Annotated in this window: 56 protein-coding genes and 1 tRNA gene (2 of these 57 running past the window's edge); 33 read left to right on the top strand and 24 right to left on the bottom strand. The window is 65.0% G+C overall.

Features of this window, described 5'->3' with window-relative positions:
- Positions 1-64: the start of a M20 family metallopeptidase gene (locus C7G42_RS13045; RefSeq protein ID WP_106949358.1), read on the bottom strand. Its footprint begins 1,355 nt before the window's first position; only the first 64 of its 1,419 coding nucleotides appear in the window; it begins with the start codon at positions 62-64; its stop codon lies beyond the left edge, outside the window.
- 273 nt (positions 65-337) lie between these two features.
- Here C7G42_RS13045 and C7G42_RS13050 point away from each other — a divergent pair, with 273 nt between their 5' ends.
- The 3 genes from C7G42_RS13050 (at position 338) to C7G42_RS13060 (ending at position 2,690) form a co-directional block, all read left to right on the top strand.
- Positions 338-1,309: a S1C family serine protease gene (locus tag C7G42_RS13050; protein ID WP_106949359.1), complete on the top strand. Its 972-nt coding sequence runs from the start codon at positions 338-340 to the stop codon at positions 1,307-1,309.
- 22 nt (positions 1,310-1,331) lie between these two features.
- Positions 1,332-2,402, top strand: coding sequence for an alpha/beta hydrolase (locus tag C7G42_RS13055; protein WP_106949360.1), 1,071 nt, complete (start codon positions 1,332-1,334; stop codon positions 2,400-2,402).
- An 81-nt stretch (positions 2,403-2,483) separates the two neighbouring features.
- Positions 2,484-2,690: a hypothetical protein gene (locus C7G42_RS13060; protein ID WP_106949361.1), complete on the top strand. Its 207-nt coding sequence runs from the start codon at positions 2,484-2,486 to the stop codon at positions 2,688-2,690.
- A gap of 96 nt (positions 2,691-2,786) precedes the next feature.
- Here the strand turns inward: C7G42_RS13060 and C7G42_RS13065 are convergent, their stop codons facing one another.
- The 3 genes from C7G42_RS13065 to C7G42_RS13075 form a co-directional block, all read right to left on the bottom strand.
- Complete coding sequence (locus tag C7G42_RS13065; RefSeq protein WP_106949362.1) at positions 2,787-3,446, bottom strand: DsbA family protein; 660 nt, start codon at positions 3,444-3,446, stop codon at positions 2,787-2,789.
- Positions 3,447-3,533: 87 nt separating this feature from the next.
- Complete coding sequence (locus tag C7G42_RS13070; protein WP_106949363.1) at positions 3,534-4,256, bottom strand: LrgB family protein; 723 nt, start codon at positions 4,254-4,256, stop codon at positions 3,534-3,536.
- Entirely contained in the window at positions 4,253-4,636 is a 384-nt protein-coding gene (locus C7G42_RS13075; protein ID WP_106949364.1) for a CidA/LrgA family protein, read from the bottom strand. The genes C7G42_RS13070 and C7G42_RS13075 overlap by 4 nt, the downstream gene beginning before the upstream one ends.
- A gap of 195 nt (positions 4,637-4,831) precedes the next feature.
- On the opposite strand from C7G42_RS13075, the gene C7G42_RS13080 reads away from it, so the two are divergent.
- Positions 4,832-5,380, top strand: a complete 549-nt coding sequence (locus tag C7G42_RS13080) for a TetR/AcrR family transcriptional regulator (RefSeq protein WP_106949365.1) — start codon at positions 4,832-4,834, stop codon at positions 5,378-5,380.
- Between the two features lie 46 nt (positions 5,381-5,426).
- On the opposite strand, the gene C7G42_RS13085 is transcribed toward C7G42_RS13080, so the two are convergent.
- Positions 5,427-5,927: a hypothetical protein gene (locus C7G42_RS13085; protein WP_106949366.1), complete on the bottom strand. Its 501-nt coding sequence runs from the start codon at positions 5,925-5,927 to the stop codon at positions 5,427-5,429.
- Between the two features lie 203 nt (positions 5,928-6,130).
- Between C7G42_RS13085 and C7G42_RS13090 the strand changes: the two genes are divergently transcribed.
- The gene (locus C7G42_RS13090; RefSeq protein ID WP_106949367.1) at positions 6,131-6,412 is read left to right on the top strand and encodes a PsiF family protein; all 282 of its coding nucleotides are present in this window, start codon (positions 6,131-6,133) and stop codon (positions 6,410-6,412) included.
- A 99-nt stretch (positions 6,413-6,511) separates the two neighbouring features.
- A complete protein-coding gene (locus C7G42_RS13095; RefSeq protein ID WP_106949368.1) occupies positions 6,512-7,597 on the top strand; it encodes an AbrB family transcriptional regulator in 1,086 nt (361 codons plus the stop codon).
- Between the two features lie 139 nt (positions 7,598-7,736).
- Here the strand turns inward: C7G42_RS13095 and C7G42_RS13100 are convergent, their stop codons facing one another.
- On the bottom strand, positions 7,737-8,276 hold the full coding sequence (locus tag C7G42_RS13100; protein WP_106949369.1) for a disulfide bond formation protein B: 540 nt from the start codon (positions 8,274-8,276) through the stop codon (positions 7,737-7,739).
- Between the two features lie 158 nt (positions 8,277-8,434).
- Here C7G42_RS13100 and C7G42_RS13105 point away from each other — a divergent pair.
- The 6 genes from C7G42_RS13105 to C7G42_RS13140 all read left to right on the top strand — a co-directional run bounded on the left by C7G42_RS13105 (position 8,435) and on the right by C7G42_RS13140 (position 15,788).
- A tRNA-Leu gene (locus C7G42_RS13105) sits at positions 8,435-8,519 on the top strand.
- Positions 8,520-8,690: 171 nt separating this feature from the next.
- On the top strand, positions 8,691-8,993 hold the full coding sequence (locus C7G42_RS13110) for a hypothetical protein (protein WP_106949370.1): 303 nt from the start codon (positions 8,691-8,693) through the stop codon (positions 8,991-8,993).
- A gap of 845 nt (positions 8,994-9,838) precedes the next feature.
- Complete coding sequence (locus tag C7G42_RS13125; protein WP_106949716.1) at positions 9,839-10,066, top strand: hypothetical protein; 228 nt, start codon at positions 9,839-9,841, stop codon at positions 10,064-10,066.
- Between the two features lie 169 nt (positions 10,067-10,235).
- The gene (locus C7G42_RS13130; protein ID WP_106949372.1) at positions 10,236-12,998 is read left to right on the top strand and encodes a T6SS phospholipase effector Tle1-like catalytic domain-containing protein; all 2,763 of its coding nucleotides are present in this window, start codon (positions 10,236-10,238) and stop codon (positions 12,996-12,998) included.
- 151 nt (positions 12,999-13,149) lie between these two features.
- Positions 13,150-13,833: a response regulator transcription factor gene (locus C7G42_RS13135; RefSeq protein ID WP_199580874.1), complete on the top strand. Its 684-nt coding sequence runs from the start codon at positions 13,150-13,152 to the stop codon at positions 13,831-13,833.
- On the top strand, positions 13,830-15,788 hold the full coding sequence (locus C7G42_RS13140) for a sensor histidine kinase (RefSeq protein WP_502694202.1): 1,959 nt from the start codon (positions 13,830-13,832) through the stop codon (positions 15,786-15,788). Before C7G42_RS13135 ends, C7G42_RS13140 begins: the two co-directional genes overlap by 4 nt.
- Before the next feature lie 136 nt (positions 15,789-15,924).
- Here C7G42_RS13140 and C7G42_RS13145 read toward each other — a convergent pair whose 3' ends face one another.
- Positions 15,925-16,218 carry a hypothetical protein gene (locus C7G42_RS13145; protein ID WP_106949374.1) on the bottom strand — a complete coding sequence of 98 codons (294 nt, stop codon included), beginning with the start codon at positions 16,216-16,218 and terminating at the stop codon, positions 15,925-15,927.
- A gap of 236 nt (positions 16,219-16,454) precedes the next feature.
- Here C7G42_RS13145 and C7G42_RS13150 point away from each other — a divergent pair, with 236 nt between their 5' ends.
- Positions 16,455-16,679 carry a hypothetical protein gene (locus C7G42_RS13150; RefSeq protein WP_106949375.1) on the top strand — a complete coding sequence of 75 codons (225 nt, stop codon included), beginning with the start codon at positions 16,455-16,457 and terminating at the stop codon, positions 16,677-16,679.
- A gap of 186 nt (positions 16,680-16,865) precedes the next feature.
- Here the strand turns inward: C7G42_RS13150 and C7G42_RS13155 are convergent, their stop codons facing one another.
- Positions 16,866-17,288, bottom strand: a complete 423-nt coding sequence (locus C7G42_RS13155) for a GFA family protein (RefSeq protein WP_106949376.1) — start codon at positions 17,286-17,288, stop codon at positions 16,866-16,868.
- A gap of 215 nt (positions 17,289-17,503) precedes the next feature.
- A complete protein-coding gene (mddA, locus tag C7G42_RS13160; protein WP_199580875.1) occupies positions 17,504-18,292 on the bottom strand; it encodes a methanethiol S-methyltransferase in 789 nt (262 codons plus the stop codon).
- Between the two features lie 133 nt (positions 18,293-18,425).
- Between mddA and C7G42_RS13165 the strand changes: the two genes are divergently transcribed.
- On the top strand, positions 18,426-19,973 hold the full coding sequence (locus C7G42_RS13165; protein ID WP_106949377.1) for a winged helix-turn-helix domain-containing tetratricopeptide repeat protein: 1,548 nt from the start codon (positions 18,426-18,428) through the stop codon (positions 19,971-19,973).
- A gap of 18 nt (positions 19,974-19,991) precedes the next feature.
- Here the strand turns inward: C7G42_RS13165 and irr are convergent, their stop codons facing one another.
- Entirely contained in the window at positions 19,992-20,477 is a 486-nt protein-coding gene (gene irr, locus C7G42_RS13170; protein WP_106949378.1) for a Fur family transcriptional regulator Irr, read from the bottom strand.
- Between the two features lie 186 nt (positions 20,478-20,663).
- On the opposite strand from irr, the gene C7G42_RS13175 reads away from it, so the two are divergent.
- The 5 genes from C7G42_RS13175 (at position 20,664) to C7G42_RS13195 (ending at position 26,448) form a co-directional block, all read left to right on the top strand.
- A complete protein-coding gene (locus tag C7G42_RS13175) occupies positions 20,664-20,975 on the top strand; it encodes a hypothetical protein (protein WP_106949379.1) in 312 nt (103 codons plus the stop codon).
- Positions 20,976-21,270: 295 nt separating this feature from the next.
- A complete protein-coding gene (locus tag C7G42_RS13180; RefSeq protein ID WP_106949380.1) occupies positions 21,271-22,821 on the top strand; it encodes an ABC transporter substrate-binding protein in 1,551 nt (516 codons plus the stop codon).
- A 199-nt stretch (positions 22,822-23,020) separates the two neighbouring features.
- On the top strand, positions 23,021-23,992 hold the full coding sequence (locus C7G42_RS13185; RefSeq protein ID WP_039155920.1) for an ABC transporter permease: 972 nt from the start codon (positions 23,021-23,023) through the stop codon (positions 23,990-23,992).
- Positions 23,989-24,828, top strand: a complete 840-nt coding sequence (locus C7G42_RS13190) for an ABC transporter permease (protein WP_106949381.1) — start codon at positions 23,989-23,991, stop codon at positions 24,826-24,828. Before C7G42_RS13185 ends, C7G42_RS13190 begins: the two co-directional genes overlap by 4 nt.
- Entirely contained in the window at positions 24,829-26,448 is a 1,620-nt protein-coding gene (locus C7G42_RS13195; RefSeq protein ID WP_106949382.1) for an ABC transporter ATP-binding protein, read from the top strand.
- Between the two features lie 18 nt (positions 26,449-26,466).
- Here the strand turns inward: C7G42_RS13195 and C7G42_RS36310 are convergent, their stop codons facing one another.
- Both C7G42_RS36310 and C7G42_RS13205 read right to left on the bottom strand, forming a co-directional pair.
- Positions 26,467-26,739: a hypothetical protein gene (locus C7G42_RS36310; protein ID WP_106949719.1), complete on the bottom strand. Its 273-nt coding sequence runs from the start codon at positions 26,737-26,739 to the stop codon at positions 26,467-26,469.
- 105 nt (positions 26,740-26,844) lie between these two features.
- A complete protein-coding gene (locus tag C7G42_RS13205) occupies positions 26,845-27,129 on the bottom strand; it encodes a hypothetical protein (protein WP_106949383.1) in 285 nt (94 codons plus the stop codon).
- 206 nt (positions 27,130-27,335) lie between these two features.
- Here C7G42_RS13205 and C7G42_RS13210 point away from each other — a divergent pair, with 206 nt between their 5' ends.
- From C7G42_RS13210 to C7G42_RS13225, 4 genes are all read left to right on the top strand, one after another.
- The gene (locus tag C7G42_RS13210; protein WP_094973316.1) at positions 27,336-27,656 is read left to right on the top strand and encodes a hypothetical protein; all 321 of its coding nucleotides are present in this window, start codon (positions 27,336-27,338) and stop codon (positions 27,654-27,656) included.
- Between the two features lie 226 nt (positions 27,657-27,882).
- Complete coding sequence (locus C7G42_RS13215) at positions 27,883-28,608, top strand: outer membrane protein (RefSeq protein ID WP_106949720.1); 726 nt, start codon at positions 27,883-27,885, stop codon at positions 28,606-28,608.
- A gap of 165 nt (positions 28,609-28,773) precedes the next feature.
- On the top strand, positions 28,774-30,924 hold the full coding sequence (locus C7G42_RS13220; protein WP_106949384.1) for a methyl-accepting chemotaxis protein: 2,151 nt from the start codon (positions 28,774-28,776) through the stop codon (positions 30,922-30,924).
- A 291-nt stretch (positions 30,925-31,215) separates the two neighbouring features.
- Positions 31,216-32,289 carry an MBL fold metallo-hydrolase gene (locus tag C7G42_RS13225; RefSeq protein WP_106949385.1) on the top strand — a complete coding sequence of 358 codons (1,074 nt, stop codon included), beginning with the start codon at positions 31,216-31,218 and terminating at the stop codon, positions 32,287-32,289.
- Positions 32,290-32,401: 112 nt separating this feature from the next.
- Here the strand turns inward: C7G42_RS13225 and aroQ are convergent, their stop codons facing one another.
- From aroQ to C7G42_RS13245, 4 genes are read right to left on the bottom strand one after another with little or no spacing between them, the layout of a single operon-like run.
- A complete protein-coding gene (gene aroQ, locus C7G42_RS13230; RefSeq protein ID WP_106949386.1) occupies positions 32,402-32,833 on the bottom strand; it encodes a type II 3-dehydroquinate dehydratase in 432 nt (143 codons plus the stop codon).
- A gap of 17 nt (positions 32,834-32,850) precedes the next feature.
- Complete coding sequence (locus C7G42_RS13235; RefSeq protein WP_106949387.1) at positions 32,851-34,131, bottom strand: TRAP transporter large permease; 1,281 nt, start codon at positions 34,129-34,131, stop codon at positions 32,851-32,853.
- On the bottom strand, positions 34,128-34,676 hold the full coding sequence (locus tag C7G42_RS13240) for a TRAP transporter small permease (RefSeq protein ID WP_106949721.1): 549 nt from the start codon (positions 34,674-34,676) through the stop codon (positions 34,128-34,130). Before C7G42_RS13240 ends, C7G42_RS13235 begins: the two co-directional genes overlap by 4 nt.
- A 19-nt stretch (positions 34,677-34,695) precedes the next feature.
- Positions 34,696-35,724, bottom strand: coding sequence for a TRAP transporter substrate-binding protein (locus C7G42_RS13245; RefSeq protein WP_199580876.1), 1,029 nt, complete (start codon positions 35,722-35,724; stop codon positions 34,696-34,698).
- Between the two features lie 164 nt (positions 35,725-35,888).
- Here C7G42_RS13245 and C7G42_RS13250 point away from each other — a divergent pair, with 164 nt between their 5' ends.
- From C7G42_RS13250 to C7G42_RS13260, 3 genes are all read left to right on the top strand, one after another.
- Complete coding sequence (locus C7G42_RS13250) at positions 35,889-36,614, top strand: GntR family transcriptional regulator (RefSeq protein WP_502694207.1); 726 nt, start codon at positions 35,889-35,891, stop codon at positions 36,612-36,614.
- Between the two features lie 207 nt (positions 36,615-36,821).
- Positions 36,822-38,051: a 5-aminolevulinate synthase gene (gene hemA, locus C7G42_RS13255; RefSeq protein WP_106949389.1), complete on the top strand. Its 1,230-nt coding sequence runs from the start codon at positions 36,822-36,824 to the stop codon at positions 38,049-38,051.
- 197 nt (positions 38,052-38,248) lie between these two features.
- Complete coding sequence (locus tag C7G42_RS13260) at positions 38,249-41,758, top strand: PAS domain-containing hybrid sensor histidine kinase/response regulator (RefSeq protein ID WP_106949723.1); 3,510 nt, start codon at positions 38,249-38,251, stop codon at positions 41,756-41,758.
- A gap of 6 nt (positions 41,759-41,764) precedes the next feature.
- Here the strand turns inward: C7G42_RS13260 and C7G42_RS13265 are convergent, their stop codons facing one another.
- From C7G42_RS13265 to C7G42_RS13280, 4 genes are all read right to left on the bottom strand, one after another.
- Positions 41,765-42,589 carry an SDR family NAD(P)-dependent oxidoreductase gene (locus C7G42_RS13265; RefSeq protein ID WP_106949390.1) on the bottom strand — a complete coding sequence of 275 codons (825 nt, stop codon included), beginning with the start codon at positions 42,587-42,589 and terminating at the stop codon, positions 41,765-41,767.
- A gap of 17 nt (positions 42,590-42,606) precedes the next feature.
- Positions 42,607-43,170, bottom strand: coding sequence for a cytochrome P460 family protein (locus C7G42_RS13270; protein WP_106949391.1), 564 nt, complete (start codon positions 43,168-43,170; stop codon positions 42,607-42,609).
- Positions 43,171-43,241: 71 nt separating this feature from the next.
- Positions 43,242-44,267 (bottom strand): alpha/beta fold hydrolase, encoded by a 1,026-nt coding sequence (locus tag C7G42_RS13275; RefSeq protein ID WP_106949392.1) that lies wholly within the window; start codon positions 44,265-44,267, stop codon positions 43,242-43,244.
- A 27-nt stretch (positions 44,268-44,294) separates the two neighbouring features.
- The gene (locus C7G42_RS13280) at positions 44,295-44,714 is read right to left on the bottom strand and encodes an organic hydroperoxide resistance protein (protein ID WP_106949393.1); all 420 of its coding nucleotides are present in this window, start codon (positions 44,712-44,714) and stop codon (positions 44,295-44,297) included.
- A 197-nt stretch (positions 44,715-44,911) separates the two neighbouring features.
- Here C7G42_RS13280 and C7G42_RS13285 point away from each other — a divergent pair, with 197 nt between their 5' ends.
- The gene (locus tag C7G42_RS13285; protein ID WP_106949394.1) at positions 44,912-47,752 is read left to right on the top strand and encodes an ATP-binding protein; all 2,841 of its coding nucleotides are present in this window, start codon (positions 44,912-44,914) and stop codon (positions 47,750-47,752) included.
- 5 nt (positions 47,753-47,757) lie between these two features.
- On the opposite strand, the gene C7G42_RS13290 is transcribed toward C7G42_RS13285, so the two are convergent.
- A complete protein-coding gene (locus tag C7G42_RS13290) occupies positions 47,758-48,429 on the bottom strand; it encodes a response regulator (protein WP_106949724.1) in 672 nt (223 codons plus the stop codon).
- Between the two features lie 344 nt (positions 48,430-48,773).
- On the opposite strand from C7G42_RS13290, the gene C7G42_RS13295 reads away from it, so the two are divergent.
- Positions 48,774-50,399 carry an MFS transporter gene (locus C7G42_RS13295; protein ID WP_199580914.1) on the top strand — a complete coding sequence of 542 codons (1,626 nt, stop codon included), beginning with the start codon at positions 48,774-48,776 and terminating at the stop codon, positions 50,397-50,399.
- A gap of 122 nt (positions 50,400-50,521) precedes the next feature.
- On the opposite strand, the gene C7G42_RS13300 is transcribed toward C7G42_RS13295, so the two are convergent.
- The gene (locus C7G42_RS13300) at positions 50,522-50,995 is read right to left on the bottom strand and encodes a secondary thiamine-phosphate synthase enzyme YjbQ (RefSeq protein ID WP_106949396.1); all 474 of its coding nucleotides are present in this window, start codon (positions 50,993-50,995) and stop codon (positions 50,522-50,524) included.
- Positions 50,996-51,003: 8 nt separating this feature from the next.
- Complete coding sequence (locus tag C7G42_RS13305) at positions 51,004-51,525, bottom strand: hypothetical protein (protein ID WP_106949397.1); 522 nt, start codon at positions 51,523-51,525, stop codon at positions 51,004-51,006.
- Between the two features lie 360 nt (positions 51,526-51,885).
- Between C7G42_RS13305 and C7G42_RS13315 the strand changes: the two genes are divergently transcribed.
- From C7G42_RS13315 to C7G42_RS13335, 5 genes are all read left to right on the top strand, one after another.
- Positions 51,886-52,260: an AtpZ/AtpI family protein gene (locus tag C7G42_RS13315; RefSeq protein WP_106949398.1), complete on the top strand. Its 375-nt coding sequence runs from the start codon at positions 51,886-51,888 to the stop codon at positions 52,258-52,260.
- Between the two features lie 111 nt (positions 52,261-52,371).
- Positions 52,372-53,121, top strand: a complete 750-nt coding sequence (locus C7G42_RS13320; RefSeq protein WP_094973330.1) for a F0F1 ATP synthase subunit A — start codon at positions 52,372-52,374, stop codon at positions 53,119-53,121.
- 53 nt (positions 53,122-53,174) lie between these two features.
- Complete coding sequence (locus C7G42_RS13325) at positions 53,175-53,405, top strand: F0F1 ATP synthase subunit C (RefSeq protein ID WP_007599451.1); 231 nt, start codon at positions 53,175-53,177, stop codon at positions 53,403-53,405.
- 60 nt (positions 53,406-53,465) lie between these two features.
- Positions 53,466-54,029 carry a F0F1 ATP synthase subunit B family protein gene (locus C7G42_RS13330; protein ID WP_106949399.1) on the top strand — a complete coding sequence of 188 codons (564 nt, stop codon included), beginning with the start codon at positions 53,466-53,468 and terminating at the stop codon, positions 54,027-54,029.
- 5 nt (positions 54,030-54,034) lie between these two features.
- Positions 54,035-54,520 carry a F0F1 ATP synthase subunit B family protein gene (locus C7G42_RS13335; RefSeq protein WP_106949400.1) on the top strand — a complete coding sequence of 162 codons (486 nt, stop codon included), beginning with the start codon at positions 54,035-54,037 and terminating at the stop codon, positions 54,518-54,520.
- Between the two features lie 199 nt (positions 54,521-54,719).
- On the opposite strand, the gene C7G42_RS13340 is transcribed toward C7G42_RS13335, so the two are convergent.
- Positions 54,720-55,111, bottom strand: the 3' portion of a protein-coding gene (locus tag C7G42_RS13340; protein WP_106949401.1) for a hypothetical protein. Its footprint extends 259 nt past the window's final position; 392 of the gene's 651 nt are visible here — the last part of the coding sequence; its start codon lies off the right edge, out of view — the gene reads right to left on this strand; the stop codon is at positions 54,720-54,722.

Here is a 55,111-nt window from a genome sequence, read left to right on the forward strand (position 1 = left end):
TGAGGTCGATGAAACGTCCCTTGATCGTGTCGATGCCACGCCAGATGTCGCTGCGGTTGTCCATTGCTTCGGTCCGTGATCTCTTGGTCAAACGAAGCGACAATGGTTAGCAGTTTCATCGTACTGCGCCTAGCACCTCGCCGAACACCAGCCATGCGGCCGCATGCTGGATCGAGGGTCGCGGGGTGCCCCTGAGCCTTTCGAAGATTTCACGCGAGGGTCTACGAATAGTTGGCAACGAGGCTTTCAAGACGCCCTTCCTCAGCCTAAATTAACCGTGCTTCGCGCGTCGCTCTGCAGCAATCTCGGAGCGATGCACTAAAGCCAGGAGAACTCCATGCCCGCTTTGACCGAATGGAGAGTGCCGCCGGCCAACCAGCCGCGTGCGAGCGAATACGGTTTCGATCTCGACCGCGCGCTCGCATCCGTCGTCGGCCTGCACGCCATCATCCCACCGGACGCCTTCAGCGCCGAGACGCTGGGCACCGAACGCGCCGGCAACGGCGTCGTGATCGACCGCGGACTGGTGCTGACCATCGGCTATCTCATCACCGAGGCGGAATCGGTGTGGCTGCACCTCGGCGACGGGCGGGTGGTCGAAGGCCATGCGCTCGGCTTCGATTCCGAAACGGGCTTCGGCCTTGTGCAGGCTCTCGGCGACCTCGACGTCGAACCGTTGCCGATCGGCAGTTCGGCGGAAACCGGGATCGGCGACCGCGTCGTGGTCGGCGGCGCCGGCGGCCGTACGCGCTCGGTCGCCAGCCAGATCGCGGCCAAGCAGGAGTTCGCCGGCTATTGGGAATATCTGCTGGATGAGGCCATCTTCACCTATCCCGCGCATCCGAACTGGGGCGGCACGGCGCTGCTCAACGAGCGCGGCGAGCTGATCGGCATCGGCTCGCTTCAGCTGGAGCGGGAACGCGACGGCAAGGCCGAGCACGTCAACATGGTCGTACCGATCGACATCTTGAAGCCGGTCCTGGACGATCTCCGCAAGTTCGGTCGCGTCAACAAGCCGGCGCGACCCTGGCTCGGGCTCTACTCGACCGAGATCGACAACCGCGTGGTCGTGATCGGGATCTCCCCGAACGGCCCTGCCGCGCGCGCCGAACTCAAGACCGACGACATCATCCTCGCCGTGAACGGCGACAAGGTCACGAGCCAGACCGCGTTCTACAAGAAGATGTGGGCGCTCGGCGCCGCCGGCGTCGACGTACCGCTGACCGTGTACCACCAGGGCGTCACCTTCGATGTCACGGTGGCCTCGACCGATCGCTTCAAGCTGTTGAAGGCGCCGAAGCTGCATTGATCCCACGCTGAAGGAAGCCGCGATGAGCGAGGCCGTGATCGACGACATCGTGGCCGTGCTGCCGCCGCTGCTCAATGCGCTGGAAGCGCTCGGCTTCTTCCAACGCCGTCTGCATCCGCCGGCGTTCGCTTCCGTGATGAACGAAATCGGCGCACCGGATGAGGCGCTGCAAACGGCCCACGCGGCTATTGGAGCGTGGCCGGAGCAGTTCACGGGCCTCCGCGAGCGACTGGATCGCGCCTGCGGCGAGACGCTTGCCGCCTTTGACGGGATTCGCGAGGTCGAGCGCGGCAATGGCGATCTCGTCGCCGTCTTCCGCGCGCTACGCCATGTGCCGCGCGCGCAGGAGGCGCTTTATCCGCTGTCGCTGCAATTTCCTCCCGTCAGCAGCTTCTTTCTCAATACCGCCAATCGCGACAATGCGGATCTGCTGTCGCGGCTCGAAGCCGGCGCGAGCGAAGATACCGGCATCTTCCATGATCACAACGAACCCGGCAGCCGCGGCGGCTTCTCGGTCTACGTGCCTGAGTATTACACGCCCGAGCGCGCCATGCCGCTGGTGGTGGCACTGCATGGCGGCAGTGGCAACGGACGAAGCTTTCTGTGGAGCTGGCTGCGCGACGCCCGCAGCCTTGGCGCGATCCTGGTGGCGCCGACCGCGACCGGTTCGACCTGGGCGCTGATGGGCGACGATGCCGATACGCCCAATCTCATGCGCATCCTCGAGACCGTGCGCCGCCGCTGGAGCATCGACAGCTCGCGCATGCTGCTGACCGGCATGAGCGACGGCGGCACCTTCAGCTATGTCGGCGGTCTCGACGGCGCCTCGCCCTTCACCCATCTGGCGCCGGTCTCGGCAACCTTCCATCCGTTGATGGCGGAGATGGCGGACGCGACGCGCCTGCAAGGTCTGCCGATCTTCATCACCCACGGCAAGCTCGACTGGATGTTTCCGGTGCAGACCGCGCGCCAGACCCAGGCGGCGCTCGCAGCCGCCGGCGCCGACGTCACCTACCGCGAGATCGACGACCTCAGCCACACCTATCCGCGCGAGATCAACGCGGAGCTGGTGCAGTGGCTGAAGGCGGGATGAACAAGCCCACCTCATCCGTGCCACAGTGCCGCGGAACCTTCACTTCGGGCCGACGTTATTGGCCGTCATCGGAGGTTAGCCATGCGGACTTTTTTCGGAATGATCTTGGGCGCGCTGCTCCTTGCCGGAGGGGTCTATGTCTATGACTCCATGCAGACGTCGTCCGTCGCCAACGGCGAGGTCGCGGGCGTCAATCGCACGATCGTGAACTGGGACGTCGCGAAGGCCGATTGGGATGCCCTGCGCGATCGCGCGCACAGGGACTGGGTGCGAATCTCGCAGAAGTAACGCCTCACTGTCGAACATGAACGAGGCGCCGTCGCGGATCCGCGGCGGCGCCTTCGTGTTGGCTGCGATCGACGCTGCGCGTATCAGTTCATCTTGTCAGTTCATCTTGGCCTTGCGGGCATCGGCGATGACCTGCTCGAACTCGGCCATGCTGAGCACGCCCGGAACGCGATACTTGCCGACAATGAAGGCCGGGGTGCCGCGGAAGCCGAAGGCTTCGGCCTGCTCGTTGTTGCGCTTGAGCAGGGCGTCGATGTCGCTGCCGCGGCCGGCGAGATCGCGCTTCAGGCGGTCCATGTCGACGCCGGCGGCCGCGAGCAGCTCGCTGATGCGCGGCTCGGTCAGGCGCGAGCTGACGCCCATCATGGCGTCATGGGCCTGATGGTACTTGTCCTGGAATTTCGCCGCGAGCGCGGTCCGCGCCGCCGTAACCGAGACCGGCCCGAGGATCGGCCAATCCTTCATCACCAGCCGCACCTTGCCGTCGTCCTGGACGACCTGGCGCAGTTCGGGCTCGAGCTTGCGGCAATAGGGGCAGTTGTAGTCGGACCATTCGACGATGGTGACGTTTCCGTTGGGATTACCGGCGACGGGCGTGTCAGGATCGCGCAGCACCTTTGCTTCGGTCAGCACCTCGTTCTCGTCGGTCGCCGCGCGCACCGAGGCGCCGCCGGTCAGTGAGAAGGCGCCTGCCCCGATCAGCGTCAGCGCCGCGCGCCGCGTCGGCCCAAGGCCCTTAGTCCCAAATCCAGCCATATCTCGTCCCGTTTCGGTCCCATCTCCCCGAATACGGTTCGGGACCGGGAGTTGTTACGCGTCATATAGAGTGTCGCGGCAGCGATGTCATCGCACCAGCAGCGTGACCGCCAGGGGGACCAGGAACGAGGTCACCAAGGCGTTCAGGCTCATGGCGATGCCGGAGAAGACGCCGGCAATCTCGTCGACCTGGAACGCACGCGCGGTGCCGATGCCATGCGCGGCCAAGCCAGCCGCAAATCCACGTGCGCGGTAATCGGTGACGCCGGTGCGGTTCATCAGCGGCGTCACGATGATGGCGCCCATGATGCCCGTGAGGATCACCGCAACCGCCGCCAGGGAGGGATCGGCGTGCAGGGATTCGGCGATGCCCATGGCGACGCCGGCGGTGACCGATTTCGGCGCCAGCGACAGCACCACGTCGCGCGGCAGGCCGGCGAGTTCGGCCAGCAGCACCACCGACACCACCGCCGTGATCGATCCGGCGAGCAACGCCACCAGCATCGGCACGATGGATGACACGACGCGCCGGCGGTTCTCATAGAGCGGTACCGCGAGCGCGACGGTGGCAGGACCCAGCAGGAAGTGCACGAACTGCGCGCCGGCGAAATAGCTCGTATAGGACGTGCCGGTCGCGAGCAGGAACGCGCCGATGATCCACATCGCGTGCAGCACGGGATTGGCGAGCGGATGGCGCCGCGTCGCCAGCGACACCGCATCCGTGGTCGCATAGACCAGCAGCGTCACGGTCAGCCACAGCAGCGGCGACTGCGAGAGATAGACCCAGAGCGAAAACGGATCGTCCTTCATCGCGCGTCCTGCTGCTTCAACAGGCGGCTGACGAGGCGAAAGGTCAGCACCGTCGCCAGCAGCGTGACGACCACGGAGAGCGCCAGCACCAGGACGATGGCGATGCCGTGAGAGGCGAGCAGGTCGAGCTTCTGCACGACGCCGACGCCGGCCGGCACGAACAACAGCGACAGATGCGCCAGCAGGCCCTTGCTGGCGGTTTCCACGCCGTCGTTGCGCAGCGGCCCATGCGCAAGCACGGCGAAGCGATCGCGCGCGAGCAGCAGGATCAGGAGCAACAGCAGGCCGAGCACCGGCCCCGGCAAGGGTAGACCGATGCCGCGCACGACGGCTTCGCCGATCAATTGGCACAGCAGGATGAGGCCGAGACTCGCAAGCATGACCGGCACATCAAGGGATGCGTCGGCAGGCTTGTCAATCGGCGCTAGGCACGGGACGTGCGCGGCTCGTGCGAAGCAGCAATGCGGGGCAGCATCGAACGCGATTGCGCCTTTCGGATATTGATACGGTAGCGTATCAGCCGTGAGCCGCGTTAGCAATACGGCACCGTATCAAGCATCGGAGAGGCCTCTTTCATGAGTGACGGCAAGGGCGATGTCTGGGTCGAGGCGGGCTTTACCGAGCTCGCCCGCGCCGGGGTCGAGGGTGTCCGGGTCGAGGTGCTCGCCAAGAACCTCGGCGTCACCAAGGGCGGCTTCTACCGTCGCTTCGCCGACCGCGCCGCGCTGCTCGATGCCATGCTGCAACATTGGCGCGAGGGGCGGGCCGCGTCGATCGCGCAGCAAACGCGCCTCGACGGTCAAGACCCGCGCGAACGGCTGAAGGCGGTGATCCAGCTCTATTCCGAGCGGCTCAATCCGGAAGCGATGGCGATCGAGCTCGCGATCCGGCAATGGGCCCGCTCGGACGAGAACGCTGCGGCCGCGGTGGCGGCTGTCGACGAAGTGCGGCTCAAGCACGTCGCCGAGCTCTATCGGGCCACGGGCCTTGCAGCCGAGGAGGCCGAGGCGCAGGCCTTCCTGTTCTATTGCTTCATCTTCGGCCAGAGCCTGTTGTTCGTCGAGCGCGGTCCGCGCAAGCGATCGCAGCTGGTGGCGAAATCGGCCGAGAAATTGCTCGATTAGGCGAAATGGCCGGAGCGTTGCTCCGGCCATGGTGTCAATTCGAAGCTCAGGCGGCGCCCTTCAGCTTCTTGTTGCATTCGCTGTAATAGCCGCCACCCTTCTGGATCCACTTCAGGCCGCCATTGCCGTTGGTGGTCTTGTTGGCGTTGTACTGGTCGACGCAGGTATGCAGGCGCCCCTTGCCCGGGGTCTCCTTGGCATATTTCGGATCGATCGCATTCGGATAGATCGCAGGTCCGGCCGGCAGGGTCGGCGCGGCAGCCGGGGCCGCCTCCTTCTTGGCCTGCTTCGGCTCGGCGGGAGCGGCGGGCGCAGCCGCGGTCGGGGCGGGAGCAGCCGGTGCGGCAGCAGCCGGCGTTGCATCCGCGCCGCACTGGGCCTTGCGGAAGTCATTCCACTTCATGGTGCCGAGCGAGCCGTCCTTCTTGGCGGCTTGGTATTTGGCGCTGCACTCCTGCGACGTCAGCGCCTGCGCCGGCGCTGTCACCGCCAACGCAGCAAATCCCGACAACGCAATCGCGCAGAGCATTTTCGATTGGATGGTCATCCTTAAGTCTCCTCCTTGGCCTTCCCCGAGGGGAAGTGAAATAACACTTGCTATCCTAGCGTGTCGGCCATTTGCGACAAGGAAGCGATGGCTCCCGCCGCCAAAATATAGTCACGGCGCCGTTCAGATTATTCATGTCGCGTTCAGCAACGCGAGCCGAGGTTCGCAACCCTTCGTAATTCTCGCAAGATGAGTGCAGCACCATGACCCTCGCCTCTCGCCTCGCCGCCGTCGCCCTCGCCTCCCTGCTCGCCAGCGGCACCGCCTTCGCGCAGACCGCCGCGCCGGCCACCAAGCCCGATGCAGCCGCCATTGCCGAAAGGAAGGCGCCGAAGGAGCGCTCTGCGGAATCGCTTGAATGCTCCAAGCAGGCGGACGCCAAGGGATTGAAGGGCAAGGAGCGCAAGAAATTCCGCCGGGAATGCAAGAAGGAAGCGAGGGCTGGCAGTGCGGCGCCCGCCGCCCCTGCCGCCGACAAGAAGTAAGTCCGTAGCGATTCTCCACCTGCATCAGACAGAGGCGCGCGCATTGCGGCATGACGAGCCTGCAATTGTGCGCCTCTCGCCGATTTGCGATAAGGTGGCGTGAAGCAAACCGCCGCCTCCCTGTCGTTCGAATGGCCGAGCCGTGCCAAGATCCTGAGCACGGCGGAGACGCTCGTCATCGGCACCGCCGGCGGCCTTGCGTTTCTCCTCGCCGGCCTTCCCGGCGGGCTGATCTCCGGCTCGATGATCGCGGTCGGGATCGCCGCGATCGCCGGACGGCAGCTCGCGCTGCCGCCGCTCCTGACCCAGACCGTGCTGGTGCTGCTCGGCATTTCGCTGGGCTCGGTGGTCTCGCGCCATCTGCTTCAGCAGGTCGGCGCCTATCCCCTCACCATCGGGCTGCTTGCGCTCGCGACCTTCTGCTCGACCTTCGGCTCCAGCTATTACCTCCAGCGCATCCATGGCTGGGACCGCACCTCGGCCTTCCTCGCCGGCAGCCCCGGCGCGCTGTCGCAGATCACGATTCTGGCGGTCGAGCGCGGCGCCGACCTGCCGGGCATCGCGGTGGTGCAGACCATGCGCGTCATCATCCTCACCGCGGCGCTGCCGATGGTGCTCGCGTTTGCAGGCGTCGCCCCCTCCGCCGCGCCGTCGCTGACGACGACGATCGCATCGCCGCTCGATCTCGTCGAGCTGGTCGCGGCCTCGTTGGCCATGGCGCTGGTCCTGCGCCTGATCAAATTTCCGGCGAGCTGGATGTTCGGCGCCATGATCGCCTCCAGCGTGCTTCACGGCGCCGGCTGGGTCGAAGGCGGCCTGCCGGACTGGGTGCGCGGCGTGGCGCTGGTCGGCATCGGCGCGCTGATCGGCAGCCGTTTCGCGCGGATGCGAATCAAGACACTCGCCGGCCACATCAACGCGGCGCTGGGCTCGTTCACGGTCGCGATCGCCGTCTCCGCCATTTTCGTCGGCATCGTGGCGCTGACCACCCAGGTCAAGTTCTCCGACACCGTCGTCGCCTTCGCGCCCGGCGCGATGGATGCCATGCTGGCGTTGGCGCTGACGTTGCACATCGACCCGATCTTCGTCGGCGCCCATCACCTCTCGCGTTTCGTGTTCGTGACGATTGCAACGCCGGGCATCGTGCATCTGTTCGGACGCACGCAGGACGACGTGGATGATTGAGGGAGCGCAGCGGGCGTAACTGGCTCTGCTCTCGTAGGGTGGCAAAGCGAAGCGTGCCCACCACTTCTGGCGCGAATGTCGATGAATCGTGGGCACGTCGCGCGAAGAGCGCGCCTTTGCCCACCCTACGGCAGCTTGCCTAGCCTTTCGCCGTCCGTGCAAATCCCCACGCCGCGATCGCGGCCATCAGCAGCGAGATCAGCACATTATATCCAGCGAGCGAGAGGCCGAGGAAGCGCCACTGCACCTCGTCGCAACGCACCACCTTCACGGTGTCGAGTTTCGAGAAGAGATCGCCGGCATTGCCGAGGTTGACGACCGGACCGGTGCAATCGGTCGGGCCCTTCCAGAGCCCCCATTCGACGCCCGAGTGATAGGTGCCGAGACCGGCATTGGCGAGCGTCGCCAGCGCGAGGACCGCGAGCCCCGCCAGCAGCAGCGGCCGCGGCGCGCCGCTCCGCGCGGCCAACGCCGTTAGCGCACCGAGCGGGATCGCGAGGTAATAGGCGTAGCGCTGCTCCAGGCAGAGCGGACAGGGCAGGATCTCCAGCACGAGCTGGAAGAACCAGGCGCCCGCGATGGTCGCGGCCGCAATCAGCGTGACGAGCAGCGAAGCGGTCAGCGCGGGGTTCGCGGCAGAGGGCTTGAACGCAGGTATTGCGGCACTCTGGGTCGTCACGGCGGCCTCTTTCCGGTCGGTTGCTCTCTCAAGCCTCTAGCCCCGGTCCATGCGGCTGTCGAGAACGGCCGGCATCACTTTGGCGCGGGTTGACCCCGCTTTGTCCATGGCTATAGTCCGCCGGCTTCGCGACGCTCGCCTCATAGGGCCGACCGAGGGCCCCTGTGGCGGAACTGGTAGACGCGCTCGACTCAAAATCGAGTTCCGCAAGGAGTGCTGGTTCGATTCCGGCCAGGGGCACCACGCTTCGCCCTTGCGGGCTTCGCGTGGCGCGGCCCCGCCGAAGCCGAAAAGGCGAAGCGTATCCGGCGAAGCCTCTTGGCGAAGACGGACTGCCTCATCCCCCTCCCCTTCCAATCGTCACATCCCGCCTATATAAACCGGTAGCTTCTTCCGTTACTCGAAGGAGCTCCTATGAACGACCTGCACGCGTGGCTTTCGCAACAGCACCACGGCCTGCGCACCTTCCGGACATTCCAGCAAAAGCTCGAGACGCTCGGCCGGGACGATCCCGCCCAGCGCGGCCTGTGCCGCCTGTTGAGCGGCCTTGTCGGCAGCTATATCGAGGCCTTTGACGAAGCCCCGCTGCCGGTCGAAATCGCCGAGGGCGCCTATCACCGGCTGCTGACGCTGGTCGAAAGCATCGACCTGAACGCCGACGCCCACCGCCGGCTCGCAGATATCAATCGCGTCGCGGAGAGCCGCCTCTGGCGGTGAAGACGAATAGGCTGACTTAATTTTCAAACAGCCTGAAAACATGCGGAGCTAGCCTCGCGACGCATGGCGCCCGAGCTCTGCGCTTCTCTTGACGCCCCTTCCTTGGAAAGGGCGCAGGGAAGGCCGGGCGCCGGCTGGCACCCGCGGTCCGCTGTGCGCAAATTGCGCAAAACAAATGCACAGCGGCATACAGGGCAGCCTGGGACATCCCGGCCTTTCCCTGCGCAGTGGCTTTACGGCTTATGGCGCGCTCTCCCCGGGGAGCGTTGCACTATTGCCCCCGTCGGCTTGCGGATGGCTGATGCGCACGCCCGGTCGGGCAGCCACATCACCGCAAGCCTTGACGCACAGACCCCGGGCGTCAGGACGACACGCTTTTGCCGTACGCGGACCGCACCGGTCGTGTGCGCGCTGCTCAACCGCTCACGGGCCAAACCCGCCCTGCGATTGCTGGCGCGCCGATGCACTCCACGTCCACCGCCACCCGGCCCGCGCATTGTGACGATCGCGAAACGCCCCTTATCCCAGGGCCGGGATGCGCGACACATACGACATTTCCGAATTTCGGTCAAGCAGAATTTCAGCATCGCCGAACGACCTGCGTCCGGGGCCGATCGTACCTGCCGGAGATCATCTTCGGCGCTTCATTCTGGCCCCATGTATCCACATCGTCCTTGCGAGCGCAGCGAAGCAATCCAGAGTCTCCCCGCGGAGGGATTCCGGATTGCTTCGTCGCAAGGGCTCCGCGCAATGACGAGGAGAGATTGCGCGTCCGGAGACATTCGACTTCGCCGCGCCAATCCCTATATCCTGAGGCAAACCGATCTAACGCAGCGGACAGCTTGATGGCCAGGACACGCATGACTGACGCCGACGACCTCCCCTGCTACTTCGTCTGGGTTCGGGGCCTCGAAGGTCCCGAGCCGCAGAAGTGGATGGCGATGGATTTCGGCGTCGGTGACTGGAAGCGGCTGCTGGTGCTGGCCTATCTGGAGCTGCCGGCGGACGAGCGGCGTCTGTCGCTCTCGATGCTGGCGCGGCGCTATCCGCCGCCGCGGGTCGACGTTTCATAGACCGGGTGATACCCATCACTATCGCGTCATGGTGAAGCGGCTGGCTTGCTACCTAAACGGGATTGTGTGCAGGCTGCACCTGCATTTGACGACGCAGCGATTGATGGATTCCGGGGAGTGCGGCCCGGTTCAGGTCTGACACTTTCCGGTTGGATTGCCGGAGAGATCCATGACGCATCATGATGTCGAGCGGAACGCCGACTCTCCCGAAGCCGATTCTCCCAGGCCGGAACGCACGTCCAGCGCCGGGGATGACGGAGGCGCGGCCCCGCCAAGACGCAAGCTGGTGCTGTTCGCCGACGGCACCGGCAATGCGTTCACCACGAAGGAATCAAGCGTCTGGCGTCTCTATGAGGCGCTGGACCATACCCAGCCGGATCAGATCGCGCATTACATCAAGGGTGTCGGCACCGCCGGCTGGGCACCGCTTGCCGCGCTCGACGGTGCCACCGGAATCGGCGTGCCTTCCAACGTCCGCAAGCTCTACCGCTTCCTATGCTGGAACTGGCGTCCCGGCGACGACATCTACATCTTCGGCTTCAGCCGCGGCGCCTTCACCGCGCGCACGCTGGCCGCGCTGATCTCGAGCCAGGGCCTGGTGCCGGCGGAGATCGACGACACGCCTGTGTCGCATGCGGAGATGGGGCGCAACGTCAAAGCCGCCTGGCGCGCGTACCGGCGCGACACCGTGCCCTGGACCAGGAGCCTGCCGACGATCTGGGTGACGCGCTGGATCCGCGACCTCCTGCTGTTCGTCTATCACCTGCTTTGCCGGCACCGGAGCTATGCCGAGGTGCGGAGCAAGATGAACGGGCGCAGCGAGGTCGAGATCGCGTTCCTCGGCCTGTTCGACACCGTCGAGGCGTTCGGCGTTCCGGTCGAGGAGCTCCGTCTCGCCGTCGACTGGGCGATCTGGCCGATCTCGTTCCGCAATCACCGACTGTCGCACAAGGTCAGGCACGCCTGTCACGCGCTCGCGCTCGACGATGAACGCACCACCTTCCATCCGCTGCGGATCGACCAGAGCCATCTGGCGCAGGGACAGATCGTCAAGGAGGTGTGGTTCACGGGCGTTCATTCCGATATCGGCGGCGGCTATCCGGAATCCACGCTGTCCTTCGTGCCGCTGGTCTGGATGGTCGAGCAGCTCGGCGGCCGGCTGCGTTTCAAGGACGGCGAGATCGAGCATTTCAGCGACTATCAATCGGCGCTCGGACCGCGGCATGATTCCCGCGGCGGCGCAGCGGTGTTGTACCGCTACGGGCCGCGTCCGATCGTCGGCGGCGACGTCAATGGCGGGCTGCCGGTGGTGCACTTCGCGGTCATCGAGCGCATGCTGTTCGGCTGTGACGATTACGCGCCCGTCATGCTTCCGGCGAACTGCCTGGTGCTGCTGCCGGACGGAACGAAATTGCCGCTTCGGTCGGAGGGAGACGACAAGGATCTCGACGAGCAGCATGCGCGCGAGGTCATGAAGGCCGCCTATCTGCAAAAGGCGACGGGACCGCGTCGTGCCGAGGAGGCCAGGGCCTTCACTGGGATGAGCACGCCCGACGCCACGATGTCGAGCCTCACGCGCGACACCGTGTGGTGGCGGCGCGTCGCCTATTTCTCGCTTCTGTTCATGGTCGGCGTGATCGCCGCCTGGCCGTGGATCGCGCACGCGCTGGTGCAGTGGTCCGAGGACCGCGCGCTGGAGGGTACCGGCGCATTGTCCTTCATTACCAACATCGACTGGGTGATGGGCGCCGTGGTGGCGCCGCTGACCAATCTGCTGCGAGACGTGCTGCCGTCCTATGCGGCCCCCTGGCTCAACATCGCGACCTACTACCCCTTCCTGACCTCGATCGTGGTGATCGTCACCTGGTGGATCTGGCACAAGAACGGAACGTTGCGTGACGACATCCAGGAGCGGGCGCGTCTCGCCTGGAATACGCCGCGCCGCAGGGCCAGCATGGAGCACGTCGACCAGCCGGGGCCGTGGATGCGGTTCGGACATTGGATGCGCCTGAATGCCGGCCCGGCGCAGCGCGTCATCACCAGGGGATTGGTGCCGGCGGTCTTCCTGATCGCGATCTTCGGCTCGGCCGCCCTGATCGTGTCGAGCAGCCTGTTTACCGGACGTCTCGCTCTCGGATCGGTCTGCTCGCCGCCCGTGGTCAAGGGCTCGCCCGCGTTCCAGACCGGCACGCCGGTGATGGACGAGCCGATTGAGGCGCGCGAATCATTCGACACAAGGGACTTCTGCTGGTGGAGCGGGCTCGCCGTCGAGAAGGGCCGCAAATACCGCGTCTTTCTCGAGATCAAGGAGCCATGGTTCGACCGTACCATCATGACCGGCGCGAACGGATTTGCGACCTACGAGCCGCATCATTACGTGGCGCTGCCGGAGCGTCGTCTGTTCGCCGCGGACTGGTTCCAGCCGGTGGTGCGCATCGGCAGCAAAGGCATCAACGACCTGCCGCTGAACGCCGTCAATGTGATGCCGGCCGAGGAATTTCCCCGCCGCATGAAGCCGACTTTGCCCGCGGAGGACGACATCAGCAGGAGCCGCAACAGGTACCCCGTGCGGCTCGACGACACCACCGAGTTCAAGAGCAAGCTCGACGGACTCGGCAAATTCGATCCGATTCCGCCAGCGATGCTCGCCGAAGCAGGCCAGGTCTGGACCAAGCAGCTGTTGACCGGCCGCCTCGTCGCCGAATTCGTCGCGACCGAGTCCGGCGAGCTGTTCTTCTACGTCAATGACGCCGTCCAGATCTTCCCGCGGCTGCTTCCGGAATCGTGGGTCCCGTCCTGGCTCGATGCGATCCAGGGACCGCGCGATCTCTTCTATAGAAACAATAGCGGCACTGCGAAGATCAAGGTCCAGCGCCTGCCGGCCCCGCCGATGCCGCTGGACAAGCCGGAATCACCGCTGGCGCGCAACTAAGACCCGGCGGGGATCCCGCGTCGGAGTTCTCCCCGCCGAGACTTGGACACGGGGCATTCCCGCCCCCATGATTATGGGTGTCGCTGCCTGCGTCCGGCGGCTAAACTTGCCCTTGCGCCGCGGGGGACACGCGGGTTGCGGGACCATGATCATGACCGAACAGGGCGAGACGGGTGACATCTTCACCATCCTCCTCGTCGAGGACGATGCGCCGACCTGCTGGCGGCTGCAGGACGCGCTGGCCAAGGCCGGCTACGAGGTGCGCAGCGCCGGCACGCTCGGCGAAGCCCGTTCGGCGCTGGCCGCCGGCGCGCCTCGCGTGCTGCTGACCGATCTGCGGCTGCCCGACGGCCATGGCATCGAGCTGATCCGCGAGATGAGGCAGCGCTTCCCCGACACCGAGATCATGGTGATCTCGGCACTCGGCGACGAGGAGAGCGTGATCTCCGCGATCACGGTCGGCGCCACCGGCTATCTGCTCAAGGACGCCTTCCCCACCGACATTGCCACCACCGTGCGCGATCTCGTCGCCGGCCATTCGCCGATCTCGGCCTCGATCGCGCGCTTCATCGTGCGCAGAACACAGGGCGCCGCGCCAAATTCGGCGGAGCCGCCGCCCGGCCCCGCGCTGAACACCGCCAGGCTGACGCCGCGCGAGATCGACATCCTCTGGGGCATCGCAAAAGGCTTCAGCTATGCCGAGATCGCCAGCCATCTCGGTCTGTCGAAGCAGACCGTGCCCGGCCACATCAAGAACATCTACCGCAAGCTCGAGGTGCACACGCGCAGCGAAGCGGTGTTCGAGGCGGTGCAGCAGGGCCTGATCAAGCTGTGAGCGAGATCGCGGCCAAGGAAACTACAAAGTTATCTGCCACCGCACCTGCAAAGGCGCCTACGCGTGCGCGGCGCCGGCTGATCGCCTCGCGCCTCGTGCCCTATCTGCTGCTGCAGGCCCTGATCGTGATCGCCACCATTCTCGGGCTGCGGCTGCTGCAGCCGAGCGACCCCGACGATTTCGCGCTGAGCGGATTTTCACTGCGGGAGGACGGCGTGACGCGCCCCGTAGCGCTGCCGAACTTCACGGCCTCGCGCTATTCGCTCGCCGACCCACCGCTCTACACCGGCAACTTCACGTTCCACCAGGACGAAGCGGCATCGGAATGGTCGGTCTATCTGCCGCGCTTCAGCAACGCGGTCGAGGTCGCGATCGACGGCGTCGTCGTGCTCGATACAAGGCGCGACGCCAATGCCAACCGGCCCGACCGCAACACGCCGCAGATTGCGGCGATCCCAGCCTCGCTGCTGCGCGAAGGCGCCAACGAAATCACGGTGCGCCTGTTCGTGTGGGGACCGTTGAGGGGTTTTCTCGACACCGTCTATGTCGGACCGGACGCAGCCCTACGTCCAGCCTATGAAACGCGGACGCTGCTGTTCGTCACCCTGCCGGTGGTGTTTTCGGCCTGGCAGTCGATCCTGGCCGTCATCCTCGCGATCATGTGGCTGATGCGGCGCCGCGAGCCGGTCTACGGCGTGCTGGCGGTTGCGATGGTGATCGGCGTGGTGCAGGCCTACGTCCCGCCGCCGGTGCCGCCGGCCGCCACGTCGCGGCTTGCCGCAGTGCTGCTGGCGTCCGCGCCGACCGAGAGTGCGTTGGTCGTCATGTTCGGCGTGCTGTTCTTCGGCGGGCGCTGGCCGCGCTACGGCGCGCTGCTGTTCCTGCCGGGAATCGTCGTGTTCGTGGTTGGGCTGATCGGGGGACCGCCGCTGCCGCGCATTCTGTTTCTGGTGCTCGGCATCCCCACGGTCGGGATTTGCCTGTGCCTGATGGCCTGGGTGACCGCGACCGCGGTCGTGCGGCGGCAGGACGCCGCAAGCTTCACGATCGGCTGCGCCGTCACCATCGTGCTGGTCTGCTGGATCCAGGACATGCTGACGGTGCTCGAGATCGTGAACACCGATCGCATCTTCGTTTCGCGCCTGTCCTATTCGGCGATGCTGGTCGCGATCGGCGCGGGACTGACCTGGCGCTTCGCCCGCGCGCTGAACCAGGTCGACAGCTTTGCCGGCCAGTTGGTGACGCGCGTGCGGGAGGCCGAGGAGCGGCTGAAGGCGAGCTTCGTCCGCGAGGAGGAGCGCGCGCGCGCCGCCGCGCTCGCCAACGAACGCACGCGCCTGATGCGGGACCTGCATGACGGCCTGGGCGGCCAGCTCATCAGCATCGTCGCGCTCTCCGAGCGCGGCCATGAGGGCGCGACCATCACCGATGCGGCCCGTGCCGCGCTGAAGGATCTGCGTCTCGTCATCGATTCCATGGACGACATCGGCGGCGACCTGATGCTGGCGCTCGGCTCCTGGCGCGAGCGCGCCAGCGCGCAATTGCGGCCACACGACATCACGCTCGACTGGAAGGTGGCGACCGTGCAGGGCCTGCCGCTGCACCCGGAACTGCGGCCCTGGCACGTCATCCAGATCGTGCGCATCCTCGACGAGGCCGTGACCAACGCCGTCAAGCACGCGCAGGCCCGCCACATCGCGGTCACCATCGAGACGCTCGACGCAAGCGAGGGGCCGTGCGGCCTGATCAGCGTGACCGACGACGGCCATGGCTTTGCACCGGCCGGCCATGGCGAAGCCGGACGCACCGGCCAGACCGGGCGCGGCCTGCGCAACATGAGAAATCGCGCCGCGCGCTGCGGCGCGGTGCTCGATCTGAGTTCGGATGCCTCAGGGACGCGCGTGCGGCTGCAATTGCCGCAGCGTTTTCCCGACAGCGACGCGGCTGCGGGCTGAAAAGCCCCCTCTCCGAACGTGTGGGACGCGCGGAGAGAGGGAACGGGCCGGGTGATTGGCCGGCGGAGGACGGGGGGTTCGTCCGCAGGGCGCCCTGGGCCCGAAGCGATGCAATCAACTCAATCGAATGAAAATGTCAGCGCCTGCCGACGCGATTGACCGGGCCGCCGCGATTCATCGGCGTTCCCGCGCGCACGCCGACACCGGGCGCACCGACGCCGGGCGTTGCGACTGCCGCCGCGGCGACCGGCGCTCCGGGCGCCACCACCACTGCCGCCGCCGTCGGCCGCACCACGCAGCCCTTGGGCACGCCGACGGTCTTGCAATAGACCACCGCCTGCGCCGGGCTCGTCCCCAGCGACATCGTCGCCACGCCCGCCAGCGCCAACACCGTCAACCCTGCACTCAGCGCTCCAGCTCTCTTCGACATCCTAGCTCTCCTGCTTCCCGTTCGGCGTCCCGATGCAATCACCGGGTTTCGCAGCCGAGGTGCAGCCTGAATGACAAAAGACGGCATGCGGATACATGCCATGAAGATGGGGGTCCCGCGGCCGTGAGGGCTTGCCGGTGCCATGAACATGGCATGGACTGCCACGCAGGCTTTGCGGGATGGTCCGGCCCGATTGATCCCGGTCGGGACCAACGAGGATTCACAAGAGGTGCTTCATGAAGATTTCGGTTCTTGCCGCGCTGCTGCTCGCTGCAGCCGCCCTGCCCGCTGCCGCGCAATCCGGTCCATCGGTCCAGGAGCAAATGGCCTGCCGCGGCGATGCCGGCAAATTCTGCACCGAACATATCGGCAAGCCGCCGCAGATGAATGCCTGCCTGCGCGAGAACAAGTCGAAGCTCTCGGACAGCTGCCGCAAGGTCGTCGAGTCGCGCGGCGGCTAGTCGTTCATCCTTCTCTCTTGGAAGAATACAGAGAGGGCGGCGCTCAGCCGCCCTCTCGATAGAGAGCTTCGACATTGGGAGAGGCCTGAGCGCACGCCTCGTCCTTCGAGACGGCGCTTACGCGCCTCCGAAGGCGGCCGTCTCGAAGGATGGCCGCAGGTACAACCTTCAACCGAAGATGTGCCGCTACTCCTGCATCATCTCGCCGCTGCCGCCGAATTCCGCCGGGAAATCCTTCAGCTTGGGCAGGCCGTCGCGCATCGGCAGCACCGTCTCGGCATAATTGACGTGAACGCCGGGCGCGAAGGCGAGCGTCGGGATAGTGGCGGTGAAGACGTCGACCAGACCGAGCGGCGGATGGTTGGTCATGAGATGGCCGCCGCATTTCTTGCAATATTTGCGCTGGCTGAGCGGCGTCTTTGCAAACGTCTCGACATTCTGCGCGCCTTCGGTGACGCGCACCGCCTCGGGCTTCCACAGGCTGAAGGCGTTGACCGGGCCGCCCGACCAGGAGCGGCAGGAGCGGCAATGGCAATAGCCCATCGCCTCGGGCGCGCCCGTGACCTCGATCGTGACCGCGCCACAGAAGCAGTTTCCAACATGTTTCATTGGGTCGTCTCCGTTTGATGAAGGGTGAAAAATCCTCTCCCCGCTCCCGGTCCACAATATGTCGGGACCGATGGGATGCGGGGAGAGGTGTCGGGGTGAAGAGGGATATCACCCCGGGGGACGTTGGGGGGACGGACGTATGGGATGCTCGGGTAGCTGACTTCAAGCGGCCGCGCGTCCTCCGTTCGGCGGACGCGCGCGATGCTGCGCAAGGGCTAGAGTGAGCGGCGCCAGGGAATAAGCATCGAGACCCGTTGTTTGTACTGCCGGTACTCGTCGCCGAAGAGAGCGACGAGGTCGTGCTCCTCCAGCGCGATGCCGACGAAGATGTACAGCGTGGTGACGACCGCGAACAGCAGATGGCCCGCGGTCATGGTCGGCGCCGCCCAGAACGCAATGATGAAGCCGAGATAAATCGGATGGCGGACGAAATTGTAGAGCAGCGGCGTCTTGAAGCGCGGCGGCGTCATCTCCTTGCCGACCAGATGGTTGGTCACCTGATGCAATCCGAACAATTCGAAATGATTGATCATGTAGGTGCTGGCGAACACCAGGACCCAGCCTGCGAAGGACAGCGTGACCAGAGTCACGGCGAGGTCCGGATTCTCGACGTTCCATATGACCGCAGGCAACGGGCGCCACTGCCAGAACAGGAGCAGCAATGACAGGCTCGCCAACAGCACATAGGTCGAACGCTCGACCGGCTTGGGGACGAATTGCGTCCACCACGCCTTGAACTGCTTCCGCGCCATCACGCTGTGCTGAACGGCGAACAGCGTCATCAGGAGTAGATTGACGATGATCGCCTCGACCGTCGGCGTGTCGGTTCCGGTGTCGATGGTCTTCGGCACCATCACCCCCATGACGAAGCCGATGGCGTAGAGAATGGTGACGAAGAATACGAGATAGGCCGTAATTCCGTATAGAAAGGCGATGAGCTTGAAAATGCGTGAGCCCGCAACCTCCGGGCCGATGGAATGAATCTGGTGATCAAGTTGGGTCATGAAACGCTCCGTTGTGCCGAGACATCGACACTGTTTGGTCTTCGCAGCATGCCGGATCGGACATGCGCTGACTTTGGCGGACGGTTGATTTTCGCCTGAGACGACTTTGATTTTTGCTTGAGACGACAGAAACGTGCGATTTCGCTTTGAAAACAACGTGCTCGACGGCGACCTGCGGGAACTCACCTGCGGCGGGGCAGCCGTGCCGTTGCAGCCGCAGGTGTTCGATCTCCTGCTTTATCTCGTCGCTCAACGCGCACGTGTGGTCAGCAAGGATGACCTGATCAGCCAGATCTGGAGCGATCGGATCATCTCGGATTCCGCGCTGAACAGCCGGATCAACGCCGCGCGCAAGGCGATTAAAGACGATGGCGCGACGCAGCGGCTGATCAAGACCATTCCGCGCAAGGGCTTCCGTTTCGTCGGCGAGGTCCAGGAAGAAGTGGCAGCATCGATCGTGCCGACCGAAGCCAAGCCCGCGCCCTCGCGCGTGGCGGACCGCCCGGCGATCGCGGTGCTCGCCTTCGAGAACATGAGCGGCGATCCCGCGCAGGACTATTTCGGCGACGGTATCAGCGAGGACATCCTCACGGCGCTGTCGAAGCAGCGCTGGTTCATGGTGATCGCCCGCAACTCGTCCTTCACCTACAAGGGACGCGCGGTCAACATCAGGCAGATCGCCGACGAACTCGGCGTCCGCTACGTCGTCGAAGGCAGCGTGCGCAAGGCAGGCAGCCGGGTGCGCATCACCGCACAGCTGAACGATGCCGATTCAGGCAGCCATTTGTGGGCCGAGCGCTACGACCGCGAACTGGTCGACGTCTTCGCCGTCCAGGACGAGATCACCAACGCGATCGCCGCTGCGATCGAACCGCAGATTCACGCCGCCGAAAGTTTTCGCGCCCACAGCAAACCGCCTGCGAGCCTGGATGCATGGGATCTTCTGATGAGGGCGTTGTCGCATTTCTGGCGGGTGACGAGGCGCGATCACGAGACCGCACGGATGCTGCTCGAACGCGCGATCGGGATCGATCCGAATTACGGCCAGGCGCTGTCGGTGCTGGCAGCAAACCACATGTTCGGCGTGCATCTCGGCTGGGCCGAGCTCGCCGCGGTGGCGCCGGCGGCGGAAGCCGCCGCGCTGGCTGCGGTGCGCTGCGATCATGAGGATGCCTGGGCGCATGTCGCGCTGGGCAGCGTCTGCTTCTCGACACGCAGGCTTGCGAACGCGCTGGCCGCGTTCGAGCAGGCGCTGGCGCTCAATCCGAACTTCTCGCTGGCGCAGGGCTATTACGCGCTGGCGCTGTCCTATGCCGGACGCTCGAAGGATTCGTTCGAGGCCGCGCAACGGGCGATCCGGCTGTCACCGCGCGATCCGTCGCTGGCGATCTATCACGGCATCGCCGGCTATGCGCGCTTCACCGAACGCCGTTATGACGAAGCCATCGCGCTGGCGCGCGAGGCGATCCGCCATCGCGGCGATCTCACCGGCGCCTACCGCGTGCTCGCGGTCTCCGCCGGCATGACCGGCGACGGAACGCTTGCGGAGACGGCGCTGAGCGAGCTTCGCCGCACTCAGCCCGACATCTCCCTGCACTGGATCTCAACGGCACTGCCGTGGGCCAATGACGGCGATCGCGAGCACTATCTGGAAGGATTTCGGCGCGCCGGATTGCGCTAGACGATCGTCGTACGGTCGCTACGTTCGCTTGCGGCGGAGGTGGACGATGACGTCGAGCCGCGCGATCTCGTGGCCGGGAAGCGCCTCGGGAATTCTGGTGAAGGCGAGGCCTTCGGCGACGTCGACCAGCATATCCTCGCCTTCGAGATAGAAATGCGGATGCACCGATGTGTCGGTGTCGAAGAACGACTTGATGCCGTCGGCTGCGATCCGACGGAGCAGGCCGGCCTCGGTGAACTGGTTCAGCGTGTTGTAGACGGTCGCGAGCGACAGATACGCGTTCACCGCCATCGCTTCTTCGAACAGGCTCTCGGCGGTGACATGACGATGGCCGCGCAGGAACAGCAATCGGCCGAGCGCCAGGCGCTGGCGCGTCGGGCGCAGGCCGGCGTCAACAAGCAATTGCAGACAGTGCTGCACGCCCGCATCAGGCGGCAGCGCGAGGCCGGCGACGTCAGGTCCGCTATCGTCAACCGCAGGGATATTCGTGGCCTGGATGTCCATCGATCGTCTCACGCGTCTCACAGCTCAAGGGCGCAGGACGCGCTGTGCCGCGTCGCCAGTTGCCATTCGATCGCAAAAGCGGCCGCCCGGCTTTGATCCGGATCAAATCCGAAAGCCGCCTCTGACCTATCGCAAGGCGGCCCGCTTTATTCCCAACCAGAATGTGTTGATATCCACGAGGTTCAGATGTCCCGGCCGGTTCCCGACAAGGCAGAGATCGCACTCGAATATCCCGACAAATTCTATGTCGGCACGTTCGAGCATTCGTCGCGGTTCGAGGCGCGGCTCGACGGCAGCGGCGTTGCGCTGGTGCTGCAGCATCCGGGCGCTGCCGACGAACGCAAATCGGTGCACCTGCACCTCAATTTCGGCCTGCTCGCCGGCATCCTGCGTGAGCTCGCCGGCAGCGTCGCTGGCCTCCCCAAGGACGACATCGCACATCGCGAGCAGCTTGCAGACGCGCTCGCCGAGCTGCAACGGGCGCTCGGCGCGAAATGATGACCTGACGCTTTTGGTCGCAGGCGCAGCCTTGTGCACCGCCTCTCCTAAATCTGGATATGACAGAGGTCGCCTGATCAGCAGGAGCTGCCGATCCGCCATGGCGGAGGGCATGCGGATAACAGGACGCGCTGTACATTTTTTGTGCGGACACTGTCGCGACTTTCATCTTGCGGCGCCGAACGGGACTGTGTGAGCCTCGCTCCCGGATGGGGACTGGGATGGGCCGGCCGTAGCTTTGCGCGCCATGACGTGCGAAGCGTTGACGGCTGGTCACGCTTGAGAAAGATACGACATGCCAAAACGAGTGTTGCTTGGTCTTCTGCTGGCTTGCGGCCTTGCGGCCCCGACACTGGCGCAGGAGCCGAAAACGGGCGGTGTGATCAATGCGGTGATCCAGCCCGAGCCGCCCGGCCTGATGCTTGCGATGGTCCAGAACGGTCCGACCCAGATGGTGTCGGGCAACATCTTCGAGGGCCTGCTGCGCTACAGCCCGAAGCTCGAACCGCAGCCGGAGCTCGCCGAGAGCTGGAGCGTCAGCGAGGACGCCAAGACCTACACGTTCAAGCTTCGCAAGGGCGTCACCTGGCATGACGGCAAGCCCTTCACCGCCGCGGACGTCTTGTTCTCGATCGAGATGCTGAAGCAGACACACGCCCGCGCCCGCACCAATCTCGCGCAGGTCGACAAGGTCGAGGCGCCCGACGATTACACGGTGGTGTTCACGCTGAAGCAGCCGTTCGGCCCGTTCCTCGGCATCTTCGAGGTCGGCTCGATGCCGATGGTGCCGAAGCATCTCTATGAAGGCACCGACTGGAAGACCAATCCCTTCAATAACGCACCGGTCGGCACCGGCCCCTTCATGTTCAAGGAGTGGCAGAAGGGCTCGTTCATTCGCCTGGTCAAGAACCCGAACTATTACGAGAAGGGCAAGCCCTATCTCGACGAGATCTACTGGCAGATCATTCCCGACGCCGCGGCGCGCTCGGTGGCGTATGAGACCGGCAAGGTCGACGTGCTGCCAGGCGGCTCGGTCGAGAATTTCGACGTGCCGCGGCTGACCAAGCTGAAGGACACCTGCGTCACCGGCGCCGGCTGGGAGTTCTTCTCGCCGCTGGCCTGGCTGTGGCTCAACAACCGACAGGGCCCGCTCGCCGACAAGCGGGTGCGGCAGGCGGTGATGTATGCGATCGACCGCGATTTCGCCAAGGACGTGATCTGGAACGGGCTCGGCAAGGTCGCGACCGGCCCGTCGGCCTCGACCATAAAGTACTATACCGACGACGTGAAGAAATACCCTTACGATCCGGCCAAGGCCAAGGCGCTGCTGAAGGAAGCCGGCTACAAGGGCGAGAAGATCCGCCTGCTGCCGCTCGCCTATGGCGAGACGTGGCAGCGCTGGGGTGAAGCCGTGAAGCAGAACCTCATGGACGTCGGCATCAACATCGAGACCATCGCCACCGACGTTGCCGGCGGCAACCAGAAGATCGGCGACTGGGACTACGACATCGCCTTCACCTATCTCTACCAGTACGGCGACCCCGCGCTCGGCGTCGGTCGCAACTACATCTCCAGCAACATCGCGAAGGGCCAGGTGTTCAACAACGTCGAGGGTTACTCCAACCCGGAGATCGACAAGCTCTTTGCCGATGGCGCCGTCGCGACGCCGGACTCCAAGCGCAAGGAGATCTACGAGAAGGCGCAGAAGATCCTGGTCGAGGACGTGCCGGTGGCCTGGATGCTCGAGCTGCAATTCCCGACCATCACCCGCTGCAAGGTCAAGAACCTGATCACCACGGGGATCGGGGTCAATGACGGCTTCAAGGACGCATGGCTCGACAAGTGACGACCAACGCTCCGAACTCCCCTTACCTCTCCCGCTTGCGGGAGAGGTCGCTACGCTCGAAGAGCGTAGCGGGTAAGGGCTCTCTCCTCCTGGCAATCCCTTTGCGGAAGCACCCCCACCCCTGCCCTCCCCCGCAAGCGGGAGAGGGAGCGCACCGCCGCTTCGGCTGCGACCACCCCGATATCATCGCCATTTGATCATGCTCTCCTTCGTTGCCCAGCGTGTCCTCAAGGGCGTGATCGTCCTGCTCGCGATCGTCGTCCTCAATTTCTTCCTGATCCGGCTTGCGCCGGGCGACCCCGCGGTCGTCATGGCCGGCGAGGCCGGCGCCAGCGACCAGGTCTTCGTCAAGCAGCTCCGGGAAAAGTTCGGCCTCGACAAGCCGCTGCCCGAGCAGCTGTTCATCTACGTCAAGGGTGTCGTCACCCTCGACCTCGGCTTCTCCTTCCGCCAGCAGGCGCCGGTCGCAAAGCTGATCGGCGAACGGCTGCCGGCCACGTTGCTGCTGACGCTGACGGCATTTGCGATATCGCTCATGCTCGGCGTTCTCTTCGGCACCTTCGCCGCGCGCTTTGCCGGGACCTTCCTCGACACCGCCATCACCGTGTTCGCACTGATCTTCTACGCGATGCCGATCTTCTGGGTGGCGTTGATGGGCATCCTCTTGTTCTCGGTCACCATGGATTGGCTGCCGAGCTTCGGATACGAGACGGTCGGCGCCAATCTGACCGGCCTTGCCCATGCGGTCGACGTCGCAAAACACCTGATCATGCCGGCGATGACGCTCGGCCTTTTCTTCATGGCGACCTACACCCGAATGACGCGCGCTTCGATGCTCGAGGTGAAGCGGCTCGACTTCGTCAAGACAGCGCGCGCCAAGGGCCTTTCCGACGCCGTGATCCAGCGCCGCCATGTGCTGCGCAACGCGCTGCTGCCCGTCGTAACGCTGGCCGGCGTGCATTCGGGAACGCTGATCGGCGGCGCCGTCATCACCGAGACGGTGTTCGCCTGGCCCGGCATCGGGCGGCTGATGTACGACGCGCTGTTGCAGCGCGACTACAATCTGCTGCTCGGCGTCTTCGTGATCTGCTCGGCCATGGTCCTCATCTTCAACCTCATCACCGATCTGGTCTATCGCCTGGTCGATCCCCGCATCGAATTCGCCTCATGAAACAGTTCTGGAAATCGATGCTGCGCAGCCCGAGCGGCGTCATCGGGCTCGTCATCCTGCTGCTCGCGATCTCGATCGCATTATTCGGGCCGTTGCTGTTCCCGAACTCGCCATGGCGCATGGTGCAGCGGCCGTTCCTGCCGCCGTTCACGCTCTCGACCGTGCCGCTCGGCACCGACGCGCTCGGCCGCGATGTGTTCGCCGGCATGATTTTTGGCGCACGCGTCTCGCTCTTGGTCGGCCTCGTCTCCACGCTGGTGGCGCTGGTGGTCGGCATTCCCATCGGCGCCATGGCCGGCTATTTCGGTGGCAAGGTCGACGACGCCCTGATGCGCTTCACCGAGTTCTTCCAGACCATCCCGAGCTTTGCGCTCGCGATCGTGCTGGTCGCCATCCTGCAGCCCTCGATCTATTCGATCGTGACCTCGATCGCGGTGGTGAGCTGGCCACCGGTCGCCCGCCTCGTGCGCGGCGAGGTGCTATCGCTGCGCACGCGCGAATATGTCCAGGCCGCCGTGGTCACCGGCCAGAGCAACACCTGGATCATCATGCGCGAGATCCTGCCCAACGCGCTGTCGCCGGTGATCGTGCTGGCCTCGCTGATGGTGGCGACCGCGATCCTGCTGGAATCCTCGCTGTCGTTTCTCGGCCTCGGCGATCCCAATCTGATTTCCTGGGGCTACATGGTTGGCGCCGGCCGCACCGTGATCCGCCAGGCCTGGTGGATCACGGTGTTTCCCGGTGTCGCCATCCTGATCTCGGTGCTCGGGCTGAACCTGATCGGCGAAGGCCTCAACGACGCGCTCAATCCGCGGCTATCGCGGGAGGGGCGTTGAATGGCCGCGCCAGCCACCGTTTCCATCAAGAACCTGCAGATCGCGCTGCCCCAGGGGGCCGAACGTCCCTTCGCGGTGGATGGTATCTCGCTCGACCTGAACGCCGGCAAGATCGTCTGCGTCGTCGGCGAGTCCGGCTCCGGCAAATCGATGTGCGCGCATGCGCTGATGGGCCTGTTGCCCGACACGGTCTCCATCGCCGCCGGCGAGATTGTGTTCGAGGGCCACGACCTGCTCAAGCTCGACGAGGACGGCTGGCGCGATCTGCGCGGCCGCAGGCTCGCGATGATCTTCCAGGAGCCGATGACCGCGCTCAATCCGTTAATGCGGATCGGCGACCAGATGGCGGAAATGTTCGAGGCCCATGGCCTGCTGACGCCGAGAGAGCGGCGCGCCAAGGCGCTGGCGCTGGCGCGCGAGGTCGGCTTGCCCGACCCCGAACGGATCGTCCGCGCCTATCCGCACCAGCTTTCCGGCGGCCAGCGCCAGCGCGCCATGATCGCGATGGCGCTCGCACTCGAGCCGGCCGTGCTGGTCGCGGACGAGCCCACCACCGCGCTCGACGTCACCACGCAGGCGCAGATCCTCAAGCTGATCCGCAACCTGCAGCGCAATCGCAACATGGCGGTGATGTTCATCACCCACGATTTCGGCGTGGTCGCCGACATCGCCGACCAGGTCGTGGTGCTCCGCCACGGCAAGGTCGTGGAGGAAGGCCCGGCCGCAACGGTGTTCAACGCGCCGCAGCACGACTACACCAAGGCGCTGCTCGCCGCCGTGCCGTCGATGGACCCGCCGGCGCGCGCGCCGCTCGACGACACGGCCAGGGCGGTCGAGGTGATCGGGCTCGACAAGACCTATGTCACCTCGGGCGGCTGGTTTCGCGAGGATCGCCGCGTCGATGCCGCGCGCGCGGTCAATTTCAACATCCTCAAGGGCGAGACGCTCGGTCTGGTCGGCGAATCCGGCTCTGGCAAATCGTCGGTGGCGCGGCTGGTGATGCGGCTGATCGAGGCCGACCGCGGCACGGTGTGGATCGGCGACACCGAACTCACCTCGCTCTCGGGCAGGGCGCTGCGCGCCGAGCGCCATCGTATCCAGATGATCTTCCAGGATCCGTTCGCCTCGCTCAATCCGCGTCGCAAGGTCGGCCACATCATTGCCGACGGACCGATCGCGGCCGGCCTCGATCCGAAGGCAGCATTCGAGCGCGCCCGCGACCTGCTCAAAATGGTCGGCCTCGATGCCGGCGCGCTCGAGCGCTATCCGCATGAATTCTCCGGCGGCCAGCGTCAGCGCATCGGCATTGCCCGCGCGCTCGCGCTCGAGCCCGAGATCATCGTCGCGGACGAGGCCGTCTCCGCCCTCGACGTCTCCGTGCAGGCGCAGGTCTTGCGGCTGCTCGAAGACCTCAAGGCGCGGCTCGGCCTCTCGATGCTGTTCATCACCCACGATCTGCGCGTCGCCGCCCAGATCTGCGACCGCATCGCAGTGATGCAGCGCGGCACGGTCGTCGAGCTAAAGCCGACCGCGCAACTCTTCGCAGCGCCCGAGCATGCCTATACGCGCGAGCTGCTGGCGGCGGTGCCCGGACGCAAAGAGCGCGCGCCGGCCAACTGAGCCCTCGTCGGCAAGATCCTATTTGGTGGAAGGATTGGTGTTGCCCCAGGTGGGGGCCGAATTGGTCACGCCGACGGAAGGCCGATTGTAGCTACCCACCGATGGAGCCGTGACCGTTCCGACGGTCTGTCCTGAGCTCCCGTAGGGCGCGGTCTGCGCCGAAGGCACTCCTGGGGTCCCGGTGGTGTTGCTCTGGGCACCCGCCGTCGAGGTTTGCGCACCGGCGGGGACTGACAGGGCCATAGCTCCGACTGCAGCGAGCGTGGCAAGCAAGATTCTCGTTCTCGTCATGGAGGATCCTTTCGGATGCAGTGCATCTGTCATCGACAACGCGTCGTGGACGAAATTGTGCCGCATGGGTCTGGCGCGCGGAACGGACGGAAGACGATCGGCGCCCTACCGCGTCGTGTTGCTCCAGGTCGGAACCGCATTGGTGACTCCCACTGAAGGCCAATTATACGATCCAACCGACGGCGCCGTGACCGTTCCGATCGTCTGTCCGGACGAGCCGTAAGAGGCCCTCGGCTGCGTCGCGGGCGCTCCGGCACCGCTATAGGCCGGAGCCACCACGCCCGTGCTGTAATGTCGGCTCGACCGCGCCTTCTTCGCTTCAGCCGCGAAGGGCGCTGCAAGCAGCCCGGTCGTGATGAGCGCGGCAATCGCAAGTTTGATGCTCGTCATGGATGATCCCTGGGTCGCTGGGGCCCCCTTTTGCCATGTGTTCATGGATCGGAAGATGTCCATAGGCACGAGTTCATATCTCCGTGCGCGGGCGAATGTGCCGAGGCAACGCCGCCACCTCCACTTCGGACGGATCATGCCGGCCTTCGGATGGACCCGAATCAGCGCTAGGGCATTGCCTCATCGACTTCGCGTCTTGAGGTGACATGACCGGGCCCGAACTGAAGCAACTCCGCGCCGACCTCTCCGATGCCCTCGAGCGGAAGCTCACGGCGGCCGACATGGCAAAGCTCTGCGGATTGCCGGAGAAGGGCGGCGGCGACACCATCCGACGCTGGGAGGTGAGCGGCCCGATGCCGGAGGCCACGAAGCTGCTGCGCGTGCTTGCGATGGCCAGCGAGCGCTATCCCATCCTGGAGAAGTTCGACATCTTCGATCGCCATGACGTGCGCGAGGAGGATCGACCCGCAAAGCGCGCGGCGTTCCGCGAGCAGATGCGGGATGAGGCGCGACGGCGTCTTGGTTAACGAAAGACGCGAGATCGTTGCCGGCAGGCTGCGAAATTAAGCCTTCCTTCACCACTTCTTAAGCCGGCATTAAGCACGAAAATCATTTGTAGCCCAATAAGTTAGGTTGGCTCCCGCTGTGCCACGCATGTGACAGCATTTTCGTCAAAAGAGAGCTATCTGCAAAACCAACGAAGGCCGCGGAAAGCGCGCCTGCCGGGGACCTAGAGTGTCGGAGTTCAAGACGATGAAGAAGATTCTGTTTGCGACCGTTGCGCTGCTCGTGGTGGGCGCGGCTGCGCCGGCCGTCGGTGCCGATCTCGGCAACCGCAACTATTACAAGTCGCCCGCGCCGGCCTATGCTGCGCCGATCTACAACTGGACCGGTTTCTATATCGGCGGCCATATCGGCGGCGCGTTCTCCAGCGACAACAATTTCAACGGCCTCTCCACCGGCAACAACGGCAACGGCCGTTTCCTCGGCGGCGTGCAGGTCGGCGGCGACTGGCAGTTCCACCCGAACTTCCTGGTCGGCGTCGAGGGCCAGTATTCCTGGCTCTCCGGCAGCGTCGGCGCCGTGTTTCCGGGCGGCATCGCCTACACCAACGACCAGCGTGGCCTCGGCTCGATCACGGGCCGTGTCGGCTACACCTGGGGTCCCGGCCTCGTCTACGTGAAGGGCGGCTACGCCTATTCGGACAACAACGAGAAGGTGACCGTCGGCGGCGTGCCGACCGCCTTCGTCATCACGGGCGATCACCGCAACGGCTACACCGTCGGCGCCGGCCTCGAATACATGTTCGCCCCGAACTGGTCGGCCAAGGCCGAGTACCAGTACTACAATTTCGGCGACGCGAGCTTCACCGGCGGTCCGCTCGCGGGCACCGGCAGCTTCACCACCGACGACCACACCATCAAGGCGGGCCTCAACTACCGCTTCAACTGGGCAAGCCCGACCGTCGCGCGCTACTGATCGGTTACCACAACCTTACCAAGCCAGAGGGCCGGCGATTTCGCCGGCCCTTCCTTTTTCGCTATGCGGAACTGGCGCAACCGTTTGCGGAGATTGCGAATTTTTAACCCGCGGTGCGGATACTGCCGGCCACAATCAGAAGCAAGAATGCTGGGGGAATTTTCGATGGCGATCCGTCTGGGGCTTGGCCGTTTGGGCCGTTTTCTGCCGCGCTTCAAACTGCCGAACTGGGGCGTGCGTGGCAGCCTGTTCACGGCCTTCGCAGTGATCGCAGGCATGGGCCTCGTGATCGCGGCCGGCGCCGGCCTGGCGCTGCAGAATCTCGGCGGACGGATGACCGATCTCAGCGGGCGGGACATTCCGCGCCTCACCGCCAGCCTGCAATTGTCGGCATTGAGCGCGAGCCTCGCGGCCCAGGGGCCGGCCCTGCTCGCGGCGCAGAACGAGGAAGCCCTGAACGAGCGCACCAAGAAGCTGAAGGAGCTGCAGGAGCAGACCCAGCAAAAGCTCACCGAGATCATCCAGCTCGGCGGTGACAAGACCGTCGTCGCCGGCCTCAGCGAAACGATGAAGAGCATCAACGAGGCGGCCCAGAGCCTGGCCAAGGCCGCCCGCGAACGGCTGGACATTGCCGCCCTTCACGACAAGCAATATGACGCGCTACGCAACGCGCAAGGCGCTTTCGTCGGCGCGGCCAGCCCGGCCATGCTGGACGCCCAGACCCGGGTCAATGCCATTCTCGGCTCGGCCGACCTGTCCGCCGCGGACGCCAGCGACGCCGCGCAGACCGTCGGCCAGCTCGGCAACGTCGTCGCCAGCGGCAATCTCGCCGCCGCCGACATGAGCGCGGCGCTGTCGGCCAACACCAGCGACAAGCTCGACGACATCCAGAAGGGATTCAAGACGGCCCAGGGCCGCCTGCGCTCCAACCTCGATCTGCTGCCAGATAATCAGGGCAACAAGATGCTGCGCGAGACGGCGGAGAAGCTGCTCGCGCTCGGCACCGGCAAGACCGGCGTGTTCAATCTGCGCGAGAAGGAGCTCGACTCCATCGACTACGGCCAGACCATCCTGGACGAGACCCGCAAGCTCAATGTCGGCCTCGGCATCAGCGTTCAGCAGCTCGTCGACGCCGTGCAGAAGGAGACCAACGCCTCGACCTCCCAGGCGCAGCAGGAGACTTCGCTCGCGACGACCGTGATGCTGGCGCTGGGGGCCTTGATGCTGGTCGGCTCGGCGCTGTTCGTCTGGCTCTATGTCGGCCGCAACATCCTGCGCCGCATCCGTGAGCTTCAGCATGCCATGCAGCTGCTCTCGGCCGGCGACCTCGACACCGAGATCGTCCGCTCCCGGCAGAACGACGAGATCGGCGTGATGAAGGAAACGCTGACCGTGTTCCGCGACAGCATGATCGAAGCTAGGGCGCTCGCCGCCGAACAGGACAAGGACCGGATCGCCAAGGCGGAGCGGGCCGCGCGCATGGAAGCCAGGATCGCCGAATTCGAAAACACGGTGCGCTCGGCGCTCGACAATCTGGCGCAGTCGGCCAATTCGATGCAGTCGACCGCGCAGAGCATGTCGACCACCGCCGACCAGTCCAACGCACTGGTCAACGCGGTCGCCTCAGCCGCCGAGGAGACCTCGGTCAACGTGCAGACCGTATCATCGGGCACCGAGCAGCTGTCGTCCTCGATCGAGGAGATCAGCAAGCAGGTCGTGACCTCGGCCGCGATCGCCAAGAAGGCGGTCGACGAGGCCGGCGCGACCGACGCCACGGTGCAGAGCCTCGCTGACAGCGCGAGCCGCATCAGTGTCGTGGTCGACCTGATCCAGACCATCGCCTCGCAGACCAATCTGCTCGCGCTCAACGCCACCATCGAGGCGGCGCGTGCGGGCGAGGCCGGCCGCGGCTTCGCTGTGGTCGCCTCCGAGGTGAAGAGCCTGGCGAGCCAGACCGCCAAGGCGACGGAGGAGATCCGCGCCCAGATCGCCAGCATGCAGGACATCACGACGTCGGCTGTCGGCGCCATCCAGGGCATCGGCCGGATCATCGGCGAGATCGACGACGTGACCACGACCATCGCGGCTGCGGTCGAGGAGCAGGGCGCCGCCACCCGCGAAATCGCGCGCAACATCCAGCACGCGGCCGGCGGCACCAGCGAAGTCTCCAGCAACATCGTCGGCGTCTCCACCGCATCCGCCGAAGCCGGTGCCGCGGCAAACGAAGTGCTGGGCGCATCCGATGCGCTCCGGCGCGAAGCCGACATGCTGCGCGGAGAGATCGACGCGTTCCTCAACAACATGCGGGCGGCGTAAGGACGCCGGCAGCACGGAGGCTGCGCTCCCTCTCCCGCTTGCGGGGGAGGGCCGGGGTGGGGGTGCCTCCGCATTGGGATTACCTGAGACACACCGAAATTGTCCCCGCGGGGAGAGACACCCACCCGGCGCTACGCGCCGACCTCCCCCGCAAGCGGGAGAGGTGACCGAGTTCGGGGCACGACTGTCCCACACCACGGAAAAACGCTGCCCGGAATGACCGCCATGCGCAGACCGCGGCCCGCCCTTTTTCGGCTGGCGCCCCGGTCGCGCTGGGTTTAAGCCGGTAGCATGAACGCGAAAACCGACACCGCGCAGTCCTCCGCCCCATCTTCGGCTGAGGCCCTGCGCTATCCCTGGGAACAGCACCCCGGCCACGACGAGGTCGTCGAGGTCAGGCCCGGCGTGTTGTGGGCGCGGCTGAAGCTGCCGTTCCGCCTCAACCACGTGAACATCTACTTGCTCGCCGACGGCGACGGCTATGCGATGGTCGACACCGGCTTCGGCAACGAGGAGACGATCGAGGCCTGGACCAAGCTGTTCGATGGACCGCTGAAGGGCGTCCACATCACGCGCCTGATCGTCACCCATTCCCACCCCGACCATGTCGGGCTTGCGGGCTGGGTGGTCGAGCGCTTCAACTGCCCGCTGGTGATGTCGCAGGTCGAATATCTGCAATCGGTCTATCACCAGAACCGCGGCACCGAGGAGCGGAAGGAAGCACAGCGACAGTTCTTCCGCCGCCACGGCATGGACGAGTCGCTGACGGAGAAGCTGCTCGGCCGCGGCCAGGATTATCTCAAGCGCGTCTCGGTGCTGCCGCCCTCCTACCGCCGCATCTCGCATGGCGACGAGGTCGTTATCGGCACGCGCCGCTTCAAGGTGATCACCGGCGGCGGCCACGCGCTCGACCAGGTGATGTTGTATTGCGCCGACGACAAGCTGTTTCTCTCCGCCGACCAGGTGCTGAGCAAGATCTCGCCCAATGTCAGCGTCTGGGCAGTCGAGCCCGACCAGAACTCGCTCGGCGAATATCTGGCATCGCTGGCGAGCCTCACCACGACGCTGCCCTATGACGTGCTGGTGCTCCCCGGCCACGGCGTGCCGTTCTACGGATTGAAGACCCGCATCAAGCAACTCGCCGACCACCATGAAGAGCGCTGCCGCCTGATCGCGGAAGCCTGCCGCGAGGTGCCGCAGACCTCGCGCGCCCTGGTGCCCGTCGTGTTCAACAAGCACGTGCTCGACGAGCACCAGATGGGCTTTGCCGCCGGCGAACTCGTCGCCCACGTCAACTACATGATCGTCGAGGGACGGCTGACGGCGGAGACGAAGGACGGCGTGCTGCAGTTCAGGACGACCTAGACATTGTCGTCATGGCCGGGCTTGTCCCGGCCATCCCCGTTCTCCAAGGCGGAAACGATGTCGTGGATGGCCGGGACAAGCCCGGGGGTGACGAGCTTACGCCGGCATCGCCTCACTTCATGTTCGCAATCGCGTGCAGCGCGGCGATGTAGCCGAACGGGCCCAGCCCGCAGATCACCCCCGTCGCCACGAACGAGATCTTGGAGTGGCGGTGATATTCGTCGCGGGCGTGGATGTTGGAGATGTGGACTTCCAGCACCGGACCTTCGAACGTCTTGATCGCATCCATGATCGCGACCGAGGTGAAGGAAAAGCCGGCCGGATTGATGATGATGGCATCGGCGTCCTGCCGCGCCGACTGGATCAGGTCGACCAGCACGCCTTCATGGTTGGACTGGTGAAAGGCGAGCTTGACGCCGAGCCTGGCCGCCACGTCCTCGCAGCTCGCATTGACCTCCGCGAGCGTCGTGGTGCCGTAGATGTGCGGCTCGCGGATGCCGAGCATGTTGAGGTTGGGACCGTTGAGGATCATCACGCGCTTCATGGAAGGTCCTTCAGGGGTTAGCCACCGAACCACTTTGCCGGTCCGGTGACGAGAACGGGAAACAGCGTCAGCAACGCTAGCACGGCCAGCTGCGCGATCATGAACGGCCAGACGCCGCGGATCAGATCGTCCATCGACACCCGGGAGACGCCGGCCACCACGTTGAGCACGACACCGACCGGCGGCGTGATCAGGCCGATGGCGTTGTTGATGATGAAGAGCACGCCGAAATAGACGGGGTCGATACCGGCCTGCTTGACGATCGGCATCAGGATCGGTGTCAGGATCAGGATGGTCGGCGTCATGTCCAGCGCAGTGCCGACGATGACGACGATGATCATCAGCACGATCGTGAGGAGCATCTGATTGCCCGCGAACGGCTTTGTCAGCGCCACGATCTGGTCCGAGATTTCGGCGACCGTGATCAGCCAGGACGACACCAGTGCGGCGGCGACCAGGAACATCACCACGGCCGTGGTCTTCGCAGTCGAGACCAGCAGCGCCGGAAGCTGCGACGGCTTCAGCTCGCGATAGACGCCCATCGCCACGACGAGCGCATAGACCGCGACGACGACGGCGGCTTCCGTCGGCGTGAAGATGCCGAAGCGCAGGCCGAAGATGATGATCATGGGCAGCATCAGGGCCCAGAAGCCGTCGATCAGGGCGCGCCAGATCTCGGCGATGCTCTTGCGCGGCAGCCGCGCCGGGTTCTCCTTGCGCACCACCCACCACCAGGCGAAGCAGAGGCCGACACCGAGCAGCAGGCCCGGCACGATGCCGGCGAGAAAAAGTTTCGAGATCGAAACGTTGGCGGCGACGCCGAAGATCACGAAGCCGATCGAGGGCGGAATGACAGGCGCGATGATCCCGCCGGCAGCGACCAGGCCAGCCGCACTGGCGCGATTGTGGCCGGCGGCGGCCATCATCGGCACCAGCAGCGAGCCGAGCGCCGCGGCATCCGCGACCGCCGATCCCGACAGCGACGCCAGGATGCAGGATGTCAGGATCGCGACATAGCCGAGCCCGCCGCGGAAATGCCCGACCAGCGCGATCGCAAAGTTGAGAATGCGCCGCGCGAGGCCACCGGTGTTCATGATCTCGCCGGCGAGGATGAAAAACGGCACCGCCATCAGCGGAAAGGAATCGACGCCGTTGATGACGTTCTGCGCGATGATCTGGGAGTCGAACATCGCGAGATAGGTCATCAGCGCGATGCCGCAGATGATCAGCGCGAACGCGATCGGCATGCCGATCGCCATGGCGCCCAGCAGCGAGAAGGTGAAGACGGCGACGGTCATCGCTGGAACTTCCCGCCGGCGGCATCAGGAGAGTGCGGGGGCTCCTCGGATTCGCTGATGGCGATGAGTTCGGCGTCCGCGATCTGTCCGGTTGCGAGGCGGTAGAGCTCGTGGACGATGATCACGCAGGAGGCGGCGCCGAACACGATGCCGGCGGCATAAAACAGTCCGACGGAGAGGCCCGAAGCCGGGGCCACCGTGTCCCAGTTCAGCACCGTCTGCTTCCACGATCCCTCCGTCAGCAGCACCGAGGCGAAGAGCATCAAGGCGTGGCTGAGGCCGTAGCAGGCTTTGCGCCCGAGCGGCGGCAACACCTTGACGAGGGTGTCGACGCCGAGATGGGCGTGCTCCTTCATGCCGACGATCGCGCCCAGAAACACCATCCAGACGAACAGCCAGCGCGACAGCTCTTCCGAAATGGCGATGCCGGAATTGAAGCCGTAGCGCAGCACCACGTTGCCGAACACCAGTACCACCATCGCGGCAAGCAGCACGGCGATGACCGCACGCAGCAGCCAGAAACAGGTGTCGACGATCGCTGTCATGATATCCGGCTCGCCGCGCTCAGGGTTTGAGCGCATGCACGCGGTCGAGCTCGCCGTTGAACAGCTTGACGAGTGCGGGGTCGTAATCGGCGGAGAACTTTTCCGCGATCGGCTTCGTCTTCACGCGCATGCGGTCAAGCTCGGCCGGCGCAATCTCGTTGATCTCCATGCCCTTGGCCCTGAGCTCGTTGATCGCGGCCTTGGCCTGCTCGCGGCTGACCTTGCGCTGATAGTCGCGCGCCTCGATCGCGGCATCCTGCAGGATCTTCTGCTCGTCGGGCGACAGCCCGTCCCAGAACTTCTTGCTGACCAGAATGATGTTGGTCGAATAGGTGTGGTTGGTGACGCTGAGATATTTCTGCACTTCGAAGAACTTGTTCGACAGGATCACCGAGAACGGATTCTCCTGGCCGTCGACGGTGCGGGTCTCCAGCGCGCTGTAGAGCTCGGAAAAGCTCATCGGCACCGGGTTGGCGTTGAAGGCCTTGAAGGTCTCCAGATAAACCGGGTTCGGGATCACGCGGATCTTGATGCCGTCGAGATCCTCGCCCTTGGTGATTGGCCGCCGACTGTTGGTGACGTTGCGGAAGCCCAGATCCCAATAGGCGAGACCGACCAGCCCCTTCTCCGGCAGTTTCGCCAGCAGCGCCGCACCGAGCGGACCGTCGAGCAGCGCGTCGGCCTGCTGCGGGGTCGAGACGATGAAGGGGAAGTCGATCAGTCCGTAATCCTTGACGATGCCGACCAGCGACGTCGTCGCCGGTGACTGCATCTCCTGGGTGCCGGCGCGTAGCGCCGACTGTTGCTGCATCTCGCTGCCGAGTTGGTTGGCCGGATATTCCTTCACCTTGATCTTGCCGCCGCTCTTGGCCGCGACGATCTCCGCGAATTTCTGCACGCCTTTGCTGACGGGATGATCAGTGTTGTTGAGGTGCCCCCAGCGAATGGTGCGCTCCTGGATGGCCTGCGCCGACGCCGGGCCCATCGCGCCCAAGGCAACCGCGCCGATCGCCGCCACCCAGATCAGACCTTTGAACCGAACAGGCATCGCGCCCTCCCCTGATGATCTCATTTTTGTGGGCGCGAACGTCTTATAGGACGAATTATAAATCAACCTATATTTTGCATTTCGTATGAGAAAAAAAGAAACGCTTGATAAAGCTGCCAAATTTGTCAAAACGCACGTCCCAAACGCTAGGATGAGGCATGGACATCCTTCCCGACACGACGGCCGAGACCGTAGGCGACAGCGCCTACCGCCGCATCCGCACCGACTTGATCTTCGGCAAGCTGACGCCGGGTCAGAAGCTCAAGCTCGAGCGGATGAGCAGCGCCTATGGCACCAGCATCTCGACGCTCCGCGAGACGCTGAACCGGCTGTGCTCGGAGGGTTTCGTCGTCGCCGAAGGCCAGCGCGGTTTCGAGGTCGCACCGATCTCGGCGGCGGAATTCCAGGAGATCGCCGAGCTGCGCGAGCTGCTCGAAGGCCACATGATCGAGAAATCCTTCGCGGCCGGCGATCTCGACTGGGAGGCCCACATCGTCTCTGCCCATCACAAGCTCGCGGCGATGGAGCGGATGCTGCTGTCGGGCGAGCGATCAGACGCCGAGAGCTGGAAACAGTGCGATTTCCAGTTTCACCGGGCGCTCGTCGCGGCCTGCGGCTCCAAGGTGCTGCTCGACGCGCATGCCGCGGTCTACGACCGCTATCTGCGCTACCAGATGATCGCCGTCGTGTTTCGCGGCGAGATGGCCGCTGCCGAACATCGTGAGCTCAAGGAGCTGGCGCTGAATCGCGACGCCAAAGGCGCGAACAAGGTGCTGCACACCCACATCCATGATTGCGTGACGCATGCCTTGCGCAATTCCGACTGGCTGAAGCCGATCAAGCCCAGGGACACGCAGCGCGAACCGCGCAAGAAGGCCAAGGCCGGCTGAACGGCCACGAAACCGGCGCTCCGTGCATGGTGCGGAGCAGCATCAAATCTCGAGTGAACTTGATCGGGATCAACTTTCAAATCGCACGATAGGGCATTTTGCCCAAATGCCCCACACCACCAAGTGTGGGATAGCGCATAGACATTGGAGCTGGAAAAGCTCTAAGAAGATGCGGCCCCATGGCCAGGTTCCGTTGCAGGTTTGCCGATGGATTACAACCAGTTCTTCGATTCCGCTCTCGATCGTCTCCACGCTGAACGACGCTACCGCGTGTTCGCCGACCTGGAGCGCAGGGCCGGCCGATTCCCGCACGCGGTCTGGCACTCGCCCAGAGGCCAGAGCGACGTCGTCATCTGGTGCTCAAACGATTATCTGGGCATGGGCCAGCACCCGAAGGTGGTCGGCGCCATGGTCGAGACCGCGACGCGCGTCGGGACCGGTGCCGGCGGCACCCGCAACATCGCCGGCACGCATCATCCGCTGGTCCAGCTCGAAGCCGAGCTCGCCGATCTCCACGGCAAGGAAGCCGCGCTGCTGTTCACCTCGGGCTATGTCTCGAACCAGACCGGCATCCCGACCATCGCAAAACTCCTTCCGAACTGCCTCATCCTCTCGGACGAACTCAACCACAATTCGATGATCGAAGGCATCCGCCAGTCCGGCTGCGAGCGGGTCGTGTTCCACCACAACGATGTTGCGCATCTGGAAGAGTTGTTGAAGGCGGCCGATCCGAAGCGGCCGAAGCTGATCGTCTGCGAGAGCCTCTATTCCATGGACGGCGACGTCGCTCCGCTCGCCAGGATCTGCGATCTCGCCGAGAAGTACGACGCAATGACCTATGTCGACGAGGTCCACGCGGTCGGCATGTATGGCCCGCGCGGCGGCGGCATCGCCGAGCGTGACGGCGTCATGCATCGCATCGACATTCTCGAAGGCACGCTGGCGAAAGCGTTCGGCTGCCTCGGCGGCTACATCGCTGCCAACGGCCAGATCATCGACGCCGTGCGCTCCTATGCGCCGGGCTTCATCTTCACCACCGCGCTGCCGCCGGCGATCTGTTCGGCCGCGACCGCCGCGATCAAGCATTTGAAGACCTCGAACTGGGAGCGCGAGCGCCACCAGGACCGTGCCGCCCGCGTCAAGGCGATCCTCAACGCCGCCGGCCTGCCTGTGATGTCGAGCGACACCCACATCGTGCCGCTGTTCATCGGCGATGCCGAGAAGTGCAAGCAGGCGTCCGACCTGCTGCTCGAGCAGCATGGCATCTACATCCAGCCGATCAACTATCCGACGGTAGCCAAGGGCAGCGAGCGGCTGCGCATCACGCCCTCGCCCTATCATGACGATGGCCTGATCGATCAGCTCGCCGAAGCCCTTCTGCAAGTGTGGGAGCGCCTCGACCTGCCGCTGCAGCAAAAATCGATGGCGGCGGAGTAGGCTTTCCTTCGCCTGTCCCCGCTTGCGGGGAGAGGCCGGATCGCATCGTCAGATGTGATCGGGGCTGGCAGCTCCGCGGCTTAACGACATCTCCAGTTCCTCCCATTTCGCTGTCGCCTCGCGCGGCCCAACGCGCTAGATTTGCAGCGAAAATGAGCTCGGGCGCGGTCGGCGCCCAGGGAGAAGCGCACCTCGCCATGCTGCACGACTGGGGCGTGATCGCCGCCGCCTTCGGCTATATCGGCTTTCTGTTCCTGGTGGCGAGCCATGGCGACCGCCGCTCGCCGGCCGGACGCGGCCGTGCCTCCGGGCTGATCTATCCGCTCTCGCTGGCGATCTACTGCACCTCCTGGACCTTCTTCGGCTCGGTCGGCTTTGCCACCCGCACCTCGACCGACTTCCTCGCCATCTATGTCGGCCCGATCCTGATGATTGGCCTCGGCGCCGGCGTGCTCCGCCGCGTGATCCAACTCGCCAAGGCCCACAACATCACCTCGATCGCCGACTTCATCGGCGCGCGCTACGGCAAGAGCCAGGCGGTGGCCGCAACCGTCGCGCTGATCGCGATCATCGGCTCCGTGCCCTACATCGCGCTGCAGCTCAAGGCGGTCGCCTCGTCGCTCGAAACGATCCTGAGCGAAGACCAGGCCTTCTCCCACATCCCGATCGTCGGCGACGTCGCGCTGATGGTGACGCTGGCGATGGCGGCCTTCGCCGTGCTGTTCGGCACGCGGCAGACCGACGCCACCGAGCACCAGCACGGATTGATGCTGGCGGTGGCGACCGAATCCATCATCAAGCTGGTCGCCTTCCTCGCCGCTGGCATCTTCGTCACCTTCTGGATGTTCTCGCCGCACGAATTGATCGAGCGCGCCATGAAGACGCCGGAGGCGGTGCGCGCCATCAATTATTCGCCGTCAATCGGCAACTTCCTCACCATGACGTTGCTGTCGCTCTGCGCGATCATGCTGCTGCCGCGCCAGTTCCACGTCAGTGTGGTCGAGAACTCCTCGGACGCCGAGGTCGGCCGCGCGCGCTGGCTGTTCCCGCTCTACCTCGTCGCCATCAATCTGTTCGTGATCCCGATCGCGCTCGCCGGCCTCGTCAGCTTCCCGTTCGGCGCAGCGGACCCCGACATGTACGTGCTGGCGCTGCCGATGGAGGGCGGTGCGGGGCTTCTCAGCGTCGCCATTTTCGTCGGCGGCCTGTCGGCGGCGACCGCGATGGTGATCGTCGAATGCGTGGCGCTCTCGATCATGGTCTCGAACGACCTTGTGGTGCCGCTGGTGCTGCAGCGACGGCCGGAGGGGCGCACCGGCGGCGCCGATTTCAGCGATTTCCTGCTGCGCTCGCGGCGGCTTGCGATCTTCGCCATCATGGTGATGGCCTATTTCTACTACCGCGCACTCGGCAATACCCAGCTCGCGGCGATCGGCCTGCTCTCCTTTGCCGCGATCGCCCAGCTTGCGCCGAGCTTCTTCGGCGGGCTGCTGTGGCGGCGCGCGACCGCGCGCGGCGCGATCGGCGGCATGCTGGTCGGCTTCGCTGTCTGGCTCTACACGCTGTTCATCCCGAGCTTCATGGACACCTCGACATCGGGCATCCTGCTGCTGCAGCACGGCCCGTTCGGGATCGAGGCGCTGCGGCCGCAGGCGCTGTTCGGCGCCGATCTGCCGCCGCTGATGCACGGCGTGATCTGGTCGCTGTCGCTCAACATCCTGACCTATGTGCTGCTGTCGCTGGCGCGCCGGCCGTCGTCCATCGAGCTGTTGCAGGCCGACCTGTTCGTGCCCAATACGCTCGCGCCGATCTCGCCGAGTCTCCGCCGCTGGCGCACCACCGTCACCGTGCAGGACATCCAGACCACGGTGGCGCAATATCTCGGGCCCGATCGCGCCCGGCATTCCTTCGAGGCATTCTCCGCGCGGCGCAACGTTCGTCTGGAGGCGGGAGCGCCCGCGGATTTCGAGCTGTTACAGCACGCCGAGCATTTGATCGCCTCCTCGATCGGCGCTGCCTCCTCGCGCCTCGTGATGTCGCTGTTGCTGCGCAAGCGCACGGTCTCGGCGAAGGCCGCGCTCAAACTGCTCGATGATTCCCACGCGGCGTTGCACTTCAATCGCGAGATCCTGCAGACCGCGCTCAACCACGTGCGCCAGGGCATCGCCGTGTTCGACGCCGACCTGCAGCTGATCTGTTCCAACCGGCAGTTCGGCGACCTGCTCAACGTACCCCCGCACATCGTCCAGTTCGGCACGCCCTTGCGCGAGATTCTCGAATTCATGGGCGTGAGCGATCCGGACGACCCGGCCGGGCGCGAGGCGATGATCGAACGGCGTCTTGCCGCCTACACCACCGAGGGCGAGCCCTATCTCGAACGGCTGCCGGAACGCCACATGGTGATCGAGGTGCTCACCAACCGCATGCCCGGCAGCGGCTTCGTCATCACCTTCACCGATGTCACTCCCAGCTTCGAAGCGGCGGAAGCGCTGGAGCGCGCCAACGCGACGCTGGAAAAGCGCGTGCGCGACCGCACCGAGGAATTGACGCGGCTGAACTCCGAACTGGCGCTGGCCAAGAGCGCGGCGGAAGACGCCAGTATCTCCAAGACGCGCTTCCTTGCGGCGGCCAGCCACGACATTCTGCAGCCGCTGAACGCGGCGCGGCTCTATGTCACGAGCCTGGTCGAGCGCCAGCATAGCGGCGAGGAGACGCGGCTGGTCGAGAACATCGACGAATCACTGCAGGCGATCGAGGAGATCCTCGGCGCGCTGCTGGACATCTCGCGGCTGGATGCCGGCGCGATGGCGACCTCGATCTCGAGCTTCAAGATGGCAGACCTGATGCGCTCGCTGGAAATCGAGTTCGCGCCGAGCGCGCGCGCCAAGAATCTGGAGCTCGCCTTCGTGCCCTGCTCGCTGCCGGTCGAGTCCGATCGCCTGCTGCTGCGGCGCCTGCTTCAGAACCTGATCTCCAACGCAATCAAATACACGCCGCGCGGCCGCGTGCTGGTCGGCTGCCGCCGGCAAGGCCCGTCGCTCAAGATCTGCGTCTACGACACCGGCGTCGGCATCCCACAGGTCAAGCGCGGCGAGATCTTCAAGGAATTCCATCGCCTCGAGCAGGGCGCGCGGATCGCGCGCGGGCTGGGACTCGGCTTGTCGATCGTCGAACGGCTGGCGCGCGTGCTCAAGCACGGCATCGCCATCGACGGCAATAGAAGCGGCGGCTCGGTATTCTCCGTGACGGTGCCTACGGCGAAAGCGATCACCCACACCGCTGCCGTGACCAGCGCGACGCCGCTGGCGCGCACGCCGATCTCGGGCGCCCTCATCGTCTGCATCGAGAATGACGCGGCGATCCTCGACGGCATGCGAACGCTGATGAAAGCGTGGGACGCCGAGGTGATCGCGGTCGCCGATCCCGAGGGCGCAATGGCGGCCATGGAGGCTGCCGGTCGCCGCGTCACCGGCCTGCTGGTCGACTATCACCTCGACCGCGGCAACGGCATCGCCGCGATCCGCGAGATCCGCCGCCGCTTCGGCGACGGCATCCCCGCGATCCTGATCACCGCCGACCGCAGCCCCGCCGTGCAGGTCGCTGCCCGCGACGAGAAGGTCGCGGTGCTCAACAAGCCGGTGAAGCCGGCGTCGCTGCGCGCCCTGCTCGGACAATGGCGCACGCAGCAGATGGTGGCGGCGGAGTAAAGCGTTTCAGTAGTCCGTCGACACGCTGAGTGCGCGCCAGCTCTCGAGCTCTTCGAGGCGTTGCCGGTCCGTCGCGGAGATGGCGTTGACGGCATCGCTGCCGAGCGCGATGCGCAAGGGTGGTCGATCCATCTCGACGATCTCCAGGAGAACTGCTGACGCCTTTGCGGGATCGCCGGGCTGGCGGCCGTCGTAGTCTCGCTGCATCCTGACGGCGGCGCCGACGACGGCATCATAATCGGCACGCCCCTCTCCGGTCGCGTGCGCGGTCTGTGCGAAGCCGGTCCTGAAGCCGCCGGGCTCGACAATCGTCACGTGCACGCCAATCAGCGCCATCTCGCGCGCCAGCGACTCCGAGAAGCCTTCGATACCCCATTTCGCCGCGGAATAGGCGGCGCGGGCGGGAGCACCGATCCGTCCGCCGACGGACGAGACCTGCACGATATGGCCGCGGCGCTGACGACGCAGCACGGGGATCGCCGCCTTGGTGACGATGATGGTGCCGATCAGATTGACTTCGATCTGCTGCCGGAAAGACGCCAGGCTGGTGTCCTCGACCGACCCGAGCTCGCCGTAGCCGGCGTTGTTCACGACGACATCGATGTCGCCAAATGCCTCCACGGCGAGACCGATCGCGGCCTGCGCGGCGGCATCATCGGTCACGTCGAGTTTTGCCAGCCGCAATCGCTCCCCGAAACGTTCACGCAAGGGTTCGAGCGGAACCGTGTCGCGCGCGGAAGCGACGACACGATTTCCCGCCGCCAGCGCGGCTTCCGTGAGCGCGCGGCCAAGTCCGCGCGAGCTGCCGCTGATGAACCAGGTCTTCGACATTATCGTTTCCGGGCGCTTCACGGCGCCAGCCGCGTGAAGACGTAATCCCGGTTCTTGACCCGCGCTTCGTGGCAGGCGAAGCAGGTGCGGTGCTGGGCCTCGTCGACCGGCTTGCCGTTGACGAAACGGCCGAAGCCCCAGCCGCCGGTCGCGGCATATCTTTGGGAATCCTTGACCATCACCTGCACCGTGGTCGCGGCGCCAGGAACCGTCGCAGATGCGAAATCAGGCGATTGCTTCCGCTTCCAGGCGCGCTTGACCAGGATGGTGCCGTCGGGGAACGGAAGCTTTCCGGCCTGATAGGCGTCGATTGCGGTCTGGTTGCCGACGACAGCGCGAAGCTCGTCGAGCGGGGCGGCCTCTTCTGCCGGCGCGATCAACTCCCACTGCTCGTAGCCGGGCGGAAGCGTGACACCGAAGATCGGCGACGCGTCGGTCGTAGCACGTTCCGCCGCCTCCTCCGCAAGCGCGATCGTAGTGAGATAGGGCACGCATGTCAGGAGAACCACGATCACAATCGCAACGAGCACGATCACCGTCGGGAACGTTGATCTCTTCTTTTCAGTTTCAGTCGACGTCATGATGTCTCACCGGGCTGGGATTAACGAATGTCCTCGGTCCAGCGTGGCCGGACCGAGGCACTGACGATTACTCAAGCGCCGTCGGCGTCGATGACAGCCTTGGCAAAGGCCTGCGGCGCCTCCTGCGGCAGATTGTGGCCGATGCCGCCGGTGATCAGCCGGAATTCGTACCGGCCGGAAAATTTCTTGGCATAGGCGCCGGGGTCGGGGTGCGGCGCACCGTTGGCGTCGCCTTCCATCGTGATCGTCGGGACGTTGATGACTGGAGCTGCCGCGAGCTTCTTTTCAAGCTCCTCGTATTTCGCTTCACCCTTGGCGAGCCCGAGCCGCCAGCGGTAATTGTGGATCGTGATCGCGACATGATCCTTGTTATCGAGTGCGGCTGCACTGCGGTCGAAGGTGGCGGCCTCGAACTTCCACTGCGGCGAAGCCAGCTTCCAGATCAGCTTCGCGAAATCATGCGTGTACTTCTCGTATCCGGCGCGGCCGCGCTCGGTCGCGAAGTAGAACTGGTACCACCATTGCAACTCGGCCGATGGCGGCAACGGCGCATTGCCCGCGGCCTGGCTGGAGATCAGATAGCCGCTGACCGACACCAGCGCGCGGCAGCGCTCCGGCCACAGCGCCGCGATGATGTCGGCGGTGCGCGCGCCCCAGTCGAAGCCGGCGACGACCGCCTTCTTGATGTCGAGCTTGTCCATCAGCGCGATGATGTCCGCCGCCATGGCGGCGGGCTCGCCATTGCGCAGCGTCTCGCCGGAGAGGAAATGCGTCGAGCCGTAACCGCGCAGATAAGGAATGATGACGCGATAGCCCGCCTTGGCGAGGATCGGCGCGACATCGACGAAGGCATGAATGTCGTAGGGCCAGCCATGCAGCAGGATCGCGACGGGACCGTTGGACGGGCCGGCCTCGGCATAGCCGACATTGAGAACGCCGGCGTCGATCTGCTTGATCGGGCCGAACGACGCATTCGATACCGACTTGGGCGCCTCCGTCTCGGCGCGGGCGAAGTCGACGATGCCGAGGCCGACAGCGACGGTTCCCGCCGCGACGCCGAAGAATTTGCGGCGATGCTGGTCGATGATCTGCTTCATGGTGTACCTCGTTGGTCGTTGGTGGCGTCAGATCAGTGCGACCGTGACGTCGATATTGCCGCGCACGGCGATGGAGTAAGGACAGGTCTGGTGGGCATCATCGATGATGCCGCGCGCAACCTCGGGATCGAGCCCCGGCAAGCTGACATTGAGGCGCGCCCGGAGAGCGAAGGTGCCCTCATCGAGGAGAAGATCGATTTCCGTATCGATCGCGCTTTTTCTCGGAAGCACGATTTCTCGCTTGCGCGCGGCAATTTCCATCGCGCCTTCGAAGCAGGCCGACCAGCCGGCCGCGAACAATTGCTCGGGATTGGTGCCGAAGCCTGCGCCACCCGGTGGCGACAGCTTGACGTCGAGGCGGCCATCGGAGCTGCGCGATATGCCGTCGTGTCGTCCCCCGCTGGTGTGCGTTTTGGCCGTGTAGAGTGTTTGCGCCGCTTGTGTCATGAACGTCTCCTAGCCGTCGAAGCAATGACTAGCAGCGATCGTCCGAACCTACCCGTATGGACTTGTGAGAAATTGTGAGGTCGCCACACGCGCGCCTCACAATGCCTGCATGCGCCGTCTGATGCCGATGCAGGGGCGGACTTGCCCGATCGTCACCGTCTGGCTATCCGGTCGGTTCGAAGGGATCAGATTTCACCATGACCGAGCCGGCCAGTATCGCGACGGGAACTTTATCGTTCGGGCCGTTCACCGTGACGCCACATGAGCGGCTCGTTACGCGCAACGGCGTTGCGCTGCCGCTCGGCGCAAAAGCCTTCGACACGCTGATCGCGCTGATGTCGCGGCCGAACGCCGTCGTCAGCAAATGGGATCTGATGGCGCTGGTGTGGCCCGGCATTATCGTTGATGAAGCCAATTTGCGCTTCCACGTCGCCGCGCTGCGCAAGGCACTCGGCGATGGCAAGGACGGCGCCCGCTACATCACCACGCTCTCGGGCCAAGGTTATTGCTTCGTCGCCCCGATCGCGCAAGCGGAGATTCCCGCAGAGCGGCGCGCGACGCCAAACCTGGATCTGCCACCGGTAAAACTTCCCAGCCGTCTGCTCCGGATGGTCGGGCGCGAGGAAGCAATCGCCGCGATCTCGGACAAGCTCATCGGTTCCCGCTTCGTCACGATCGCAGGCCCCGGCGGCGTCGGCAAGACCGCCGTCGCTGTGGCGATCGCTCACGACCTGCTCGAAACATTCTGCGACGCCGCGCATTTCGTTGATCTTGCCGCGCTCAGCGATCCCGATCTCGTGATCACCTCGATCCTGCTGATGCTGGGCTTGCCGGCGCAGACCGACGATCCCCTCCCCGCATTGCTTGCGTATCTCCGGGACAAGCGAATGCTGCTGATCCTGGACAATTGCGAGCACGTCATCGGCGCAGCGGCACCGCTGGCAGGGGAGATCTTTGACGGCGCACCACATGTCCACATCCTCGCCACGAGCCGCGAGGCTCTGCGCGTCGAGGGCGAACAGGTGTATCGGCTGGCGCCACTGGCCGTTCCGCCCGACGATACCGGGATGACAGCCGCGTCGGCACAGACCTATCCGGCGCTGCAATTGTTCCTCGAACGTGCAACGGCCGGCGGCGCGCAGATCGTACTCGACGATGCAAGTGCTGCGATCATCGCGAACATCTGCCGCAAGCTCGACGGCATGGCGCTGGCCATCGAGCTCGCCGCCGGCCGGGTCGAAGCTTACGGCCTGGAGCAGACGGCGGCGCTGCTCGACGAACGCCTCAACCTGGTCTGGCAGGGCCAACGCACCGCGCCGCCGCGGCAGAAGACGCTGCACGCGACGCTGGACTGGAGCTACAGCCTGCTGTCCGACACCGAGCGTCTGGTGCTGCGCCGGCTCGCGGTTTTCGCCGGCCACTTCACCATCGACGCCGCGCTCGAGGTGGTGCCGGACGACCGCGTCGACCGCTCGCGCCTGTTCGACGCCATCGACGGTCTCGTCGCCAAGTCGATGGTTGCGCCGCGCCCGATCGGCGCCATGATGCGCTACCGCCTGCTCGACACGACGCGCGCCTATCTGCTCGAGATCGATCCTTTCGACGCCGCACTCGCCGCCCGCCACGCGACCTATTACCGGCAGTGGCTGGAACAGGCCGGCACGACGTGGGCGACGCTGCCAAGCGCCGACGAGCGTGCCGTCCACTTCTCCGCGCTTCACAACGTGCGCGCGGCGCTCGAATGGTGCTTCGGCGCAAGCGGCGACTTCGTTGTCGGCATCGCGCTTGCCGCGGCCGCGGCGCCGATCTTCCTTGCGATGTCGCTGCTGATCGAATGCCGGCGCTGGTCGGAACGGGCCTTGCTAGCGATCGATCCGTCCTCGCACGGCAGCGCCGAGGAGATGCACATCCAGGCGGCGCTCGGGCTGACCTTGATGTTCACGCGCGGCGGCAGCGAGGCGGCGCGTGCTGCGTTGCGCAGAGCCCTTGGGATCGCCGAGGCGCGCGGCGATACGCCGAACCAGCTCCAGCTGCTCGGCCGCATGCATATCTTTCACGAGCGGATGGGACAGTTCGACGCCGCGCTCGGTTACGCCCAGCAGAGTCTCGTGGTCGCCCAGGCGCTCGGCGATGCCGCATCGATCGCCCTCGCTCATTCGCTGCTGGGCGTGTCGCTGCATCTTGCGGGCGAGCATCGCGAAGCGATGGCCATGCTGGAGACGGCCTGGCGGGGGCCGGGTACGGAACGGATCAGCACGGTCCACGGCTTCGATCATCGCAATCGCGCCGGTATCTCGCTCGCGCGCGAACTCTGGCTACAGGGCCGGCCCGCGGATGCGCACCGGCTGGCGCGTCGGACCATCGACGAAGCCGCGCAGATGGATCACCCGATCACACTCTGCATCGCGCTGATCTGGGCGGTCTCGATCGATCTCTGGAACGGCGACCTCGACGGCGCCGAAACGAACATCGACCGTTTCATCGCGCATGCCAATTCGCGTTCGATGGGCCCCTATCTCGCGGTGGGTCGCGGCGTCAAAGGCGAGATCGCGATCCAACGCGGAAATGCCACCGAGGGCGTCGAGACGATCAGGGCCTGCCTGCGCGAGCTCCATGATGCAGGCTACGAGCTGCTCACCACGACGTTCAACATCGCACTGGTCCAGGGATTGTTGGCACTCGGCCAGATCGAGCAGAGCGCAAGGCTGATCGACGATGCCATCCGCCTCGTCGGGCAAAGCGGCGACCACCTCTACATGCCCGAGCTACTGCGCATGAAGGGCAAGGTCCTGTCGCACCAGCCGGTGCCGCGGATCGAGGAAGCCGAGGCCTGCCTGATGCAGGCGCTGGACCTCAGCCGCACGAAGGGGGCGAAAGCGTGGGAATTGCGGGCGGCCATCGATCTGGCGCAGCTCCTCGTCGGCCGGCGGCGCCACCAGGAGGCAAGGCTATGGCTCCAATCGGCGCGCGACGGTTTTGCTGCAGGTTCCGAGACTGAAGATATCAGGGCCGCCGATGCGCTCCTGACGACGCTGTAGCAGGCTCACCCCGCCTGGGTGCCCTGCTTCCACTGCCCGCCCGCGATCTTCGCCGCCGCGATTACCGCCTGGGTCCGGCTCTCGACGCCGAGTTTCTGCAGGATCGCCGAGACATGCGCCTTGATGGTGGCCTCGGAGACGCCGAGCTCGTAGGCGATCTGCTTGTTGAGGAGCCCTTCGGACAGCATCATCAGCACGCGGACCTGCTGCGGCGTCAGCGTCACCAGGCGGTCCCGCAGGCGCGTCATCTCGGGATCGGCCGCCGCCGACAGATCGGTATCGGCGGGAACCCAGACATCGCCCTCCATCACCTTGAGGATGGCATCGCGCAGGGTCTCGACGCCGAAACGCTTTGGTATGAAGCCGGAGGCGCCGAAATCGAGCGAGCGGCGGATCGTGGCGCCGTCGTCGGAGGCCGAGACGATCACCACCGGAATCGCCGGATATTGCGCGCGTAGATAGATCAGACCGGAAAAGCCCGAGATGCCGGGCATCGAGAGGTCGAGCAGGATCAGATCGACATCCGAGGTCTGTTCCAGGAGCTTGGTCAGATCCTCGAACGACCCGGCTTCGTCGATCCTGGCCGTGGTCAGGACGCCTGCCACCGCCTGCCGCAGTGCGTCGCGGAAAAGCGGATGGTCATCGGCGATGACGAGATGGGTCGAGGGAGCGTTCATCGTTCTCTTGCTGTCGTTCACGCCGGGCGGCGAGTCAACGCCGCAGCCTGCCAATTCTTCCCCGAGCAGCGGTGGCATGCAAGGGCACATTATTCCTTTGCTGCAAAGGGGTTAATCCGCAAGCCGCTCGGCTGCCCGCCAGCGCCCGATACCGCCGCGTCAGCTGCGCGTCAGTGCGCAAGGCCGAAAGTCGTATTGGGGCGGGTTTCACGCCGATGTTACTTTGCAACCCAAGACCCAGGTTGATCCGGCATGCCCGGACATCTGGGGCGCGAGGAAACGATCTTTCGGGGAGCGATGCAAACATGTCGACAATTGCAGTGGCTGAAACGCGTGCGGGAGGGATGACGAAGGACGAACGGTTCGTCATTCTCGCCTCCTCGCTCGGTACCGTCTTCGAGTGGTACGACTTCTATCTCTACGGTTCGCTGGCCGGTATCATCGGCGCGCAGTTCTTCTCAGCCTATCCGCCGGCGACCCGCGACATCTTCGCGCTGCTGGCATTCGCCGCGGGCTTCCTGGTCCGTCCGTTCGGCGCCATCGTGTTCGGCCGTGTCGGCGACATCGTCGGCCGCAAATACACCTTCCTCGTCACCATCCTGATCATGGGTCTGTCGACCTTCATCGTCGGCCTGCTGCCCAACGCGGCGACCATCGGCATCGCGGCCCCGATCATCCTGATCGCGCTGCGTCTCGCCCAGGGCCTGGCGCTTGGTGGTGAGTATGGTGGTGCTGCGACCTATGTCGCGGAGCATGCTCCGAACGGTAAGCGCGGCTATTACACCTCCTTCATCCAAACCACGGCAACGTTGGGCCTGTTCCTGTCGCTGCTGGTGATCCTTTTCACCCGTTCCGCGCTCGGCGAGGCCGACTTCGCGGCCTGGGGCTGGCGCATTCCGTTCCTGGTCTCGGTGCTGCTGCTCGGCATCTCGGTCTGGATTCGGCTCCGCCTCAACGAATCGCCGATCTTCCAGAAGATGAAGGACGAGGGGAAGAGCTCGAAGGCCCCGCTGACGGAAGCCTTCGGCAACTGGCAGAACGGCAAGCTGGTGCTGCTCGCGCTGCTCGGCGGCGTGATGGGCCAGGGCGTGGTCTGGTACACTGGCCAGTTCTACGCGCTGTTCTTCCTGCAATCGATCCTGAAGGTCGACGGCTATACCGCCAACCTCCTGATCGCCTGGTCGCTGCTGCTCGGCACCGGCTTCTTCATCGTGTTCGGCATGCTGTCCGACAAGATCGGACGCAAGCCGATCATCCTCGGCGGCTGCCTGATCGCGGCGCTGACCTTCTTCCCGATCTTCAAGATGATCACCACCAACGCCAACCCGGCGCTGGAGAAGGCGATCGAATCGGTCAAGGTCGAGGTGGTGGCGGATCCCGCAGGTTGCGGCGACCTGTTCAACCCAGTCGGCACCCGCGTCTTCACCGCGCCCTGCGACACCGCACGTGCCTACCTCGCCCAGTCTTCGGTCAAGTACTCGACCGCTCCCGGCGCCGCCGGCTCGGGCGTGAAGGTGATGGTCAACGGCAAGGACGTCGCCTACGCCAACGCCAAGGACGGCAACCCGGCCGTCCTCGCCGCCGTGCAGGCCGCCGGCTATCCGAAGACCGGCGACGCCGGCATCGTGAAGATGGCACATCCGTTCGACGTCTTCCGTCCGCAGGTGGCTGCGGTCATCGGGCTGCTGTTCGTCCTGGTGCTGTTCGTCACCATGGTGTACGGCCCGATCGCCGCGATGCTGGTCGAACTGTTCCCGACCCGCATCCGCTACACCTCGATGTCGCTGCCCTACCACATCGGCAACGGCTGGTTCGGCGGCCTGTTGCCGGCGACCGCCTTCGCCATCGTGGCCTCGACCGGCGATATCTATGCCGGTCTCTGGTATCCGGTCATCTTCGCATCGATCACCGTTGTGATCGGCTTGTTCTTCCTGCCGGAGACCAAGGACGTCGACATCAAGTCGAACTGATCGAAAGCACTGGTCGCAACCAATACGAACCGGCCGCGGTCTCCGCGGCCGGTTTTTTCATGAGCTTCCTGGTTTGACGCTTTTCTTGCTGCGGACCGGCGGCGACTTTGCTCGAAAACGCCTTACTGATTGCCGCCGACGAATTGCAGCACCACCTCGCGCCGGTGCGGCCGTCTGCGATGCTCGATCAGATAGATCGCCTGCCAGGTGCCGAGCGCAAGCCTGCCGTTCAGGACCGGGACCTGAAGCGAAGTCCCGGTCAGCATCGTCTTGACGTGAGCCGGCATATCGTCCGGTCCTTCGGTGTCGTGGGTCCACGCGGCATTCTCCGGCGCGAGATGGGACAGCGCGGTGGCGAGGTCGACGAGCACGGACGGATCGGCGTTCTCCTGGATCGTCAGCGAGGCCGAGGTATGGCGGATGAACAGCGTCAGCGCGCCGTCGCGCGCGTGAACCTCGGCGATGAATTTTGCAGCTTCGCTGGTCAGATCGGTGAAGCCGCGGCCGGGTGTCTGCACGGTCAGCAGCGACGATGCGATGGTGGTGGCTTGCACCGACGATGGCGCCGAACGTGTGAGACGTTTCTCAATTGTCATTCAAACTCTCAAATCCTCCCCGACACGTCCTTCTGCACCCGGTTGGCCATGTCGATCAGCCGGCGCCAGGCCTTTTCCAGAAACGACATCACGCGGTCGACGTCCTGGTCGCTCGGTAGCGGGATCTCGATCTTGCGCTCGCCCTCGGCGCCCTTGGGCTCCGCCTTCTTCAGCGGATCGGATTTCGGCAGCGCGTCGTCGATCTTGCCCGACACCGTCGGCCCGGCCGCGAGTTGTCCCTTCAGCCTCTCGACCTCGGCCTGGAGCCTGCCGATCTCGGCGTCGAGCGCGGTCCGTTCGTCGGGCACCGCGTAGCAGGCCCAGCCGGCGCCGTTCTTGGTGCAGGTCGATACCGTGCCGGTCCGCGTGTCGAGCCGCAGCACCCCCTCCGGGATGGGCGTCATGCTGTAGCGGCCGTTCTCGCTGTCGGGGCCGGGCTGGGCGGCCTCGAGGTCGCCGCCGACCGCCATCGCAGCGGCGAACGCCGCCACCGCGAGCCATGATGTTGTGGATGACGTCACTGGTCTCATCGCACTCTCCGCCACGACGTGAAGGTGGCACTCTGGCAAAATTCTACACCCCGGTGAGGCGATCCGCCGCCCAAAACACGCAACCGTATCAACGATCGCGGTGGCATCTTCGATCCCGGCGGCGTGGCGAAAGGGCGGCACCATCCGCCGATCCTGAGGCGAGCTGCTGCGGTGCGGCGTCACGCTGTGTGCAGCGCTGCCGCGCGCGCCAATATTGTCAAATAAATCAGCTAGATAACCGAAAGCGACGCAATCGTGACCCGGCTTGACTTGATTATGGGCCATCAGTATGGTCCGCGCGGCTTTTGAGGGTGGCGGGCGCAATTTCCATTCAGCCGCGGCGTTTCGGGTCTTCGTTGCATGACACAGGGCACGGGACACGGCGAGAATGGAGATCGCGATAGATCGTCCGAGGAAGCTGCGCTTTCCGAACGGCTCGGAAATCTTGATCAGCGGTTGTCCGAGCTTCGGGACCGCCGGATCAAGACCGAGCAACCCGCAGGTGACGGTGAAGACAGGGCGGCCAGAGCTTCGGCGATGGCGCTTGGATTCCGGTTATCCTCCGAGTTGGTCGCCGGGGTCGTCGTCGGAGCGGGGATTGGCTGGGGGTTCGACCGCTTGCTGTCGACGTCGCCTTTCGGGTTTATCGTGTTCCTGCTGCTGGGCTTCGTGGCCGGCGTGGTGAATGTGGTGAGAACGGCGGGCGCGGGTCAGAACAGGCGCGGTGATTCCTAAGCGATCCGCCCAGGAGAGGAATGATCGCACCGGCATCGCCGGTGCGCGCCGGCCCGGCCGGCAGACCGAGACCCGCCGGCATTGCCCGGCAGACCAAGAGATGCCGCGCTGATGAAAATCGATCCGATCCACCAGTTCAACATCGAGCCTCTCTTCACCCTGGGCCATATCGGCAATCACACGATCGCCTTCACGAATTCGTCGCTCTACATGCTGGTGACGATCGCGATCATCTCGCTTCTGATGCTCGCCAGCGGAACACAGCTGGTTCCCGGGCGCCTTCAGTCGGTCGCCGAGATCTCCTACGAGTTCGTGGCTTCGACCATCCGCTCGACCGCCGGCGCGGAAGGCATGAAGTTCTTCCCGCTGATCTTCTCGCTGTTCATGTTCATCTGCGTTTCGAACCTGGTCGGCATCATTCCCTACACCTTCACGGTGTCGAGCCATCTGATCGTGACGGCAGCGCTTGCGCTTCTGGTCTTCTTCACGGTCCTGATCTACGGCGTCGCCAAGAACGGCCTGAAATTCTTCTCGATCTTCGTGCCCCACGGTGTCCCCGGCTACATCCTGCCGCTGGTGATGTTCATCGAGGTCCTGTCGTTCTTCCTGCGGCCGGTCTCCCACAGCGTCCGTCTGTTCGCCAACATGCTGGCCGGCCACATCGCGCTGAAGGTGTTCGCGGGCTTCGTCGCCATGCTCGGCTTCTCGCTCGGGGCGCTGGGTTGGGTCGGCGGCGTGCTGCCGCTGGCTCTCACGGTCGCGCTGTACGCGCTCGAGATTCTGGTCGCGTTCCTGCAAGCCTATGTGTTTGCGATCCTGACCTGCATCTACCTCAACGACGCCATTCATCCGGGACACTGAGCGGTCCGGGGAATTTCCACCCAAAACCCAATCTTTCTTCCAAGGAGTCTAAAATGGATCCGGCAGCAGCAAAACTTATCGGCGCGGGCATCGCATGCATCGGCATGGGCGGCGCAGGCGTCGGCGTGGGCGTGATCTTCGGCAACTATCTCGCCGCAGCCGTTCGCAACCCCTCGGCCGCTCAGGGCCAGTTCGGCAATCTGATCTTCGGCTTCGCCGTGACCGAAGCGCTCGGCATTTTCTCGCTGCTGATCGCGCTGCTGCTGCTGTTCGTTCCGCTCTGAGGACGAAGTTTCGCGCCGCTTCAACCGAAGCGGCGCGCATGACGGCAACAGGAGTAATCCATGGCTGAAAGTCATGGCGGGGCGAAAAGTCCGGCGGCGGGCGCCCACACCGGGGCCGAAGGCGGTCACGGTGGTGGTTTTCCGCCGTTCGAGAGCAGCACCTACGCTTCACAGCTGGTGTGGCTCGCGATCTTCTTCGTCGCGCTTTATGTGATCGTGTCCAAGCTTGCTCTGCCGAAGGTCGGCGGTGCGATCGAGGCGCGCCAGAACAAGATCGAGGGTGACCTCGCCGAAGCGCAGAAGCTGAAGGACCAGTCCAACGCGGCGCTGAAGGCCTATGAAACCGAGCTCGCTTCGGCGCGCTCACGGGCACAGGCGATCGGCAACGAATCCCGCGACAAGGCGAATGCGCAGGCGGAAGCCGAGCGCAAGGCGCTGGAAGAACAATTGGCGGCCAAGCTCGCCGGGGCGGAGAAGACCATCGCCTCGACGCGCGCCACCGCCATGAGCAACGTCCGCGGCATCGCGGCCGATGCGGCAGGTCAGATCGTGCAACAGCTTACCGGCGTCGTTCCCGACGCTGCGTCGGTCAATGCCGCGGTCGATGCGTCCCTGAAAGGTTAGTCGAGATGTTCTTCGATCCTGAAACCTGGGTCGCCATCGCCTTCGTGATTCTGATGGTCCTGTTCGGCTATCTCGGAGTCTTCAAGAAAGCGATGACTGCGCTGGACCATCGCGCCGACCGCATCAAGGCCGAGCTCGACGACGCGACGCGCCTCAAGCAGGAAGCGGCGAAGGTGCTCGCCGACTACAAGGCGCGCACCGCTTCGGCCGAACGCGAGGCCGCCGAGATCATCGCGAACGCCAGAAGCGAAGCCGAGCGCATCGCGACTGAGGCCAAGGCGAAGATGGAAGACTTCGTCGCCCGCCGTACCAAGACCGCGGAGAGCAAGATCGCGCTCGCCGAGGCCCAGGCGGTCGCCGATGTCCGCGCCGCAGCCGCGGAAGCCGCCGTCCAGGCCGCTTCGACCATCCTGTCGCAGTCGGTCAAAGGCTCGGTCGCCGACGATCTGCTCGCCAAGGGCATCACCGAGGTCCGGCAAAAGCTGAACTGAGGGATTTCGCTTTCACCGATCAAAAAGCCGGCGCTATCAGCGCCGGCTTTTTTGTGAGAAGATTCTCTTGTCCCGGACGCGACGCGGCATGAAATGACGCGACGCAGAGCCGGGACCCAGTGTGTCGCGGCATGGGCCCCGGCTCTGCAGCGCACCGCTGAAGAAGCGCTGCGCTGGGTCCGGGGCAAGGGCCCGTACGCTACTTCTTCTTCCGTCCCTTCGGCTCCGGGGACAGCGCCTGCGGGTCGAAGCCGACATAGAAGACGTAGGAATCGGCGACCGCGGCCGACGGCACCGGATAGCTCACATCCTCGACGATGAAGGAGAAGGGCACGCTGCCGCCATCCGTCATCTCGACTGTGGTCCGGTAAGCCTTCGAGGCGATCACTTTCTCGCCGACACCGCCCTGCACCACCGCGACGCGCAAGGGGACCTCGACGGTAGAGGGCGCACCGGCGGGCCCTGCGATCACGCGGCCCTGGATTCCGATCCGGGCCGTGATGCCGGCGCTGCTGCGGGCACATTCGCGCGCCATCTTGGTAATGGTGGCCTGGAAGCGGATCTCGTTGCCGACGGCCGGCTTGCCGGTGA

Source organism: Bradyrhizobium sp. MOS003, from assembly GCF_003020125.1.
Classification (GTDB): Bacteria; Pseudomonadota; Alphaproteobacteria; order Rhizobiales; family Xanthobacteraceae; genus Bradyrhizobium.

Excerpts from the sequence above, each read along its gene's own strand:
- C7G42_RS13050 (WP_106949359.1), top strand. The coding sequence starts at position 338 with ATGCCCGCTTTGACCGAATGGAGAGTGCCGCCGGCCAACCAGCCGCGT.
- C7G42_RS13055 (WP_106949360.1), top strand. The coding sequence starts at position 1,332 with ATGAGCGAGGCCGTGATCGACGACATCGTGGCCGTGCTGCCGCCGCTG.
- C7G42_RS13060 (WP_106949361.1), top strand. The coding sequence starts at position 2,484 with ATGCGGACTTTTTTCGGAATGATCTTGGGCGCGCTGCTCCTTGCCGGA.
- C7G42_RS13065 (WP_106949362.1), bottom strand. The coding sequence starts at position 3,446 with ATGGCTGGATTTGGGACTAAGGGCCTTGGGCCGACGCGGCGCGCGGCG.
- C7G42_RS13070 (WP_106949363.1), bottom strand. The coding sequence starts at position 4,256 with ATGAAGGACGATCCGTTTTCGCTCTGGGTCTATCTCTCGCAGTCGCCG.
- C7G42_RS13075 (WP_106949364.1), bottom strand. The coding sequence starts at position 4,636 with ATGCTTGCGAGTCTCGGCCTCATCCTGCTGTGCCAATTGATCGGCGAA.
- C7G42_RS13080 (WP_106949365.1), top strand. The coding sequence starts at position 4,832 with ATGAGTGACGGCAAGGGCGATGTCTGGGTCGAGGCGGGCTTTACCGAG.
- C7G42_RS13085 (WP_106949366.1), bottom strand. The coding sequence starts at position 5,927 with ATGACCATCCAATCGAAAATGCTCTGCGCGATTGCGTTGTCGGGATTT.
- C7G42_RS13090 (WP_106949367.1), top strand. The coding sequence starts at position 6,131 with ATGACCCTCGCCTCTCGCCTCGCCGCCGTCGCCCTCGCCTCCCTGCTC.
- C7G42_RS13110 (WP_106949370.1), top strand. The coding sequence starts at position 8,691 with ATGAACGACCTGCACGCGTGGCTTTCGCAACAGCACCACGGCCTGCGC.
- C7G42_RS13125 (WP_106949716.1), top strand. The coding sequence starts at position 9,839 with ATGGCCAGGACACGCATGACTGACGCCGACGACCTCCCCTGCTACTTC.
- C7G42_RS13130 (WP_106949372.1), top strand. The coding sequence starts at position 10,236 with ATGACGCATCATGATGTCGAGCGGAACGCCGACTCTCCCGAAGCCGAT.
- C7G42_RS13135 (WP_199580874.1), top strand. The coding sequence starts at position 13,150 with ATGACCGAACAGGGCGAGACGGGTGACATCTTCACCATCCTCCTCGTC.
- C7G42_RS13145 (WP_106949374.1), bottom strand. The coding sequence starts at position 16,218 with ATGTCGAAGAGAGCTGGAGCGCTGAGTGCAGGGTTGACGGTGTTGGCG.
- C7G42_RS13150 (WP_106949375.1), top strand. The coding sequence starts at position 16,455 with ATGAAGATTTCGGTTCTTGCCGCGCTGCTGCTCGCTGCAGCCGCCCTG.
- C7G42_RS13155 (WP_106949376.1), bottom strand. The coding sequence starts at position 17,288 with ATGAAACATGTTGGAAACTGCTTCTGTGGCGCGGTCACGATCGAGGTC.
- mddA (WP_199580875.1), bottom strand. The coding sequence starts at position 18,292 with ATGACCCAACTTGATCACCAGATTCATTCCATCGGCCCGGAGGTTGCG.
- irr (WP_106949378.1), bottom strand. The coding sequence starts at position 20,477 with ATGGACATCCAGGCCACGAATATCCCTGCGGTTGACGATAGCGGACCT.
- C7G42_RS13175 (WP_106949379.1), top strand. The coding sequence starts at position 20,664 with ATGTCCCGGCCGGTTCCCGACAAGGCAGAGATCGCACTCGAATATCCC.
- C7G42_RS13180 (WP_106949380.1), top strand. The coding sequence starts at position 21,271 with ATGCCAAAACGAGTGTTGCTTGGTCTTCTGCTGGCTTGCGGCCTTGCG.
- C7G42_RS13185 (WP_039155920.1), top strand. The coding sequence starts at position 23,021 with ATGCTCTCCTTCGTTGCCCAGCGTGTCCTCAAGGGCGTGATCGTCCTG.
- C7G42_RS13190 (WP_106949381.1), top strand. The coding sequence starts at position 23,989 with ATGAAACAGTTCTGGAAATCGATGCTGCGCAGCCCGAGCGGCGTCATC.
- C7G42_RS13195 (WP_106949382.1), top strand. The coding sequence starts at position 24,829 with ATGGCCGCGCCAGCCACCGTTTCCATCAAGAACCTGCAGATCGCGCTG.
- C7G42_RS36310 (WP_106949719.1), bottom strand. The coding sequence starts at position 26,739 with ATGACGAGAACGAGAATCTTGCTTGCCACGCTCGCTGCAGTCGGAGCT.
- C7G42_RS13205 (WP_106949383.1), bottom strand. The coding sequence starts at position 27,129 with ATGACGAGCATCAAACTTGCGATTGCCGCGCTCATCACGACCGGGCTG.
- C7G42_RS13210 (WP_094973316.1), top strand. The coding sequence starts at position 27,336 with ATGACCGGGCCCGAACTGAAGCAACTCCGCGCCGACCTCTCCGATGCC.
- C7G42_RS13215 (WP_106949720.1), top strand. The coding sequence starts at position 27,883 with ATGAAGAAGATTCTGTTTGCGACCGTTGCGCTGCTCGTGGTGGGCGCG.
- C7G42_RS13220 (WP_106949384.1), top strand. The coding sequence starts at position 28,774 with ATGGCGATCCGTCTGGGGCTTGGCCGTTTGGGCCGTTTTCTGCCGCGC.
- C7G42_RS13225 (WP_106949385.1), top strand. The coding sequence starts at position 31,216 with ATGAACGCGAAAACCGACACCGCGCAGTCCTCCGCCCCATCTTCGGCT.
- aroQ (WP_106949386.1), bottom strand. The coding sequence starts at position 32,833 with ATGAAGCGCGTGATGATCCTCAACGGTCCCAACCTCAACATGCTCGGC.
- C7G42_RS13235 (WP_106949387.1), bottom strand. The coding sequence starts at position 34,131 with ATGACCGTCGCCGTCTTCACCTTCTCGCTGCTGGGCGCCATGGCGATC.
- C7G42_RS13240 (WP_106949721.1), bottom strand. The coding sequence starts at position 34,676 with ATGACAGCGATCGTCGACACCTGTTTCTGGCTGCTGCGTGCGGTCATC.
- C7G42_RS13245 (WP_199580876.1), bottom strand. The coding sequence starts at position 35,724 with ATGCCTGTTCGGTTCAAAGGTCTGATCTGGGTGGCGGCGATCGGCGCG.
- hemA (WP_106949389.1), top strand. The coding sequence starts at position 36,822 with ATGGATTACAACCAGTTCTTCGATTCCGCTCTCGATCGTCTCCACGCT.
- C7G42_RS13260 (WP_106949723.1), top strand. The coding sequence starts at position 38,249 with ATGCTGCACGACTGGGGCGTGATCGCCGCCGCCTTCGGCTATATCGGC.
- C7G42_RS13265 (WP_106949390.1), bottom strand. The coding sequence starts at position 42,589 with ATGTCGAAGACCTGGTTCATCAGCGGCAGCTCGCGCGGACTTGGCCGC.
- C7G42_RS13270 (WP_106949391.1), bottom strand. The coding sequence starts at position 43,170 with ATGACGTCGACTGAAACTGAAAAGAAGAGATCAACGTTCCCGACGGTG.
- C7G42_RS13275 (WP_106949392.1), bottom strand. The coding sequence starts at position 44,267 with ATGAAGCAGATCATCGACCAGCATCGCCGCAAATTCTTCGGCGTCGCG.
- C7G42_RS13280 (WP_106949393.1), bottom strand. The coding sequence starts at position 44,714 with ATGACACAAGCGGCGCAAACACTCTACACGGCCAAAACGCACACCAGC.
- C7G42_RS13285 (WP_106949394.1), top strand. The coding sequence starts at position 44,912 with ATGACCGAGCCGGCCAGTATCGCGACGGGAACTTTATCGTTCGGGCCG.
- C7G42_RS13290 (WP_106949724.1), bottom strand. The coding sequence starts at position 48,429 with ATGAACGCTCCCTCGACCCATCTCGTCATCGCCGATGACCATCCGCTT.
- C7G42_RS13295 (WP_199580914.1), top strand. The coding sequence starts at position 48,774 with ATGACGAAGGACGAACGGTTCGTCATTCTCGCCTCCTCGCTCGGTACC.
- C7G42_RS13300 (WP_106949396.1), bottom strand. The coding sequence starts at position 50,995 with ATGACAATTGAGAAACGTCTCACACGTTCGGCGCCATCGTCGGTGCAA.
- C7G42_RS13305 (WP_106949397.1), bottom strand. The coding sequence starts at position 51,525 with ATGAGACCAGTGACGTCATCCACAACATCATGGCTCGCGGTGGCGGCG.
- C7G42_RS13315 (WP_106949398.1), top strand. The coding sequence starts at position 51,886 with ATGACACAGGGCACGGGACACGGCGAGAATGGAGATCGCGATAGATCG.
- C7G42_RS13320 (WP_094973330.1), top strand. The coding sequence starts at position 52,372 with ATGAAAATCGATCCGATCCACCAGTTCAACATCGAGCCTCTCTTCACC.
- C7G42_RS13325 (WP_007599451.1), top strand. The coding sequence starts at position 53,175 with ATGGATCCGGCAGCAGCAAAACTTATCGGCGCGGGCATCGCATGCATC.
- C7G42_RS13330 (WP_106949399.1), top strand. The coding sequence starts at position 53,466 with ATGGCTGAAAGTCATGGCGGGGCGAAAAGTCCGGCGGCGGGCGCCCAC.
- C7G42_RS13335 (WP_106949400.1), top strand. The coding sequence starts at position 54,035 with ATGTTCTTCGATCCTGAAACCTGGGTCGCCATCGCCTTCGTGATTCTG.